At 62.3% G+C, this 56,510-nt stretch carries 51 protein-coding genes, 2 tRNA genes and 3 rRNA genes (2 of these 56 running past the window's edge); 20 read left to right on the forward strand and 36 right to left on the reverse strand.

Annotated features, from left to right (window positions below):
• Positions 1-125, reverse strand: the 5' end (the start) of a protein-coding gene (locus BUS12_RS11470) for a LysR family transcriptional regulator (protein WP_074295811.1). 808 nt of this gene lie to the left of the window's left edge; only the first 125 of its 933 coding nucleotides appear in the window; its start codon is at positions 123-125; the stop codon falls past the left edge of the window.
• Positions 126-304: 179 nt separating this feature from the next.
• Here BUS12_RS11470 and BUS12_RS11475 point away from each other — a divergent pair, with 179 nt between their 5' ends.
• On the forward strand, positions 305-1,084 hold the full coding sequence (locus tag BUS12_RS11475) for a putative hydro-lyase (RefSeq protein ID WP_074297373.1): 780 nt from the start codon (positions 305-307) through the stop codon (positions 1,082-1,084).
• A 78-nt stretch (positions 1,085-1,162) separates the two neighbouring features.
• Positions 1,163-2,467 (forward strand): MFS transporter, encoded by a 1,305-nt coding sequence (locus BUS12_RS11480; protein WP_074295812.1) that lies wholly within the window; start codon positions 1,163-1,165, stop codon positions 2,465-2,467.
• Positions 2,468-2,574: 107 nt separating this feature from the next.
• Here the strand turns inward: BUS12_RS11480 and yjfF are convergent, their stop codons facing one another.
• The 4 genes from yjfF to BUS12_RS11500 all read right to left on the reverse strand — a co-directional run bounded on the left by yjfF (position 2,575) and on the right by BUS12_RS11500 (position 7,430).
• The gene (gene yjfF, locus BUS12_RS11485) at positions 2,575-3,696 is read right to left on the reverse strand and encodes a galactofuranose ABC transporter, permease protein YjfF (protein WP_074295813.1); all 1,122 of its coding nucleotides are present in this window, start codon (positions 3,694-3,696) and stop codon (positions 2,575-2,577) included.
• A complete protein-coding gene (locus BUS12_RS11490; RefSeq protein ID WP_074295814.1) occupies positions 3,693-4,724 on the reverse strand; it encodes an ABC transporter permease in 1,032 nt (343 codons plus the stop codon). Before BUS12_RS11490 ends, yjfF begins: the two co-directional genes overlap by 4 nt.
• Positions 4,721-6,322 carry a sugar ABC transporter ATP-binding protein gene (locus BUS12_RS11495; RefSeq protein ID WP_083640347.1) on the reverse strand — a complete coding sequence of 534 codons (1,602 nt, stop codon included), beginning with the start codon at positions 6,320-6,322 and terminating at the stop codon, positions 4,721-4,723. The genes BUS12_RS11490 and BUS12_RS11495 overlap by 4 nt, the downstream gene beginning before the upstream one ends.
• A gap of 121 nt (positions 6,323-6,443) precedes the next feature.
• Positions 6,444-7,430, reverse strand: coding sequence for an ABC transporter substrate-binding protein (locus BUS12_RS11500; RefSeq protein ID WP_074297378.1), 987 nt, complete (start codon positions 7,428-7,430; stop codon positions 6,444-6,446).
• A gap of 349 nt (positions 7,431-7,779) precedes the next feature.
• On the opposite strand from BUS12_RS11500, the gene BUS12_RS11505 reads away from it, so the two are divergent.
• The gene (locus tag BUS12_RS11505; RefSeq protein WP_074295815.1) at positions 7,780-8,214 is read left to right on the forward strand and encodes a universal stress protein; all 435 of its coding nucleotides are present in this window, start codon (positions 7,780-7,782) and stop codon (positions 8,212-8,214) included.
• A gap of 100 nt (positions 8,215-8,314) precedes the next feature.
• On the opposite strand, the gene BUS12_RS11510 is transcribed toward BUS12_RS11505, so the two are convergent.
• Positions 8,315-8,905, reverse strand: a complete 591-nt coding sequence (locus BUS12_RS11510; protein WP_074295816.1) for an alpha-ketoglutarate-dependent dioxygenase AlkB family protein — start codon at positions 8,903-8,905, stop codon at positions 8,315-8,317.
• Between the two features lie 190 nt (positions 8,906-9,095).
• Between BUS12_RS11510 and BUS12_RS11515 the strand changes: the two genes are divergently transcribed.
• Positions 9,096-9,680, forward strand: coding sequence for a malonic semialdehyde reductase (locus BUS12_RS11515; protein WP_074295817.1), 585 nt, complete (start codon positions 9,096-9,098; stop codon positions 9,678-9,680).
• A gap of 69 nt (positions 9,681-9,749) precedes the next feature.
• Here the strand turns inward: BUS12_RS11515 and BUS12_RS11520 are convergent, their stop codons facing one another.
• Positions 9,750-10,061: a hypothetical protein gene (locus BUS12_RS11520; RefSeq protein WP_074295818.1), complete on the reverse strand. Its 312-nt coding sequence runs from the start codon at positions 10,059-10,061 to the stop codon at positions 9,750-9,752.
• Between the two features lie 500 nt (positions 10,062-10,561).
• Between BUS12_RS11520 and BUS12_RS11525 the strand changes: the two genes are divergently transcribed.
• Positions 10,562-11,725 carry a metallophosphoesterase gene (locus tag BUS12_RS11525; protein ID WP_074295819.1) on the forward strand — a complete coding sequence of 388 codons (1,164 nt, stop codon included), beginning with the start codon at positions 10,562-10,564 and terminating at the stop codon, positions 11,723-11,725.
• 172 nt (positions 11,726-11,897) lie between these two features.
• Here the strand turns inward: BUS12_RS11525 and BUS12_RS11530 are convergent, their stop codons facing one another.
• The gene (locus BUS12_RS11530; RefSeq protein WP_074295820.1) at positions 11,898-12,404 is read right to left on the reverse strand and encodes a hypothetical protein; all 507 of its coding nucleotides are present in this window, start codon (positions 12,402-12,404) and stop codon (positions 11,898-11,900) included.
• A 712-nt stretch (positions 12,405-13,116) separates the two neighbouring features.
• Between BUS12_RS11530 and BUS12_RS11535 the strand changes: the two genes are divergently transcribed.
• Positions 13,117-13,824, forward strand: a complete 708-nt coding sequence (locus tag BUS12_RS11535) for an MgtC/SapB family protein (RefSeq protein ID WP_074295821.1) — start codon at positions 13,117-13,119, stop codon at positions 13,822-13,824.
• A 453-nt stretch (positions 13,825-14,277) separates the two neighbouring features.
• A complete protein-coding gene (locus BUS12_RS11540) occupies positions 14,278-14,532 on the forward strand; it encodes a GlsB/YeaQ/YmgE family stress response membrane protein (protein WP_074295822.1) in 255 nt (84 codons plus the stop codon).
• A 76-nt stretch (positions 14,533-14,608) separates the two neighbouring features.
• On the opposite strand, the gene BUS12_RS11545 is transcribed toward BUS12_RS11540, so the two are convergent.
• From BUS12_RS11545 to BUS12_RS11555, 3 genes are all read right to left on the reverse strand, one after another.
• Positions 14,609-16,123 (reverse strand): acetyl-CoA hydrolase/transferase family protein, encoded by a 1,515-nt coding sequence (locus BUS12_RS11545; protein ID WP_074295823.1) that lies wholly within the window; start codon positions 16,121-16,123, stop codon positions 14,609-14,611.
• 167 nt (positions 16,124-16,290) lie between these two features.
• Positions 16,291-16,530 (reverse strand): hypothetical protein, encoded by a 240-nt coding sequence (locus BUS12_RS11550; RefSeq protein ID WP_074295824.1) that lies wholly within the window; start codon positions 16,528-16,530, stop codon positions 16,291-16,293.
• Between the two features lie 157 nt (positions 16,531-16,687).
• Positions 16,688-18,859 (reverse strand): FUSC family protein, encoded by a 2,172-nt coding sequence (locus BUS12_RS11555; RefSeq protein ID WP_074295825.1) that lies wholly within the window; start codon positions 18,857-18,859, stop codon positions 16,688-16,690.
• A 217-nt stretch (positions 18,860-19,076) separates the two neighbouring features.
• Here BUS12_RS11555 and BUS12_RS11560 point away from each other — a divergent pair, with 217 nt between their 5' ends.
• The 3 genes from BUS12_RS11560 to BUS12_RS11570 all read left to right on the forward strand — a co-directional run bounded on the left by BUS12_RS11560 (position 19,077) and on the right by BUS12_RS11570 (position 22,328).
• Positions 19,077-20,081 carry a LysR family transcriptional regulator gene (locus BUS12_RS11560; RefSeq protein ID WP_074295826.1) on the forward strand — a complete coding sequence of 335 codons (1,005 nt, stop codon included), beginning with the start codon at positions 19,077-19,079 and terminating at the stop codon, positions 20,079-20,081.
• Positions 20,082-20,278: 197 nt separating this feature from the next.
• Entirely contained in the window at positions 20,279-21,673 is a 1,395-nt protein-coding gene (locus BUS12_RS11565; RefSeq protein WP_074295827.1) for a selenium-binding protein SBP56-related protein, read from the forward strand.
• A gap of 4 nt (positions 21,674-21,677) precedes the next feature.
• Entirely contained in the window at positions 21,678-22,328 is a 651-nt protein-coding gene (locus BUS12_RS11570) for a hypothetical protein (RefSeq protein WP_074295828.1), read from the forward strand.
• Positions 22,329-22,418: 90 nt separating this feature from the next.
• On the opposite strand, the gene rrf is transcribed toward BUS12_RS11570, so the two are convergent.
• The 13 genes from rrf to phnS all read right to left on the reverse strand — a co-directional run bounded on the left by rrf (position 22,419) and on the right by phnS (position 36,535).
• Positions 22,419-22,532, reverse strand: a 5S ribosomal RNA gene (rrf, locus tag BUS12_RS11575).
• 169 nt (positions 22,533-22,701) lie between these two features.
• Positions 22,702-25,580, reverse strand: a 23S ribosomal RNA gene (locus tag BUS12_RS11580).
• Between the two features lie 318 nt (positions 25,581-25,898).
• A tRNA-Ala gene (locus BUS12_RS11585) sits at positions 25,899-25,974 on the reverse strand.
• Between the two features lie 72 nt (positions 25,975-26,046).
• Positions 26,047-26,123: transfer RNA gene (locus tag BUS12_RS11590), tRNA-Ile, on the reverse strand.
• Between the two features lie 62 nt (positions 26,124-26,185).
• Positions 26,186-27,716: ribosomal RNA gene (locus BUS12_RS11595) — 16S ribosomal RNA — on the reverse strand.
• Together the 16S, 23S and 5S rRNA genes with 2 tRNA genes alongside form the textbook arrangement of a ribosomal RNA operon.
• Positions 27,717-28,258: 542 nt before the next feature.
• Positions 28,259-28,819: a phosphonate degradation HD-domain oxygenase gene (locus tag BUS12_RS11600; RefSeq protein WP_074295829.1), complete on the reverse strand. Its 561-nt coding sequence runs from the start codon at positions 28,817-28,819 to the stop codon at positions 28,259-28,261.
• A gap of 4 nt (positions 28,820-28,823) precedes the next feature.
• Positions 28,824-30,275 (reverse strand): phosphonoacetaldehyde dehydrogenase, encoded by a 1,452-nt coding sequence (phnY, locus tag BUS12_RS11605; RefSeq protein WP_074295830.1) that lies wholly within the window; start codon positions 30,273-30,275, stop codon positions 28,824-28,826.
• Positions 30,272-31,537, reverse strand: coding sequence for a phosphonoacetate hydrolase (gene phnA, locus BUS12_RS11610; RefSeq protein ID WP_074297379.1), 1,266 nt, complete (start codon positions 31,535-31,537; stop codon positions 30,272-30,274). The genes phnY and phnA overlap by 4 nt, the downstream gene beginning before the upstream one ends.
• A 90-nt stretch (positions 31,538-31,627) precedes the next feature.
• Positions 31,628-32,341, reverse strand: coding sequence for a phosphonate utilization associated transcriptional regulator (locus BUS12_RS11615; RefSeq protein ID WP_074295831.1), 714 nt, complete (start codon positions 32,339-32,341; stop codon positions 31,628-31,630).
• A gap of 78 nt (positions 32,342-32,419) precedes the next feature.
• Positions 32,420-33,283 carry a 2-aminoethylphosphonate ABC transport system, membrane component PhnV gene (gene phnV, locus BUS12_RS11620; protein ID WP_074295832.1) on the reverse strand — a complete coding sequence of 288 codons (864 nt, stop codon included), beginning with the start codon at positions 33,281-33,283 and terminating at the stop codon, positions 32,420-32,422.
• Positions 33,283-34,209: a 2-aminoethylphosphonate ABC transporter permease subunit gene (locus BUS12_RS11625; RefSeq protein WP_074295833.1), complete on the reverse strand. Its 927-nt coding sequence runs from the start codon at positions 34,207-34,209 to the stop codon at positions 33,283-33,285. Before BUS12_RS11625 ends, phnV begins: the two co-directional genes overlap by 1 nt.
• Positions 34,187-35,284 carry a 2-aminoethylphosphonate ABC transport system ATP-binding subunit PhnT gene (gene phnT, locus BUS12_RS11630; RefSeq protein ID WP_074297380.1) on the reverse strand — a complete coding sequence of 366 codons (1,098 nt, stop codon included), beginning with the start codon at positions 35,282-35,284 and terminating at the stop codon, positions 34,187-34,189. The genes BUS12_RS11625 and phnT overlap by 23 nt, the downstream gene beginning before the upstream one ends.
• Before the next feature lie 156 nt (positions 35,285-35,440).
• Positions 35,441-36,535: a 2-aminoethylphosphonate ABC transporter substrate-binding protein gene (gene phnS, locus BUS12_RS11635; RefSeq protein ID WP_074295834.1), complete on the reverse strand. Its 1,095-nt coding sequence runs from the start codon at positions 36,533-36,535 to the stop codon at positions 35,441-35,443.
• Positions 36,536-36,883: 348 nt separating this feature from the next.
• On the opposite strand from phnS, the gene BUS12_RS11640 reads away from it, so the two are divergent.
• On the forward strand, positions 36,884-37,993 hold the full coding sequence (locus BUS12_RS11640) for a 2-aminoethylphosphonate--pyruvate transaminase (RefSeq protein ID WP_143788374.1): 1,110 nt from the start codon (positions 36,884-36,886) through the stop codon (positions 37,991-37,993).
• A 29-nt stretch (positions 37,994-38,022) separates the two neighbouring features.
• Here the strand turns inward: BUS12_RS11640 and BUS12_RS11645 are convergent, their stop codons facing one another.
• On the reverse strand, positions 38,023-38,778 hold the full coding sequence (locus tag BUS12_RS11645) for a DeoR/GlpR family DNA-binding transcription regulator (RefSeq protein WP_074295836.1): 756 nt from the start codon (positions 38,776-38,778) through the stop codon (positions 38,023-38,025).
• Between the two features lie 154 nt (positions 38,779-38,932).
• On the opposite strand from BUS12_RS11645, the gene BUS12_RS11650 reads away from it, so the two are divergent.
• A complete protein-coding gene (locus tag BUS12_RS11650; protein ID WP_074297384.1) occupies positions 38,933-40,489 on the forward strand; it encodes an ABC1 kinase family protein in 1,557 nt (518 codons plus the stop codon).
• A 65-nt stretch (positions 40,490-40,554) separates the two neighbouring features.
• Here the strand turns inward: BUS12_RS11650 and BUS12_RS11655 are convergent, their stop codons facing one another.
• Positions 40,555-41,568 carry a L,D-transpeptidase gene (locus BUS12_RS11655; protein WP_143788305.1) on the reverse strand — a complete coding sequence of 338 codons (1,014 nt, stop codon included), beginning with the start codon at positions 41,566-41,568 and terminating at the stop codon, positions 40,555-40,557.
• A 339-nt stretch (positions 41,569-41,907) separates the two neighbouring features.
• Here BUS12_RS11655 and nadE point away from each other — a divergent pair, with 339 nt between their 5' ends.
• The gene (nadE, locus tag BUS12_RS11660; RefSeq protein WP_074295837.1) at positions 41,908-42,759 is read left to right on the forward strand and encodes an ammonia-dependent NAD(+) synthetase; all 852 of its coding nucleotides are present in this window, start codon (positions 41,908-41,910) and stop codon (positions 42,757-42,759) included.
• 102 nt (positions 42,760-42,861) lie between these two features.
• Here the strand turns inward: nadE and BUS12_RS11665 are convergent, their stop codons facing one another.
• The 5 genes from BUS12_RS11665 to BUS12_RS11680 form a co-directional block, all read right to left on the reverse strand.
• Positions 42,862-43,128 (reverse strand): RNA recognition motif domain-containing protein, encoded by a 267-nt coding sequence (locus BUS12_RS11665; RefSeq protein WP_074295838.1) that lies wholly within the window; start codon positions 43,126-43,128, stop codon positions 42,862-42,864.
• Between the two features lie 12 nt (positions 43,129-43,140).
• On the reverse strand, positions 43,141-43,275 hold the full coding sequence (locus BUS12_RS39645; RefSeq protein ID WP_290439559.1) for a hypothetical protein: 135 nt from the start codon (positions 43,273-43,275) through the stop codon (positions 43,141-43,143).
• Positions 43,276-43,591: 316 nt separating this feature from the next.
• A complete protein-coding gene (locus tag BUS12_RS11670; protein WP_074295839.1) occupies positions 43,592-44,206 on the reverse strand; it encodes a hypothetical protein in 615 nt (204 codons plus the stop codon).
• Between the two features lie 228 nt (positions 44,207-44,434).
• Positions 44,435-46,090, reverse strand: coding sequence for a S10 family peptidase (locus tag BUS12_RS11675; protein WP_074295840.1), 1,656 nt, complete (start codon positions 46,088-46,090; stop codon positions 44,435-44,437).
• A gap of 145 nt (positions 46,091-46,235) precedes the next feature.
• A complete protein-coding gene (locus BUS12_RS11680; RefSeq protein ID WP_074295841.1) occupies positions 46,236-47,795 on the reverse strand; it encodes a S53 family peptidase in 1,560 nt (519 codons plus the stop codon).
• A 315-nt stretch (positions 47,796-48,110) separates the two neighbouring features.
• On the opposite strand from BUS12_RS11680, the gene BUS12_RS11685 reads away from it, so the two are divergent.
• A complete protein-coding gene (locus tag BUS12_RS11685; protein ID WP_074297390.1) occupies positions 48,111-48,617 on the forward strand; it encodes a DUF1993 domain-containing protein in 507 nt (168 codons plus the stop codon).
• A gap of 50 nt (positions 48,618-48,667) precedes the next feature.
• On the opposite strand, the gene BUS12_RS11690 is transcribed toward BUS12_RS11685, so the two are convergent.
• Together BUS12_RS11690 and BUS12_RS11695 are read right to left on the reverse strand one after the other, a co-directional pair.
• Positions 48,668-48,988, reverse strand: a complete 321-nt coding sequence (locus tag BUS12_RS11690) for a YnfA family protein (protein WP_074295842.1) — start codon at positions 48,986-48,988, stop codon at positions 48,668-48,670.
• Between the two features lie 114 nt (positions 48,989-49,102).
• A complete protein-coding gene (locus BUS12_RS11695; RefSeq protein WP_074295843.1) occupies positions 49,103-49,732 on the reverse strand; it encodes a LysE family translocator in 630 nt (209 codons plus the stop codon).
• 135 nt (positions 49,733-49,867) lie between these two features.
• Between BUS12_RS11695 and BUS12_RS11700 the strand changes: the two genes are divergently transcribed.
• The 4 genes from BUS12_RS11700 (at position 49,868) to BUS12_RS11715 (ending at position 52,481) form a co-directional block, all read left to right on the forward strand.
• Positions 49,868-50,332 carry an Lrp/AsnC family transcriptional regulator gene (locus BUS12_RS11700; protein ID WP_074295844.1) on the forward strand — a complete coding sequence of 155 codons (465 nt, stop codon included), beginning with the start codon at positions 49,868-49,870 and terminating at the stop codon, positions 50,330-50,332.
• 105 nt (positions 50,333-50,437) lie between these two features.
• Positions 50,438-50,671 (forward strand): hypothetical protein, encoded by a 234-nt coding sequence (locus tag BUS12_RS11705; RefSeq protein ID WP_074295845.1) that lies wholly within the window; start codon positions 50,438-50,440, stop codon positions 50,669-50,671.
• Positions 50,672-51,030: 359 nt separating this feature from the next.
• Entirely contained in the window at positions 51,031-51,333 is a 303-nt protein-coding gene (locus tag BUS12_RS11710) for an ArsR/SmtB family transcription factor (protein ID WP_074295846.1), read from the forward strand.
• 86 nt (positions 51,334-51,419) lie between these two features.
• A complete protein-coding gene (locus tag BUS12_RS11715; protein ID WP_074295847.1) occupies positions 51,420-52,481 on the forward strand; it encodes an alkene reductase in 1,062 nt (353 codons plus the stop codon).
• Positions 52,482-52,678: 197 nt separating this feature from the next.
• On the opposite strand, the gene BUS12_RS11720 is transcribed toward BUS12_RS11715, so the two are convergent.
• Positions 52,679-53,218 (reverse strand): GNAT family N-acetyltransferase, encoded by a 540-nt coding sequence (locus BUS12_RS11720; RefSeq protein ID WP_074297393.1) that lies wholly within the window; start codon positions 53,216-53,218, stop codon positions 52,679-52,681.
• 257 nt (positions 53,219-53,475) lie between these two features.
• Here BUS12_RS11720 and BUS12_RS11725 point away from each other — a divergent pair, with 257 nt between their 5' ends.
• Positions 53,476-54,123, forward strand: a complete 648-nt coding sequence (locus BUS12_RS11725) for a VTT domain-containing protein (RefSeq protein ID WP_074295848.1) — start codon at positions 53,476-53,478, stop codon at positions 54,121-54,123.
• Between the two features lie 250 nt (positions 54,124-54,373).
• The gene (locus BUS12_RS11730) at positions 54,374-54,814 is read left to right on the forward strand and encodes a hypothetical protein (protein WP_143788306.1); all 441 of its coding nucleotides are present in this window, start codon (positions 54,374-54,376) and stop codon (positions 54,812-54,814) included.
• 329 nt (positions 54,815-55,143) lie between these two features.
• Here BUS12_RS11730 and BUS12_RS11735 read toward each other — a convergent pair whose 3' ends face one another.
• Both BUS12_RS11735 and BUS12_RS11740 read right to left on the reverse strand, forming a co-directional pair.
• On the reverse strand, positions 55,144-55,995 hold the full coding sequence (locus BUS12_RS11735; RefSeq protein WP_074295850.1) for a carbohydrate ABC transporter permease: 852 nt from the start codon (positions 55,993-55,995) through the stop codon (positions 55,144-55,146).
• Between the two features lie 10 nt (positions 55,996-56,005).
• Positions 56,006-56,510: the 3' portion of a carbohydrate ABC transporter permease gene (locus BUS12_RS11740; protein ID WP_074295851.1), read on the reverse strand. The gene runs 470 nt beyond the window's last position; the window shows 505 of its 975 coding nt (coding positions 471-975); its start codon lies off the right edge, out of view; the stop codon is at positions 56,006-56,008.

The following is a 56,510-nucleotide window of genomic DNA, read 5'->3' on the forward strand; positions in this document are numbered from 1 at the left end:
TCCGCCTCCAGCGTCTTGATGCGCAATGAAATCGCCGCGGGCGTCGCGTGCATCGCGTTAGCGGTTGCGCGAAAACTGCCGAGGCGGGCCAGCGTCAGAAACGTTTCCACAAAGCGTGTATTCACAGCGGCATCTCTGGCAAATGAGCGGGTCAATCATCTGGCGAATGATGGGGCAAATAGTGGCGCGACGGCCGTCTACCTCGTTAAGTTTAATTTAACGAAAAGCAAAAAAATCTCGCTAGATGGATATTTTCGGCGCGACTACTCTGGTTCGCATCCGTCACCCGAAGCGAAGCCCGTTCATGTCCCTTGCTCCATCCGAATTCCGCCAGCAGGTTCGCAGCGGCCGCCTGTCCGGCCCCACCGCCGGCTATTGCGGCGATTTCGCGCAAGCCAATCTGGCGATCCTGCCGCGCCAATCCGCCGACGATTTCCTGCGCTTCTGCACGCTCAATCCGAAGGCCTGTCCGCTGCTCGCAATCGGCGAGCCCGGCGACTGGCGAGTGCCCGCGCTCGGCGCCGATCTCGACGTGCGCAACGACGTGCCCGCCTTCTACATCTACCGTCACGGCGAACGCACGGAAGAAGTGCGCAGCCTGAACGAACTCTGGCGCGACGACCTGGTGGTGTTCGCCATCGGCTGTTCGTTTTCGTTCGAGGAGATGCTCAAGCGCGAGGGAATTGCGTTGCGCCATCTCGAACAGGAACGCAACGTGCCCATGTACCGCACCAGCGAAGCCAACGTGCGGGCCGGCGTGTTCGGCGGTCATCGCGTCGTATCGATGCGGCCGATGAAGGCCGCCGACGCGATTCGCGCCATCCAGATCACCAGCCGCTTTCCCTCCGTGCACGGTGCGCCGGTGCATCTGGGCGACCCGTCGCTGATCGGCATCCGCGATCTGTCACGGCCCGATTTCGGCGATGCGGTCGACATCCACAGCGACGAGCTGCCGGTGTTCTGGGCCTGCGGCGTGACACCGCAAGCGGCCATCGAAAGCGCGCGTCTGCCGTTCGCGATTGCCCACAAACCCGGTCACATGCTGATCACGGATATCCCGAACACGCGGCTCGCGATTCTCTGAACGCGTCACTCAAGGTCTTCTATCCCGCTGCAAGCCGTGCATCAAGACACGGTTCCTAAAACGACCCGGAGGTTAAGCATGGAAAGCAAAGCGCAGTTGACAGCCGATACGACGGAGACATCCCCCTCCGACGCACGCACCGGCGGCCCGTTCTCGTGGTACCGCACGATTTCGGCGGGCGAGAAGCGCGCCTTCTGGAGCTGCAAGATCGGCTACATGCTCGACGCAATGGACACGCAATTCCTGAGCTTCGTGATTCCCACGCTGATCGCCACCTGGGGTATCACGCGCGGCGATGCGGGTCTGATCGGCACGGTCACGCTGCTCAGTTCGGCGCTCGGCGGCTGGGCCGCCGGTCTGCTGTCGGACCGCATCGGCCGGGTCAAGACGCTGCAGATCACCATCCTCTGGTTTGCGATTTTCACGCTGGCCTGCGCGCTGGCGCAGAACTTCGCGCAGCTACTGTGGGCACGCGGATTGATGGGGCTAGGCTTCGGCGGCGAATGGACGGCGGGCGCGGTACTGATCGGCGAAGTGATCCGCCCGCGCGACCGCGGCAAGGCAGTGGGCCTCGTGCAAGCAGGCTGGGCAATCGGCTGGGGAGTGTCCACCTTGCTGTTCACGCTGGTGTTCTCGTTCGTCCCCGCGCACGACGCATGGCGCGTGCTGTTTGCGCTCGGCATTGCACCGGCGCCCTTCGTGATCTGGATTCGCCGTTTCGTCGCCGAACCGGAGGCGCATCGGCAGCAGAAACGGGTTGAAGCGGATACGCAGGTGCACCCTTCCCTGCTCGACATCTTTCGCCGCGACATGATCTGGACCACGCTGCGCGCCTCGATCCTCGCCACCGGCGTGCAAGGCGGCTACTACGCGGTCACCACCTGGCTGCCGACGTATCTGAAAACCGAACGGCATCTGAGCGTAATCGGCACCGGCAGCTATCTGGGCGTGGTGATCGCCGGGTCGTATTGCGGCTACCTGGCCGGCGCCTATATCAGCGATGCGATCGGCCGCAAGCGCGCCTTCATCGCCTTCGCGCTGGCCTCGGTGGCAATCGCCTTGATGTACACGCGCTTGCCGCTCGACAACCTGTCGATGCTCGCGCTCGGCTTCCCACTCGGCTTCTGCGCGTCGGGAATCTTCGCGGGGATGGGGGCGTTCCTGACCGAACTCTTCCCGACCCGGATTCGCGGGTCGGGACAAGGCTTCTGCTACAACTTCGGACGAGCGGTCGGTGCGACGTTTCCGTTCCTGATCGGTTATGTGTCGCAGAGCATGACGCTCGGACATGCAATCGGCGTGTTTGCGGCCGCGGCGTATGGCGTGGTGATTCTCGCTGCCTTCACCTTGCCTGAAACCAAAGGCCGAGCCTTGATGTCGTGAGGTCTCCGCGCGCTTGATGGCGTCGCTGATCGTCTTGCCTGGCTATATCAACATGTTGCTTCGTAGCGTGAGCGTCTTTGCCCAACGGCAGAGCGCCCACGCCTCTTTCAACGACCCAATGCCTTGGGCAACCCTTTCTGCGGCACGCGGCCAGCCGCATGCGAATCCGTCGCGGACGCATCATGACGTGCGCGTTCGCGCGACGGCGTCGCCACCACCGCCCCGGCGGGACCGCCCGGCCGCCGCACCGAACGCGCATGACGTTCGATCAGCCGCTGCAGCAGGCAGAACGCGCACAGCAGCGCGCCGATCACGATGCGGGTCCACCATGAGCTCAGCGTGCCGTCGAACGTGATCAGCGTCTGGATCGTGCCCAGAATGCCGACACCGAACAGCGAGCCGATGACATAGCCGACGCCGCCCGTCAGCAAGGTGCCGCCGATCACAGTCGCGGCAATCGCATCGAGCTCCATGCCCTGCCCCTGCAATCCATAGCCGGACAGCACGTAGAACGTGAAGACCGCGCCGCCGAGCGCCGAGCAGAAGCCGCTCAGCGCGTAGACGCCAATCCGTGTTTGCGCCACCGGCAGCCCCATCAGCAGCGCCGAACGCGGATTGCCGCCGACCGCATACACATTGCGTCCGAAGCGCGTGAAATGCGCCACAAAAATCGCGGTAATCAGCGTCACCAGCGCGATCAGCACATTGGCGCTCACCGAGCCGGTGCCGACCGGAAGACGGTACGACGAGATGGCCTTGAAGGTCGGATCGGTGATTGTGATGGACTGCGTAGTGATCAGGAAGCACAGCCCGCGAGCGAAGAACATCCCAGCCAGCGTAACGATGAACGGCTGCAACCGGAAAAAGTGGATCAACGCGCCCTGCACCGCGCCGAATAGCGCGCCCATCACCAGCACGATCGGCAGGATGACCCAGACCGACACGTGCATCTGCTCGGATAGCACCGCCTCGACGATGGTTGTCAGCGCAACCACCGAACCCACCGAGAGGTCGATCCCACCCGAGACGATCACGAACGTCATGCCGATCGCGACAATCAACAGGAAGGCGTTGTCGATCAGCAGATCGAGCAGCACCTGTAGCGAGAAAAAGCCGGTGTACATCACCGAGCCGAAACCGAACAGCGCGCAGAACAGCAGGATGGTGACGGCGATCGGCAGCGTGCGCGGATCGAAAATACGAGCCCAGATATCGACCAGACGTTTCATCGCGCCACCCCACGCGGGCTGAACACAGACATCGCCAGCGCACGCGCCGAAGGCGACTGGATCACGCTGACCACCAGCACCACCACCGCCTTGACGACGAGCGTCGCTTCGGGCGGCACGCCGATCGAATAGGTCGTGTAGGTGAGCGTCTGGATGATGAGCGCACCGAGCACCGTGCCCGCGAGACTGAAACGCCCGCCGAGCAGCGAAGTGCCGCCCAGCGTCACCGCGAGAATGGCGTCGAGTTCGAGCAGCAGTCCCGCGTTGTTACCGTCTGCACTGCGTACGTTCGAGCTGATCAGAATGCCGGCAATGGCCGCGGTGAGTCCGGAAAAGCCATACACGGCAAATACGATGGCTTTCGAGCGCAGTCCCACCAGCCGGGTTGCCACCGGATTCACCCCAATCGCGCGGATAAAGAGCCCGAGCGCCGTGCCCTCGATGAGCAGCGCCGTCAGCAACACCGCGGCAGTCGCAATCCACACGGAAAACGGCACCGCCAGCAGATAGCCGCCGCCGACGAACAGATAGCCCGGCGCGCCGATCGGAATGATCTGGCCGCCGGTCAGCAACTGCGCGACGCCACGGCCGGCCACCATCAGGATCAAGGTGGCGATGATCGGCTGCATGCCGACGTAGGCCACCAGCATGCCGTTCCACATGCCGCTCAGAATCCCCACAAGCAACGCCGCAGCGAGCGCCTCGCCGATCAGCCCGGCACTCGGGAACGGCTGCGTAGCCAGCATGGTGGCCGCTGCAGCGCCGGCAATAGCCACCACGGCGCCGACGGAAATGTCGATGCCGCGCGTGGCGATCACCAGCGTCATACCCGTCGCCACAAGAACGAGCGGCGCCGCGCGATTGAGAATGTCGATCGGCGCGCCGAACAGGTGGCCGTCGAGCATGCGCAGCGACAGAAAATGCGGATTGACCCACAGATCGAGCAGGAAAAGCAGCGCAAGCGTCACGCACGGCCAGATCAGCGGGCGCTCCGCGCCATCACGCGCGAACCAGTTCGATAGCTTCATTCGCCGCTCCCCGCAATCAGTCGATAGATGTTGTCCTCGTTCGAGGCGTTGCCCGCCACTTCCGCAATCTTGCGGCGGTCGCGCAGCACCGCGACGCGGTGGCTCACGCGCAACACCTCGCTGACCTCCGACGAAATGAACAGGATTGCGAGGCCGCCGGCGCACAAGGCCAGCATCCGGTCCATGATGTCGAACTTCGCGGCTACGTCGATGCCGCGAGTCGGTTCGTCGAGAATCAGCAACCTGGGTTCGGTGGCAAGCCAGCGCGCCAGCAGCGCCTTTTGCTGGTTGCCGCCGGACAGCAGACCGATGGGCTGTTCAGCGTCCGAGGCCTTGATGCCAAGCCGCTCGATCCACAGATCGGCCAGTTCCCGGGCCCGTGCGCGGCTGATCTTGCGCAGCCAGCCGCGCTGCGCCTGCAGCGCCAGCAGAATGTTTTCGCGGATCGACAGTTCGGCGACGATACCCTCCTTCTTGCGGTCTTCCGGGCAATAGCCGATGCCGAGCGCCACCGCGTCGTGCGGCGAGCGCAGGCGCACCGCTTTCCCGCCTACGGTGATCGTGCCGCTGTCGGCACGATCCGCGCCGAACAGCAAACGCGCGGTCTCGGTCCGTCCCGATCCGAGCAGGCCGGCCAGACCGAGAATCTGTCCGGGTTGGACGTCGAGATCGACCGGCTGCATGCTGCCGCGCCGCCCAACGCCGCGCAGCTCGACGAACGGCTCCACGGCTTGCCGTTCTGCCGGCGCTTCGTGCTCGGCGTCCCGCAGGCGCGCGCTCATCCGCTCGTGTCCTACCATCTTCGCAACCAGTTGATCCGCCGACAGGTCGCGCGCGAGGTACTCGCCCTCACACTCGCCATTGCGCATCACGGTAATGCGATCGGAAATGGCGTACGTCTGCTCGAGAAAGTGCGTCACGAACAAGATCGCAATACCCGATTGCTTAAGATGCCGAAGTATTTTGAAAAGCTGCGCCACCTCGCTGTCATCGAGGCTGGAAGTGGGCTCGTCGAGAATCAGCACGCGCGCGTCGACCGAGATCGCCCGTGCGATGGCCACCATCTGCTGCACGGCGATCGGGTAGGCATCGAGCGATTTGGTGACATCCAGCGAGACGTCGAGCCGGGCAAGCGCCGCCTGCGCGCGACGCCGGATTTCGCGCCAGTCGATGGCGCCGAAACGCTTCGGCTGGCGCCCCGCAAAGACGTTTTCCGCCACCGACAGATTGGGACACAGATTCACTTCCTGGTACAGCGTCCGCACGCCGGCCGCCTCGGCCTCCTGCGGCGAACCGAAGGCCACCGGCTGACCGCCGAGCCGCACCACGCCGCTATCGGGCGCAACCACGCCCGTCAGCACATTGATCAAGGTGGATTTGCCGGCGCCGTTCTGCCCCATCAGCGTATGCACCTCGCCGGGAAACAGACGGAAGTCGACGTTTTGCAGCGCCTTCACACCGGGGAATGTCTTGCTGACGCCGGCGGTTGCCAGGATTGGCTCAATTTCTCCCGCTTGAGCGTTTGAAGCGGCATGCGGCGTCGGCGCCGGGCCGCGATCACGGACGGGATCGGACGAATCAGGAGTCGGGTGGGCCATAGACCTCGCTCGATGGGTGGAAAAGAGGCCGCCCGCTGCAGTCACAGCCGGACGGCCAGGCACCGCTGGAGAAACTCGTTATGTTCTACTGATCACCTGATCGATTCGATTCGCTTCGGTTTCAGTACTTGCGGGTCGGCAAGGTCTGCGCCGCGACGCTCATCGGGAAGACCGTCTCCTGCGTCAAAATCCGCTTCGGCAATGGCTTGCCGGCCACCACGTCCTTCACCGCCGACATCAGTTGCGGCCCCAGCAACGGGCTGCACTCCACATCGACATTCATCTTGCCCGCGGCCATCGCCTGGAAGCCGCCCTTGGTCGCATCGAACGAGACGACGGTGATGTCCTTGCCGGGGTGCATGCCGGCCTCTTCCATCGCCTGGATGGCGCCTAACGCCATGTCGTCGTTATGCGCATAAACAACATTTATTTTATTTCCATAAGTTTTGATGAAGGCTTCCATCACCTGCTTGCCGCCGGCTAGCGTGAAGTCGCCGCTTTGCGAGGCAATGATCTTGAACTTGGGATCGTTCTTGATCACTTCCATCAGTCCGGAGTGCCGGTCATTCGCCGGCGCGGAGCCGACCGTTCCCTGCAGTTCCGCGATGTTGATAGGCCCTTGATCGTTTTTATAGTGATCTTCGAGCCAGTGGCCGCCGCGCCGCCCTTCTTCCATGAAGTCCGAGCCGATCATCGTGACGTAGAGCGAGGTGTCCTTCACGTCGATGTTGCGGTCGGTCAGGATCACCGGGATCTTCGCGGCCTTGGCCTCGAGCAGGATCGGCTCCCAGCCGGATTCCACCACCGGCGAGAAGGCGATCACGTCGACTTTCTGCGCGATATATGAACGGATCGCCTTGATCTGGTTTTCCTGCTTTTGCTGGGCATCCGAGAACTTGAGGTTGATCTTGGCATCGGCCGCGGCCGATTTGATCGATTCGGTATTGGCGGTGCGCCATGCACTCTCGGCGCCGACCTGCGCGAAACCGAGGGTGATGGGTTTGTCCTGGGCATATGCGCCGGGTGCAGTGAGGGCGAGTGCCCCGAAACCCGCAGTGAGCGCGAGCGCGCCCAACGCACGACATACCACGCGTCGTGAATTCGCCATGACTGTCTCCTGATCGTTGTTGTGTTGGCGATCCGTGGTGGCCTGAAGCAAGCCCTCGGCAAGGATCGTGATCAAGCGTAGTGGCTGGCGCCCTCAGCGTCCAATCATATGATTCGCGCCCTCCATACCAATTTTGGTATAGCGACCTGAAGCGGGGCTCACAGTCATGCATACCGGCGCGGCAGCCGCAATGTGCGCTTGTCCACGCGCTCCGGCAGCGTTCTTTATGTGATTTTTACGCGTCGGCAGGCAGTCTTTAGACGCCTGGAACACGCCTGCCGCTACGCTTTAATTGATCCTGCTGCACACCCGCAGTCAGATCCGACGGTCAACTGATGGACAACCGATCATGCTGAAACTGCTGGTTCCCGTAAGCCGCTCGACGCGCTCGCTGCAAGCCGTCCGGCACGCTGCGTTCCTCTATAACGAGCGATGTGCCTCCGAAGTCGTGCTGGTCAATGTGCAGCCGCCGCTCGAATCGACACGTCTCGAAGCGTTTTATTCGCTCTCGACACTGCGCGCGCTCGAAGATGGCTACGCCGAGGCGGCGCTTAGCCGCGCCAAACGCATTCTCGAGGATGCAGGCGTCAAGTACTCCGTAGAAGTCAGGGTGGGCGCGCTGGTGCCGACCATCGCGAATTGCGCAGAGCAAAACGATTGCGACGAGATTGTGGTCACCGCGCCGCGCAGGGATCTGTTTCACGCCGTCGCGCGGCTGGTGAACCGCAGTGTGCTGGACCGGCTGGTGAGCGTTTCGCGCGTTCCGGTCACGGCAGTCAACTGAAGCGGCATGGGCAGACTTCCTTGCGCGTGGGGGTTTCAACGCCGCGCGGCAAACAGGCGGGTTTTATCTGCGCCCACCGCGCCGGCGCCATTGAACGCCGCTAGCGCTCCGGCATCACCCAGCGAAACGTCAGATTGATCCGCTCGCCGCTAATACGCGGCTCCTTAGGCACCCGATGCCGCCACTCCGCCTGCGTGTTGCCCCGCATCACGAGCAGGCTGCCGCCTTTGAGCTGATACGACTGCACCGCCCCCGTCTTGTTGTGACGCAGATCGAAAGTGCGGGCTGCGCCCAGACTCACCGACGCAATCACCGGCTGCGGCCCCAACTCGCGCTCGTGATCGGCGTGCCAGCCCATGCTGTCGAGTCCATTGCGGTAGCGGTTAAGCAACACGCTGTTGAAGCGGCACTCGCAGATCGTTTCCGCCTGCGTCTTCAACTCGGCCACCATCGGCGTCCACGCTTGCGGCACGTTGCGAATGCCGGAGTAGACGTAGATCGCGTCCGCTTCGCCTTGCCACGCGGTGAGACGCGGCAGCGCTACGCGACCGGCCGGCGTGCCCATCGATTCCTGCTTCCACGCCACTTCGTCGATGAGTTGCCGCAACGCGCGCTCAGCCGCGGCGGGCGCGAGCCAGTCGGGATACCAGGCAACGTCGGGCTTGGGAAGATCGTCGAACAGATCGTTCATGGGATAGCATGTCGCATGCGCATCTGCGCGTTTGAGTGGAAAGTGGCCGGGCTATTATGGAACGAGTCGCCGCCATGGGTCACGTATCCGGCTTGCGCTTTTATTCACGCCCACTCGCGGCAAACCGTGCCACGCTGCGCCCCTCCGGCAGCCCCACGATCCAACTTTTCCTGTTACCCAGTTGACCATCATGAACCTTTCCGACGACGCACTCGACCAGCTCTTTCGCAACGCGCGCACGCATAACGGCTGGCAACCCAAACCGGTCGACGATGCCCTGCTCAGGCAACTGGTAGAACTCGTCCTGCTCGGACCGACCTCGGCTAATTCGAGCCCGGGCCGGTTCGTTTTCGTCAAGTCGCAGGAAGCGAAGGAAAAGCTGCGCCCCGCCCTGTCGGCTGGCAATCTCGAGAAGACGATGGCTGCGCCGGTGACGGTGATCGTAGGGATGGACATGGCCTTCTACGAGCACTTGCCTAAACTGTTCCCGCACGCCGATGCGCGCAGCTGGTTTGCGGGCAACGAAAAAGCCATCGCCGACACGGCTTTTCGCAACGCGACGCTGCAAGGCGGCTATCTGATCATGGCGGCACGTGCGCTGGGGCTCGATACCGGCGCCATGTCGGGCTTCGATGCGGCCAAGGTCGACGCGGCGTTCTTCGCGGGCACGACGGTGAAGGCAAACTTCCTCATCAACCTCGGCTACGGCGACCCGTCGAAGCTGTTCGCGCGCAGCCCGCGCTTTACGTTCGACGAGGCCGCTCAGATCGTCTGACGCAAGTGTTGTGAAGTACGAGGCGCGCGGCGGGTTTCGCTTCAGGCTTCGGGTTTCGGGTTTCACGCTTCAGGCGAACAACGCCACGTAAAACACAATGGCGCCGATCAGTGCGCCGACGAAGCAAAAACCTTCTTCGGCCTCGTCGCCGCGCGAGCGCAACCACGCGCCGACGACGCCGAAGAGCCCCGCAATGCCCAGCGCCACGAAGACCATCACGACATCGAATAGCGCGTCCCGGCCTAGCTCCGAAATGTCGAGACTGCGCACTCCGTAGTACACCCCGATGGCCATCAGCGACAACACCACCATCGGCAACATCACATGACTCCCTTCATGGCCGACGTGATGCGGATGATGGCCGGTTCTGGTCAGTTTCATGATGCGTCTCCCACCTCTCGCTCTCAACGGGCGACAAGACGAACCACGTGATGCAACCGTCATACCTGACTGGCCGCGGCGATCCAGACGGATGCAAGGCGCCGGAGGGGCCGGTTGCATCAGGGCTCTCTTTCAGGATAGTCCACTCGGGCGGGCAATTCAAAAGCTGTTTAATTCGCGTTTCCCCGGTTTCTTTCCGGTCTTTTTGGAGTTTTTGGGCGGCCTTTTTGAGGTCGTTTTTGCGGTCCTTTCCAGGCCCTTTTCCGGGCTCTTTCCCGATCGACCTCTGACCGCTCCGCACCCGGCCAGCGCGCCTCGACACGCAAGCGTCCCCCGTCAGAATGTTCGCGGCCGCAGGCTTGGCCTGGAAGGAATCCGGGCCGCTCCGGCAGGCCCGACGACATGCCGGTAGAATGATCTGCCTTGCCGGCAAGTCTGCACAGAACGCGCCAGAACCTTTGCGCGCTCGTCCGGCACCCCTTCCGCCTTGACCCCCTTCTATGCGCCGCTCATCGTTCCTTGTCCGCATTATTTGCATTGGCGTCCTGCTGCATATTTACGTCGGCTTTCGTATCATTCCAGACCTGCCCATCGATACCGCCGCCCGATGGCTGGCAGCGCTCTGGCTCGTGCTGTCCTGCCTGCTGATTCCGCTCGGCATGCTGGCGCGCACGATCGAGCGCCAGCCGCTCGGCGACCGCCTCGCGTGGATCGGCCTACTGGCGATGGGTTTCTTCTCGTCCCTGCTGGTGCTCACCTTCGTGCGCGATCTGGCAATGGCATCGCTGCTGACCGTCGATGCGATCTGGCCGCATGCCATCCCGCTGAGCGTCTGGCGCACGGACTCCGCCGCGGCGGTGCCGCTGCTGGCGTTGCTGTCCACCGCGGTGGGCCTCTTCAACGCGCGGCGCCGGGCACGCGTTGTCACGATCGAGGTGCCGATCGACGATCTGCCGCCCGCACTCGACGGCTTCACGATCGTCCAGATCAGCGATATTCACGTTGGACCGACCATCAAGCGCCGTTACGTCGACGCGATCGTCGATGCCGTCAACCGCCTCAAGCCCGATCTGATTGCCGTGACCGGCGACGTGGTCGACGGCAGCGTGCCGCAACTGAGGGACCACACACGCCCGCTGTCGCGCCTCAGCGCACGGCACGGTGCGTTTCTGGTCACCGGCAATCACGAGTACTACGCGGGCGCCGATGCCTGGATCGACGAGTTCCGTCGACTCGGCCTGCATGTGCTGCTTAACGAGCACGTGGTGGTGGAGCACGAAGGCGCACGTGCGGTGATCGCGGGCGTGACCGACTACTCGGCCGCGCACTTCGACCCGGCCCACCGCAGCGACCCTGCTGCGGCACTTGCGGGCGCCCCGGGAGACATATTGATCAAGGTACTGCTCGCGCATCAGCCGCGTTCGGCCGAAGCCGCGGCGGAAGCCGGTTTCACCCTGCAGTTGTCAGGGCATACGCACGGCGGCCAGTTCTTCCCGTGGAATTTCTTTGTGCGGTTTCAGCAGCCGTTCACGGCTGGGCTTGCGCGACTCAACGGACTGTGGGTTTATACGAGCCGCGGAACCGGCTATTGGGGACCGCCCAAGCGGCTTGGCGCACCGTCGGAGATTACCCGGCTGCGTCTGGTGCCGGGTGAAGTCAGCTGAAACGGGAAGGTCAGCAGCGATGGCGTCGCGCCTCGCGTCGAGCAAACAGGCGCGATGAAAAGCGCCGATAGAAAGCGAACGAAAGCGGCGGTAAAAAAACGCGGAACGCCCTTGCAGGCGTTCCGCGCACAGACTCACGCGAAGCTAGCTAACTAGCTTGACCGCGGAACGGTTATTGCGCCGCAGGCGCGACAGCGACGCTCACTTGCGGAGCGTAGGCCACCTCGACGTGCATACCCGGTTGCAGGTTGCCGACCTTCACCGGATCACGCCCCTGGATATGGAATACGGCGCCATTGGGGCCCTTCAATTCGACCACGCCGGACGCGCGATCGAGCGCAACCACTTCTGCGCTGACGTTCTGCGGTGACGACTGGACGCCGGCCGCGTTGCGCGTCGGGCTCACGAGCGCGCTACGCACCATACGAACGTGGACCTTGCTGCCCTGGCGAAGCTGGGCAAGGTTGCTGGTGTCGGTGACGGTAAATGACGCTTCGCCGCCATGGGCGTCGATCACGGTGACAGCGTGCTTTGCCTCGTCGACACCCTTTACGATGCCGTCGGCCTGCAACACGCTATTGCCTTCGAACGGTGCGGGAAGCGAATCAGCCGCCGACGAGACAAGCGGTGCTGCTGCGATCAGTGCGCCGGCAACGATGCCGAGAGCTTTCTTGTTCATGCGATCCTCAAACAGGTAATGACGAAAAAAGAATCACGCCGCGGACAAATGCCCCAGGCAGCGCCCCCGGTTGCCGGGAGCGCTCGCGCAGGGTTATGTGGGAGGGCACCTACGTGCAGTCACCCGTGTGAAATGACGCACGGGCGGCACGGCATGATTCAACGCATCGATCAGTCTGTTTTCCGGGATGAAGCCTGTCAAGCTTCGGAGTCCGCATTTATTTCAAGATGCGTTTTGAGATGAGACGGGAGATATTCGGGACGGCACCCTGAGCTATCGGAGAACGCTTTGATACCGTGCCCCCAGGCCAACGGCCATATAAGACATCCCGCCCTCGCTCACAGCGCCATTCAGCGGTTGACTTCACGTCGTGCCGCTGCCTAAAATCCGTCCACACGTTTAACCGGACTCCCCATCTTGGACAGTAGCAGTTATCGATCTCCGTTTTACGCAATCGCCTGATCGGCAAGCTCGCCGCGCCAGTCTCATCCCTGCCGCCGTCTTGCCATCTGGGCAGACGGTGCGCGCCGTAGTCATCCCCGTGCACCTGTAATGCGTCGCGACAAGGCTTCATGCCTCGCCGTGGCGGCAGCATTCGCGTCGCGAGCGAGAGCCCGCGCGCTCGTCACGTGTAACGCCTCGCGTTAGATTAGCGAGGCTGTCACGCGTATGGTTCAAACTATGCGTCTAGCACGCCTTGACTACTTATCCCATGACGCTTGAATTTGTCTTGCGGCTTCTCGCCGCCTTCGCCTGTGGTGTGGCAATCGGCATCGAACGGCAGATGCGGCAGCGCACCGCCGGTCTGCGCACCATCACCCTCGTCGCAAGCGGCGCGTGCCTGTTCGTCACACTCGGGGTGCTGACCGGCAACGGCTCGGCTGGGGTCACGCAGATCGCCGCATATGTGGTGTCCGGCGTGGGCTTCCTTGGCGGCGGCGTGATCATGCGCGACAAGGGTTCCATCCAGGGCATCAACACGGCGGCGACCTTGTGGTGTTCGGCGGCCGTCGGCGTGTTGTGCGGTGCGGGACATTTCGGCCCGGCGCTCGCCGGCACCGGTATCGTGCTGCTGACCAACACCGTGCTGCGCGAAGTCAGCCGCACCATCAATGCGACGCCGGTTTCGAACGCCGACCTCGTGCGCGAGTACGTGCTGACGGTGGTCTGCCGCGACGAGGACGAGATTCATATCCGCGCGGCGCTATCGAACTCGATGTATTCGATGCCGCTGTCGTTTCAAAGTCTGACAAGCGAGGACGTCACGGAGCAGCCCGGCCGTATGCGCGTCACGGCGACCATCAAACTGCATCCGAAGGATCAGTCCAAGCTCGAATTGATGGCAAGCCGCATCAGCATGGAAACGAGCGTTTCGAGCGTCAGCTGGATCGCCAAAGAAGCGGAACCGACGCCGGAGTAGCACGGCGGCGCCGGCTGTGGTGGACGGCCGTGCCCGCCACGCACCGGCGCCACGCGCTCAAACGCCCGGCAGCGGGGCGCTTGCCGCATACCGGCCAGTCCACGCCTTGCGCCCGGCGACGGCTTCATCTATAACAACCGTAGACGAAGCATCGGCTGGCGTCTCGCCTCGGCGAGGGTGGGGTACGCCGTATGAGTTGACGCTTCGTATGCCTGTGCAGCCCGACACCGAGAACGAAATGAAACGAGCGACTGCGCCTTGTCTGTCCCTGCCTCCCCGCCATGGCCACTGCCGCCATGCGTCCCGTTCCGCGCTTTCGCCTGCCTCACTGTCTGCTTCGCCGCAAAACATTGAGACAATGTTAATTCTGTATCCCGAATATGGACTGCACCCCACCCTTCGACTAAGCTCTGTCACCGTGAATTTTTCACGCTCAACCATGGAGTCTTGATTATGGAACACGGCATCATTGCATGGCTCATCATCGGCGCAATCGCTGGCTGGCTGGCGGGTGTGCTCGTCAAGGGCGGCGGTTTCGGGTTGATCGTCGACATCATCGTCGGCATTGTCGGTGCGTTTATCGGCGGTTGGCTCTCCGGTGTCCTGCACATCTCGCTCGGCGGCGGCTGGATCGGCTCGATCATTACAGCGGTGATCGGCGCAGTGATCCTGTTGTTTATCGTCCGGCTGTTCAAGCGAGGAGCCTAGCGCTTGCCGCGTCAGGCGACTCCGGTCGCCTGACCCTGGCTGCGCGTCTTCGCCTTACGTTCCGTTACACGGACCATCAAGCCAGTGCGGCCGTTTCTTCCCGCATCGAGCCGGTTTCGTTCAGGCGTGTATGCCAGCTGAATGCCCGCTCCAGACGGTGCGGCGTTTGCCCCCCCTGTTTCAATGCATCCCGGTAGTAGTCGCGCAGCATGTCGCGATAGAGCGGATGCACACACTTCTCAACAATCAGCACGGCGCGTTCACGCGGCGCAAGCCCGCGCAGATCGGCGAGCCCCTGCTCCGTGACCACCACGTCCACGTCGTGCTCATTGTGATCGCAGTGCGGCACCATCGGCACCACGCTTGAAATGCGTCCGCCCTTCGCAATCGACTTCGTCGCGAAGATCGCGCACGACGCATTGCGCGCGAAATCGCCGGATCCGCCGATGCCGTTCATCATGTGCGTCCCACCCACATGAGTGGAATTGACGTTGCCGTAGATATCGAATTCGAGCGCGGTATTCAGCGCAATCAAGCCTAAGCGGCGGATGACTTCGGGGTGGTTGCTGACCTCTTGCGGGCGCAGCACGAGACGGTCGCGATAGCGATCCAGGTTGCCGAACACCTGCGCGTGCCGTGCGGCCGAGAGCGTAATCGAGGCGCCCGATGCAAACGTGACCTTGTCTGCATCCATCAGGTCGAAGGTCGAGTCTTGCAGCACTTCCGAATAGATTTCAAACGCTTCGAAGGGCGACTTGACGAAGCCGGCCAGCACCGCGTTGGCAATCGTGCCGATGCCGGCCTGCAGCGGCGGCAAGCGCGCCGGCATGCGTCCGCGAGACACTTCGTGCTGCAGAAATTCGATCAGATGGCCGGCGATCTGCTCGGTCTCTTCATCGGCGGGCAGCACGGTCGACGCGCTGTCCGCCATATTCGTGATGACGATAGCGGCGATTTTCTCAGGCGGAATCTCGATGACCGGCGCGCCGACCCGATCGCGCGGATGGACGATCGGCAACGGCTCACGGTTCGGCCGGCGGCCGGGAATCCAGATGTCGTGCAGACCTTCGAGCGCCAGCGGTTGCGCGAGGTTGATCTCGACAATCACCTTGTCGGCCAGGATCGCGAAGCTTGCCGAGTTGCCCACGGAGGTGCTGGGCACAATGCCGCCGGTTTCCGTAATCGCGACGGCCTCGATGATCGCGACATCCAGTTTGCCGAGCTGGTTAGCGCGCAGCATCTCAACCGTTTCGGACAGGTGCTGGTCGACAAACATCACTTCGCCGCGATTGATAGCATCACGTAAGGTTTTGTCCACCTGGAAAGGCAAGCGGCGGGCCAGCACGCCCGCTTCGGTCAGCGTCCGGTCCACGTCGTGGCCGAGCGAGGCGCCCGTCATCAACGTAATGCGCAGCGGTTTGCCTTCCTGACGGGCCCGCTCGGCCAGTGCAACGGGCACGGCCTTCGCGTCGCCCGCGCGCGTGAAGCCGCTGGCGCCGACGCGCATGCCATCGTGAATCAGCGCTGCCGCAGCAGCGGCCGAGGTGACTTTGCCGCGCACCGCGGCACAACGAATCCGGTCTTCGTACATGCTACTCAGTCTCTCCATAATCAACCCTCCAGCCTACCGATGCGCACGTCTTCCGCGTGCGTGAATCAGGAGTCAGGTTGTCGTGCCCCGCAGCGGTGTCTCATGACGTAAGACATCGCTGCGGGGCATGCATCGCACTACTGATCAGCAAAAGCTGATGGCTTTTCCTAGCTGCCGAAGAACAGATTGCAGAAACTCACCGGCCCGACACAGTCTTCGGCCTTTTTTGCCGGCGCGGCAAGGCGGCCATGCTGGACGGCGCCGCTCGCGAACGGCTCGTGGCTTCGCTCCTGGGTTTGCGCAAGCTGCTGCTGTGCGTCGGCGGCGGGGGCGGTGGTTTGTGCCTGGGCCACGGCGGCTACAGCAGACAAGGAACAGGCAAGCAGGACTGTTTTCAACGCTTTCATTCTATTTTCTCCGGTACTGACGATTACGCCCTGCAAGAAGTCCCCTTGGGAACGGCGAGGGCGTGATCAAAACTATATGGCCAGCATGTACACGGATAAACGGCCTTGCCTGGAAAGCATCTTTCCATCTGGCAGAAGGATTGAAACCGCGCCTCGCTCAACGCGCATTAAACGGCGCGTCTTTATCGAGCAAGGCGGTACGAATGAAATGCAGGCAGCCGAGCATGCGCTGCAGGTCATGCCGACGCTCGCGATCCGCATGAACGGTTTCAAGGACCGCCTGCACGGTCCCGATCGTCTCGCGCATCGACGTCAGCACGCGCTCGAGACGGCGCGGCGTGGGCTGCTCGAACAGCGCCGCGATAGCGCCGTTCATCTGCTCCAGGCAAGTACTCCAGCGCGGATGCAAGCCCTCCGCGTAGGCTGCGTGAGCCGCTTCGTTGCGCAAGTCGATCACCGCATGTCCTACTTCCACGGTCATGAGCATCCAGCGCAAGGCGTCGCGATGCTCGCGCGAGGGCTTCGTCAGCAGGACGCGGAGTTGCGCCATCAGATCGTGAGTACTCGATTGAAAATATTGATTCAACCCGCGTAATTCGCCCTTGCAGGCGAGTACCACCTGAGATCGCAGACTGCCTTTGATCTTGCCGATCAGCCATGGCATGTGCGCGGGGAAAATCACGGCAAACGCCAGCGCAGCAACCAGCATTGCCGCGACGATGGCCATGCCGTTGTTGATCAGAAGATCGGGCTGGTAGATCACCACGTTATCCGGCCCGGCCAGCAAGCAGAAGAACACCGAAAAGCCCACGCCGTAGCCGGAGATGCCGGGGCGCATCGCGACGAACGCACCGAATGCCAGCACGGGCGCGAGCGTCGCGCAAAGCAGCGGGAAGCCGTCGATGTTCGGGTACACATAGCAGGTGAACAGGTAGCCCACCATCGTGGCGAAGACAGCACCGACGGCCATCTGCAGCGTTAGCTTCGACGCATTGGGCGCGGTCGAGGTCAAGGCACAGGCAAGCGCCGCGCCGATGACGGCAAGGCCGCCGCTTGGCCAGTCGGTTTCGATCCAGAAACACCCGACAATCGCCATCACCACCACCGTGCGCAGAAAAGTGAGCCCGACCACGACACCGTTCGTTTTGCTGACGTAGCGGACGGTCTGCCGCTCCTTTTCGGGCTTGCGGTGTTCGAGCGATGCATAGGTCTCCGTATAGCGGATGAGCTCCTCCACGAAGCGATAGAGCAGCTCGGCCGAGGTATCGAAGTCGGCCAGCAGGTCCGGCGCCGATGCCTCCAGCGGCCGGCGAGTCTGCCGCACGCTGCGCGGCAGCATGGACTGAAAGATCCGCAACTCGACGGCCGCGCGAACGGCATGCGAAGCGTCGGCGGTCTGCGCGTTCTGGCGAATCAACAGGGCCGATAGCGCTTCGAAATACGGCAGGGTTGCGTCGACAACCGGACTCGCGCCGCTTGCCCGCAACCGCTTGAGCAGTTGATGCAAGGCATGCAGGCGAGCGCAGGCGTCCATGAACTCGCTGTTCAGGCGCGCCAGACGTCCGCTGCGGGAGCGCATGCCCGGGTCCTCGAACGCAGCGAAGGTGCGGGTCGCCTCGAAGCCCACAATTTCATCGACGAGGTCGGCAAAACGCCCCTCGAAGACACCCCGCTCGACCTTGCCGCTGAGCACCTGCGCAGCGAACGCAGTAAAATCGAGATACCTGTTGCGCAGCGTGCGCTGCAGCGCGAGTGCCGACCTTTGGGGCATGATCAAGGCGCTGACTGCGCTCGAACACACAATGCCGACCGCGACCTCCGCGGCGCGCGTGAGCGCTGCGAGAAACAGGCTGTTGGGCTCTGTCACCGCCGGTATGCCGATCAGGGCGGCGGTGTAACCCGCCAGCACGAAGCCGTACCACCGAAAATGCCGATACCGGACCGCCGCCGCAGTGCAGGCACCTACCCAGCATGTCAGTCCGAGAAGGTAAAGCTCGGGCTGCTGCACGAAGACCGCGCCCAGCACCAGCGCGGCGATCGCCCCCACCGCCGTCCCGATGATCCGATAAAAGCTTTTGGCAAGCACCATGCCGCTGAACGGCTGCATCAGCACGAACACGGTTGTCATGGCGGTGCGCGGTTGCTGCAGATCCAGCAGCATCGCGATGCCCAGCGCGAGCAGCGCCGCGGTGACCGTCTTGAACAGATGAAGCCAGACGAGGCCATCGCCCGTCGCCCAGTCACGGACGGCCGCGGCGGTCGCACGCAGCACCGGGGGCCATCCGCCGCGAGGGTCGGACGTTTGCTGGATCAGATGCTGGCGTTTCATGAAAGCAAAACCGCGCCCCGGACTGTCATGCGGACTGGAGAGAGCGCCGGGCGCGGCAATGCGCGCTCCGGCTGGCAAGGGCCCGATTGTAGGAGCCCAGGAGACGCGCATTAATGGCACGAGTCGGGAACGTCCATTCCAGATCGAACAACAATCGCGTTGCGCGACAGGAGGACAATATCGGCTCTCTCTCAAAAATGTCGAACCAGAAGGACTGATGGATACGCTACAAAATATGCGGGTGTTCGTGCGCGTGGTGGAGGCCGGCAGCTTCACCGCCGCCGCGCAGTCGCTCAATTCGACGACAGGCGCCATGTCGCGCGCGGTCTCGGAACTCGAAGCCCATCTGCGCACCCGTCTGATGAACCGCTCGACCCGGCGCCTCGCGCTCACGACCGCCGGCGAACGCTATCTGAAGCGCTGCCGGCAGATTCTCGCGGACGTCGATACCGCGGAGGAGGAAGCCAGTTGCGCGCATGAGCGCCCTACCGGCGCGCTGCGCATGCACAGCTTCGCCAGCATCGGACAGCATTACGTGCTGCCGGCGATTTCGCGCTATCGCACGCTCTATCCGGAGGTCACCGTCGAGCTGACGCTGTCGCAACGCATGCCGGATCTGTACGAAGGTAGCAGCGACGTGTCGGTGGTCACGGCCTCGAGCTTGCCGAATTCGGATCTCGTGTCACTGTTACTGGGCTCTACGTTCAACATCCTGTGTGCATCGCCGGCCTATCTGCGTGCCCGCGGAGCGCCGAAAGAACCGCGCGATCTGGCGCATCACGAATGTCTGATCCTGCAAACGCCCGCCTTTCCTGCCAACGATTGGCTGCTCGAAGGCCCCCACGGCAGTGAGTTGATGGAAGTCAGCGGGTCGGTGCAGGTGAATATCGCGGAGTCGCTGGTGGTGGCGATCCGCGAAGGCATGGGGATCGGCACGCTGCCGCTCTATGCGGCAATCGACGGGCTGCGCGACGGATCCATGGTACGGGTTCTACCGGAGCACACGCTGCAGAAGACGAGCATTTACGCGCTCTATCCTTCGCGCAAGTTCATCGACGCGAAGACTCGCACATGGGTCGAATTCCTTCGCACGCATATGCCGAAGGTCATCGCCCGCGATGAGGCGTTGCTCGCCGAAGTGGGACAGACCGATCCGCGCGACGGCCTTTTGCCCGTGCGCGGCGAACCGGCCGTCGCGCCGGATCAACCGTTCGAGCATTGAGGTTCTGCGGAGGCGGGACACGCGCCACTGAGCGTGCCCCGCGCCCATGTTGCATCGCAAGTTGACTCTCTTCGTGCTGAAGGCGCATATGCTTATTCCAGAATGAGCTTTGCGCCGGACCTAAACCAACTAAAGTTCAAGATGGCTGGTTGTGCCGCCCCGATTCGCAATTCAAACCGATACGGAGGAGCAACACCATGGGTATCTGGAAGCCGGACCCGAGCTTTTATCCGTCACCGCGGCTTGCCGCGCAGGCGCCGCCCGAAAAGCTCGCTTATGTGGCCGCGTTCGATCCGGATCGCACACGACCCGATGGGATCGCCGTGGTCGACGTCGACCCTGCGTCCCCGGCCTATGCACGCATCGTCGGTAATGTGTCGATGCCGCACACCGGCGACGAACTGCATCACTTCGGTTGGAACGCCTGCTCCTCATGTCTTTGCCCCAACGCGCCGCATCCGCATACTGAGCGGCGTTACCTCGTCGTGCCGGGACTACGCTCCTCACGCATCTATATCCTCGATACGAAAGCCGACCCGCTGAACCCCACCATTGCCAAGGTGATCGAGCCGGAGACGATTGCGAGCCGCACCGGCTACACGCGTCCGCACACCGTGCACTGCGGTCCGGGCGGCATCTATGTGACGGCGCTCGGAAATACCGACGGCGGTGCGCCCGGCGGGATTTTCCTGCTGGATCCTGAGAGCTTTGAGCCGCTCGGACGCTGGGAGGTCGACCGCGGACCGCAACAGTTGGCCTACGACGGTTGGTGGCACCTAGGCTACGACACCCTCGTGACCAGCGAATGGGGCACGCCGGACACCTTTGAAGACGGCCTGATTCCTGAAGTGCTTCTCGGTGCGCGTTATGGCCGTCGTTTGCATTTCTGGGATTTCACCCGTCGCAAGCATCTGCAGGAGATCGACTTTGGGCCGGAATATCAGCTCGTCTTCGAACTGCGCCCAGCCCACGATCCGACCAAAGCGTACGGCTTCGTCAATTGCGTGATTAGTCTGAAGGACCTGTCGTCGTCCATCTGGGTCTGGTATCGCGACAAGAACACATGGGCCGTGCGCAAGATCATCGATATTCCGGCGGAGCCGGCCGATCCCGCTTTGCTGCCGCCAATGCTCAAATCGTTCGGTGCGGTGCCGCCGCTGGTAAGCGACATCGATCTGTCGATGGACGATCGATTCCTATATGTGTCCTGCTGGGGTACGGGCGACCTGCTGCAATACGACGTGTCCGATCCGTTCGCACCGAAACTGACGGGGAAAGTACGGATCGGCGGCATCGTTTCGCACGCGACGCATCCCGGCGCATCGAATGGTGCGCTCAATGGCGGTCCGCAAATGGTCGAGGTCAGCCGCGACGGCAAGCGTGTCTACTTCACGAACTCGCTTTACGGCGCGGTGGATGCGCAGTTCTATCCCGAAGGCATCGACGGGTGGATGGTCAAACTGGATGCCGGAACGGACGGCGGCCTGGCGTTCGATGAGAAGTTCTTCCTCGCCTGGCCCGAAGGGCATAGACCGCATCAGATTCGCCTGCAAGGCGGCGACTGTTCGTCCGATTCGTACTGCTACCCCTGAGCAGATGATTCCGCCAACCTCCTCATGGTGGACATGGTTCGCGGTCGCCGCACTCGGCACGTTTCACGGTCTCAACCCGGCGATGGGATGGCTGTTCGCGGTTGCGCTCGGCTTGTATCGACGCAGTCGCCGGGTGGTTTTGCTATCGCTCGTGCCGATCGCGCTGGGTCATGCGCTTGCCGCCGGCAGCATGTTGATGGCGGGACTATCGCTGGGCATGGTGATCGATCACACGGTGCTGAATCGAGTGTGTGGGACGTTGCTGATCGGTTGGGCGGCCTGGCACGCGTGGCGCGGTCATCGGATGCGGCCGTTGGTCGGCATGCAAACGGGCTTCGCCGGCCTCACGCTTTGGTCGTTTGTGATGGCGGGTTCCCATGGCGCCGGACTCATGTTGATTCCAGCGTTGATGCCGATATGTAGTGCGTTGTCTAACGCAACGGGGGTTGCGGCCGCGAGCGCCGGTTCTACAGCGACGGTTGCAGCAATCGCCTTGTGCGTACACAGCGCGGCAATGCTTTTGACGACCGGGGTGATCGCGCTAGCTGTTTACGATCACTTCGGCGTGGCGGGTCTGCGCACCAAGTGGCTCAACTTCGATCTGCTGTGGACCGGTACGCTGGCGACATGCGGGGTGATACAGCTGGCGCTGTGATTGAGGGTGATGTTGCGTGCGTTCAATTTTGAGCGCGTAAACGCACAAACCCCACCTTTGCGGGGTGGGGTTTGTGCTTGCTGCTGGGGAGCCTGACGATTACCTACTTTCACACGGGTAATCCGCACTATCATCGGCGTGGAGTCGTTTCACGGTCCTGTTCGGGATGGGAAGGGGTGGTACCGACACGCTATGGTCATCAGGCATGACTTGTTGCCGCACTGCTCGAGGAGCAGTACAGCCAATCGGGAAGAAGTAGTTTCTGGTGATGCCACCAGAGGGTGAAGCTGTTGGGGTTGTGTTGTTTCCGGCACAACACGTGATCACTCAACCGTGTGCGGGGTTCATCTGAACCACAAGACACACCTGTTATAGGATCAAGCCTTACGGGCAATTAGTATCAGTTAGCTTAACGCATTACTGCGCTTCCACACCTGACCTATCAACGTCCTGGTCTTGAACGACCCTTCAAGGGGCTCGAAGCCCCGGGGATATCTCATCTTAAGGCGAGTTTCCCGCTTAGATGCTTTCAGCGGTTATCTCTTCCGAACATAGCTACCCGGCGATGCCACTGGCGTGACAACCGGTACACCAGAGGTTCGTCCACTCCGGTCCTCTCGTACTAGGAGCAGCCCCCTTCAAATATCCAGCGCCCACGGCAGATAGGGACCAAACTGTCTCACGACGTTTTAAACCCAGCTCACGTACCTCTTTAAATGGCGAACAGCCATACCCTTGGGACCGGCTACAGCCCCAGGATGAGATGAGCCGACATCGAGGTGCCAAACACCGCCGTCGATATGAACTCTTGGGCGGTATCAGCCTGTTATCCCCAGAGTACCTTTTATCCGTTGAGCGATGGCCCTTCCATACAGAACCACCGGATCACTATGACCTGCTTTCGCACCTGCTCGACTTGTCGGTCTCGCAGTTAAGCACGCTTATGCCATTGCACTATCAGCACGATTTCCGACCGTACCTAGCGTACCTTCGTACTCCTCCGTTACACTTTGGGAGGAGACCGCCCCAGTCAAACTGCCTACCATGCACTGTCCCCGACCCGGATCACGGGCCAAGGTTAGAACCTCAAACAAACCAGGGTGGTATTTCAAGGTTGGCTCCACGCAGACTGGCGTCCACGCTTCAAAGCCTCCCACCTATCCTACACAGACCGGTTCAAAGTCCAATGCAAAGCTACAGTAAAGGTTCATGGGGTCTTTCCGTCTAGCCGCGGGGAGATTGCATCATCACAAACACTTCAACTTCGCTGAGTCTCGGGAGGAGACAGTGTGGCCATCGTTACGCCATTCGTGCAGGTCGGAACTTACCCGACAAGGAATTTCGCTACCTTAGGACCGTTATAGTTACGGCCGCCGTTTACCGGGACTTCAATCAAGAGCTTGCACCCCATCATTTAATCTTCCGGCACCGGGCAGGCGTCACACCCTATACGTCCACTTTCGTGTTTGCAGAGTGCTGTGTTTTTATTAAACAGTCGCAGCCACCAGTTTATTGCAACCCCTTCACCCTTCTGGCGCAGGCCAGTCAGGCTACAGGGGCGTACCTTATCCCGAAGTTACGGTACCAATTTGCCGAGTTCCTTCTCCCGAGTTCTCTCAAGCGCCTTAGAATACTCATCTCGCCCACCTGTGTCGGTTTGCGGTACGGTCTTGTTAAACTGAAGCTTAGAGGCTTTTCTTGGAACCACTTCCAGTTGCTTCTTCACCTAAGTGAATGGCGCCACACCCTTGAATTCCGTGCCCGGATTTGCCAAAGCACCTTCTCCAATGCAGCGACCGGGACTTCCAACACCCGGACAACCTTCCGCGATCCGTCCCCCCATCGCATTTAACAATGGTGCAGGAATATTAACCTGCTTCCCATCAGCTACGCATTTCTGCCTCGCCTTAGGGGCCGACTCACCCTACGCCGATGAACGTTGCGTAGGAAACCTTGGGCTTACGGCGAGGGGGCCTTTCACCCCCTTTATCGCTACTCATGTCAGCATTCGCACTTCCGATACCTCCAGCACACTTTTCAATGCACCTTCGCAGGCTTACGGAACGCTCTCCTACCATGCACATAAATGTGCATCCGCAGCTTCGGTATATTGCTTAGCCCCGTTACATCTTCCGCGCAGGACGACTCGATCAGTGAGCTATTACGCTTTCTTTAAAGGATGGCTGCTTCTAAGCCAACCTCCTGACTGTTTTAGCCTTCCCACTTCGTTTCCCACTTAGCAATATTTGGGGACCTTAGCTGGCGGTCTGGGTTGTTTCCCTCTTGACACCGGACGTTAGCACCCGATGTCTGTCTCCCGTGATTGCACTCTTCGGTATTCGGAGTTTGCTATGGCGAAGTAATCCGCAATGGACCCTTCAACCATGACAGTGCTCTACCCCCGAAGGTGATACACGAGGCACTACCTAAATAGTTTTCGGAGAGAACCAGCTATTTCCAGGTTTGTTTAGCCTTTCACCCCTATCCACAGCTCATCCCCTAACTTTTCAACGTTAGTGGGTTCGGACCTCCAGTACGTGTTACCGCACCTTCATCCTGGCCATGGATAGATCACCTGGTTTCGGGTCTACACCCAGCGACTGAACGCCCTGTTCGGACTCGCTTTCGCTACGCCTGCCCTAATCGGTTAAGCTTGCCACTGAATGTAAGTCGCTGACCCATTATACAAAAGGTACGCCGTCACCCCTTGCGAGGCTCCGACTGTTTGTATGCATGCGGTTTCAGGATCTGTTTCACTCCCCTCCCGGGGTTCTTTTCGCCTTTCCCTCACGGTACTGGTTCACTATCGGTCGATCACGAGTATTTAGCCTTGGAGGATGGTCCCCCCATCTTCAGACAGGATTTCACGTGTCCCGCCCTACTTGTCGTACACCTAGTTCTTCCAAACTGCTTTCGTCTACAGGGCTATCACCTGCTATGGCGGCACTTTCCAGAGCCTTCGACTAACAGTAAAGATAAAGAGTACAGGCTGGTCCCATTTCGCTCGCCACTACTCTGGGAATCTCGGTTGATTTCTTTTCCTGCGGCTACTTAGATGTTTCAGTTCGCCGCGTTCGCTTCGCATGACCTATGGATTCAGTCATGGATACTCCATTCGGAGTGGGTTTCCCCATTCGGACATCTACGGATCAAAGCTCGTTTGCCAGCTCCCCGTAGCTTTTCGCAGGCTACCGCGTCCTTCATCGCCTGTGATCGCCAAGGCATCCACCACATGCACTTGTTCGCTTGACCCTATAACGGGTGTGTCTCCTGTCGCATCCACTGGGAATGCAACGCTCGCCACAACCGCTACAGGTTGAGTATTCGTGTTGCGCCGTATTCCAAAGCAATCTTTCGATCACTTAAAAATACATTGATACAATCACAACCCTGATTCACCTACTCGATCACCCATCTCTAAGTGATCTTTCGTGAATCTCTTTACTACTTCTTCCTGATTGTTAAAGAACGACAGCCGATATCGCAGTTGCCATAACCGCGTATCACTCTGACTGGCTCAATCGCCAATGCATAAAGCTCGGTTAGCACCGAACGCTAGGCATTGAGGATTGGTGGAGGATGACGGGATCGAACCGACGACCCCCTGCTTGCAAAGCAGGTGCTCTCCCAGCTGAGCTAATCCCCCAGTCATGCACAGATAACTTCATCTGTCTTGATACCCAGGGGTGATCGGTTAGCGCAGCCACCGCAGAAACAGTGGTGGGTCTGGATGGATTCGAACCATCGACCCCCGCCTTATCAAGACGGTGCTCTAACCGACTGAGCTACAGACCCCTGAGTCTGTCTTTTTCACAGCCGATAAGCGTGAGCGCTCAACTTGAACACGTGAGCTCGAGAAAGGAGGTGATCCAGCCGCACCTTCCGATACGGCTACCTTGTTACGACTTCACCCCAGTCATGAATCCTACCGTGGTGACCGTCCTCCTTGCGGTTAGACTAGCCACTTCTGGTAAAACCCACTCCCATGGTGTGACGGGCGGTGTGTACAAGACCCGGGAACGTATTCACCGCGGCATGCTGATCCGCGATTACTAGCGATTCCAGCTTCACGCACTCGAGTTGCAGAGTGCGATCCGGACTACGATCGGTTTTCTGGGATTGGCTCCCCCTCGCGGGTTGGCGACCCTCTGTTCCGACCATTGTATGACGTGTGAAGCCCTACCCATAAGGGCCATGAGGACTTGACGTCATCCCCACCTTCCTCCGGTTTGTCACCGGCAGTCTCCCTAGAGTGCTCTTGCGTAGCAACTAGGGACAAGGGTTGCGCTCGTTGCGGGACTTAACCCAACATCTCACGACACGAGCTGACGACAGCCATGCAGCACCTGTGTATCGGTTCTCTTTCGAGCACCCCCACCTTTCAGCAGGGTTCCGACCATGTCAAGGGTAGGTAAGGTTTTTCGCGTTGCATCGAATTAATCCACATCATCCACCGCTTGTGCGGGTCCCCGTCAATTCCTTTGAGTTTTAATCTTGCGACCGTACTCCCCAGGCGGTCAACTTCACGCGTTAGCTACGTTACCAAGTCAATGAAGACCCGACAACTAGTTGACATCGTTTAGGGCGTGGACTACCAGGGTATCTAATCCTGTTTGCTCCCCACGCTTTCGTGCATGAGCGTCAGTATTGGCCCAGGGGGCTGCCTTCGCCATCGGTATTCCTCCACATCTCTACGCATTTCACTGCTACACGTGGAATTCTACCCCCCTCTGCCATACTCTAGCCCGCCAGTCACAAATGCAGTTCCCAGGTTAAGCCCGGGGATTTCACATCTGTCTTAGCGAACCGCCTGCGCACGCTTTACGCCCAGTAATTCCGATTAACGCTTGCACCCTACGTATTACCGCGGCTGCTGGCACGTAGTTAGCCGGTGCTTATTCTTCCGGTACCGTCATCCACCCCGGGTATTAACCAGGATGATTTCTTTCCGGACAAAAGTGCTTTACAACCCGAAGGCCTTCTTCACACACGCGGCATTGCTGGATCAGGGTTGCCCCCATTGTCCAAAATTCCCCACTGCTGCCTCCCGTAGGAGTCTGGGCCGTGTCTCAGTCCCAGTGTGGCTGGTCGTCCTCTCAGACCAGCTACAGATCGTCGCCTTGGTAGGCCTTTACCCCACCAACTAGCTAATCTGCCATCGGCCGCCCCTGTAGCGAGAGGTCCTAAGATCCCCCCCTTTCCTCCGTAGAGCGTATGCGGTATTAATCCGGCTTTCGCCGGGCTATCCCCCACTACAGGACACGTTCCGATGTATTACTCACCCGTTCGCCACTCGCCACCAGGGTTGCCCCCGTGCTGCCGTTCGACTTGCATGTGTAAGGCATGCCGCCAGCGTTCAATCTGAGCCAGGATCAAACTCTTCAGTTCAATTCCTGTTACTGTTTTCGGGCTCTTTCGAACCCGGTCGCTCACTCAACGTACTGACGATGATTACGCCTGTCTCTCAACAGGCAAACCTTCCTCTAATACTGTGTGAGACTTGATACTTTCGCTTCATGCCAGATTCCGAAGAATCCGGCTCGCGTCGCCATCAAGCGCCCACACTTATCGGCTGTTAATTTTTAAAGATCGAGTCCGCATCCACTACCAAACCGGCACCGCACTTCAACCACCCGGTACCGCTTCGTTCTGCGTCGCTGCATCAGCAGCAGAGAAACGAGATTATGAAGAACTTTCGCTACAGCGTCAACAGGTTTTTTTAACTTCCTGAACCTGCCCACTTCGCCGAAAGCCTTGCCACTGCTGGCTCTCCCGTCCCCGCGCTCCGGTGTCCGGAACGCGAAAGAACGAGATTCTAGCGACCCCACCCGGGCCTGGCAAGCGTTATTTTGACACTCATAAAAGGGGAAACGAAGCCCCGCCACGCACCGGTCACGGGCACCTCGACATACAGGAGTGAGCGGCTCAGCTTAGGCCGTCGCGTGCGTCTCCATCACCCGCTCTACAACGCTCAGGTAATGATCCAGATCCGGGGTTGCACGGTTCGCTTCCTTGGCCAGATCGTCCCAGCGGCGCACGCGTAGTGCGTCCTCCGCATAAGGCTTGCTGAGGAACGTCTCGGCTTCCTGCCGGCTGAAGATGCCGCCCTGCAACTCAAGACTGCGCACGGAATCGGCGGAGAGAAGACCGAAATACGTGTCGTCGATTGCACAGAGGCAGCGTTTGGCGTCGACGTGCAGCCGGATCGGCTCCAGCACCGCCTCCGGCAAAACCGGCCGCAGAAACGGCAATGCGAAGTACTGGTGCAGATCGTCGATACCGCGCTCGCTCGGCGTGTCGCCGAAACGATTCAGCAAATGCCCAAGGTCATGCAGGAAGGCCGCCGCAACCAGCTCGTCGCTCGCGCCCTCGTCTTCTGCCAATGCGGCGCTTTGCAGCGCATGTTCCAACTGCGTCACCGGCTCGCCGCTATACGCAAGACTGCCGTGCTGCTCAAACAGGGTACGAATGTCATTCAGACTCAAAGCCACACCACTACTCCCAAGGTAAAGAAAATGTCTTGAGGTTGGTAAAGCTCTTCATGGCTTCCTGCACCCCTTCCTTGTAACCCAACCCCGAATCCTTGATGCCGCCGAACGGCGTCAGCTCGATCCGGTAACCCGGCACTTCCCACACGTTGACCGTACCGACCCGCAATTCGTTGATGAGCCGCGTAATCGCATCCTGACGGTTGGTGCACACACCCGACGACAATCCGAACGCCGTGCCATTGCTGATCCGGATCGCGTCGTCGAGCGTGTCGAACGTAATGATGGGCGACACCGGCCCAAAGGTTTCCTCGCGCACCAGCGACATCGCCGGATCCACGCGATCCACCACGGTGGGCGCATAAAGCGCGCCCGAGCGCTCGTTCCCCACCAGCAGGCGCGCGCCGCAGGCCACCGCCTCATTGACGCGCGCTTCGAAAAGTTGCGCCGCGGCTTCGTCGATGACGGTGCCCATCTGGTTCGCGGCATCGAACGGATCGCCGTAGGACCACGCGCGCGTCTTCTCGACCACCAGCTCGGTAAATGGCGCCGCCACGCTCTTTTGCACCAGCATGCGCTTGACGGCCGTGCAGCGCTGGCCCGAGTTCTTATAGGAGCCCTGCACAGCAAGCGTGGCCGCACGTTCGAGATCGGCGTCTTCGAGGACGATCAACGGATCGTTGCCGCCCAGTTCCAGCACGACACGCCGATACGCCGCTTTCGCGGCAATATATTTGCCGATCGCGACACCACCCGTGAACGTCACCAGTTCGGCAAGCGGGTGCGTAATCAGCTCGTCGGCGATCTCGCGCGGGTCACCGGTCAGCACCTGCAGCATCGGCTCGGGCAACCCGGCCTCATACAGGAGATCGGCCAGATAGAAAGCCGAGAGCGGCACCTTCTCGGACGGTTTCAGCAAGACCCGATTGTTGGTCGCGATAGCCGGCGCGACCTTGTGTGCGACCTGGTTCATCGGATGGTTGAAAGGCGTAATCGCGACGATCACACCGGCGAGCGGCTCACGCTGCGCAAACACGCGGCGCTTCTTGCCGTGCGGCGTCAGATCGCACGAGAAGCTCTGGCAGTCGTCGCGCAAGGCTTCGATCGCGGCGAACCTGAACACGTCGGCAACCCGCCCGATCTCGTAACGCGAATCCTGCTTCGAGAGACCGGATTCGAGCGAGATCAGATCCGATGCAGCCTCGCTACGCTCGCGCAGCAAGCCAGCCGCGCGTTCGAGAATCTGCGAGCGCTCGTAGCGCGTGAGCTTCGCCTGATAGGCGCCGGCGTATTCGAACGCGGCGCGCACATCGTCGATGCTTGCCAACGGCACCGTGCCGACGCGCAATCCGGTATACGGATCGAACACGTCGAGCGTGCGTTCGCGCGACGCCCGTTCGCCCTTCAGGCGCAGAGCTTCGACGCGAAACGCAGGATGGTCCGTCAGCACGGCATTCATGCTGCCGCCACGTGGTTCAGGGCAAGATCGAATACGTCGAAATTGCGCAAGCGCTTGCCTTCGACCAGACCTTCAAGATGCCGGTTGAAGATCAGCGGCACGACCTGTTCGGAGATGCCGCCGTGCGAGCGCAGCGGCACTGTCAGCCCTGAGAGGTCATGCTCGTCGCGACGCGTGCCGAGCACTACATCACGCGTACTGACCACTACGATGTCGCCCACGCGGTCGTTCGGCAATTCGAAGCGCTCGCAAGCCGCGCGGTTATCGAGCACGACTTCGACGCCCTCAAGACCGCCCAGCCGTTCGATCACCTGCCCCGCATTCACCTCATGCGGTAGATAGATCGTGGCAAACGACCCGAGCGCGCCGTGGTGGACCACATACGGATCCGTAATCGGCAAGATCACGCGAGTCTTGCGCGCGCCCAGCCATTCGTCCATCACATCCTGCAGATAGATCACATTCGGCTCGCCGGTCAGCGGGTCGTGCTTGGCATTCATGCCATGGTCGGCGGTCAGGCCGATCACCCAGCCGAGTTCGTCGAGTTGCGCGAGATAGCGGTCCATCATCGCGTAAAAATCGTTCGCGCCCTGGGTGCCCGGCGCCCACTTGTGCTGGATATAGTCCGTGGTGGACAGGTACATCAGATCGAGCTTGCGCGTTTGCGCGAGACGCACGCCAGCGGCAAAGACGAACTCGGACAACCCCGCGCTATACACATCCGGCACCGGCAAGCCCACCAGATCGAGCACATCCGCGATGCCGTTTTCTTCCAGCGTCACCGTGTCCGCTTTCTCCGCCGAGAAACAGATGCCTTTCAGTTGCCAGCCGAGCAGGCGGCGCAACTTGTCTTTCGCCGTCACCACGGCGACCGCCGCGCCTTGCCCGGCGGCGGCGGCAAGGAGTGTCCCCGCGCGCAGATAGGCGGGATCGTTCATCATCACTTCCGCGCCCTCGCCGCCGTTGGCCTGCGGATCCCAGAAGTAGTTGCCGCAAATGCCATGCACCGAAGGCGGCACACCGCAGACGATGGACAGGTTATTGGGGTTGGTGAACGAGGGAATCACGCAATCGCCTTTGAGCGCCGTGCCCTCTTTGAGCATCTTGCCGATGAACGGAGCGACGCCCGCCGCCACCGCGGCTTCAAGATAGTCGTACTCGCAACCGTCGACGCACACAACGACCGTAGGCCTCGGCGACAGCCGGTAGGCCCGGCCATTCACTTCCACACCGCGCTCGCTCTGTTCGGACTGGATAGACATCGCTCTCTTCCCTGCGCGTGATTCCGCGCGTTCTTCGTCGATCGGGGCGGGCAACGGCAACATGCTCCACTGTCCCGCCGGTTCAACCGCCTAAGCTTGCTGGCCGGCCGCCTCGGCCGCTTGACAAGCCTCATGCGCCCGCTGCAAACCGCCGTTCACGTGCGCATGCATCAGCGCCGCGGCATGCTCGGCATCGCGCGACGCGAGCGCTGTCAGAATGGCGCGATGCTCGGCCAGCGAGCGCTCCATCGCGTCGGCATGCACAACCAGCGCCGCGCGCCGGAACAAACTCAGTTCACCCACCAGACGCCGGTACGTCTCATACAGCTTGGTATTTCCTGCCGCCGCGACGATGCCGTCGTGGAACGCCACATTGGCGCGTGCATAGGCATCATGGTCCGCCGTGTCGAGCGCGCTGCGCATCGCGTCGATCTGCTTGCGCAGACCCGCCAGTTGCGCCGCGTCGATGCTCGCCGCCAGCATCCGGCACGCCGCCTCTTCCAGCACGGCCCGCACGGCGTAAATCTCATCCGCCTCCGCGAGCGACACGACCCGCACGAACACGCCGCGGTTCTTTTCGGTCCGCACCAGCCCCGCCTGCTCGAGCGCGCGGAACGCTTCGCGCACCGGACCCCGCGAGACCTGCAGACGCGCGGCCCAGTCCGCCTCGTTGAGCTTGGCGCCGGGAACCAGCGCGCCTTCAATGATGTTCCGTTCAATCTCGTCGCGCACCAGCGCCGTGAGCGAATGCCGGCGTACGACGTCAATCGGATCGGCTGAGGCTGTTTCCATATTTTCAGTCATTTCGACATTTTTTGCCACATCAACATGTGTCGAACAGCAACTTGGCGTTCGACACCGGAAGTCAGGGCAAGCGGCCGGTCAGTCGGTTCGGCGGCGCGGGACCCGCGCGGCGATCAGCAGCAGCGCAGCGAGTGAGACAAGCAGCAGGATCAGCGAGAGCGCGGAGGCCGGCAGGTAGTATCCGCGCTCGACCTGGCCGACCACGACGATCGGCACCGTCGCGAAGCCTGGCGGATAAACAGTCAGCGTCGCACCCAGTTCGCCGAGCGAAAGCGCGAAGCCAAGCGCGAGACTCGCGCGGATGGCCGGCACCAGTTGCGGCAGCACGACACGCCGCAGCACCATCGCCGGCGGCGCGCCGAGACTCGCGGCGGCCTCGCGCAGAATGGTCAGCTCCGGGCGCAACGCGGCGGCCGCGCAGCGGTAGCAGAACGGCAACACCAGGGCGAGCTGCACGAACACGACAATCGCCGCCGAACTCGACAGGTCGAGTGGGCGCTTGTGATACGCAATCAGCACGGCGAGCCCAAGCACCACGCTCGGCACGCCGTTGGGCATCATCGCGATCGTATCGACGAGCGCGCCCAGCCCGCGGCGGTCGCGTCCTTCGAGCGCCAGCGCCAGCCAAAGTCCGAGGATCGTGCCCAGTACCGCCACGCCGAAGCCGATCTCGAGGCTCGTGCTGAGCGCATCGAAATCGCTCGAACCGAGCCGCTCGAACCAGCGCATGCTGAAACCGTCGGGCAGCATCGTGCCCGACCAATGGGCGGCTACGCTCGACAGCGCCACCACCACCACCGGCAACACGAACAGCCAGAAGCACAGCAAGGCGGCGAACGCCATGAACACGCCGCCGGCGACGCGCGTCAGCAGACTGCGCTGCACCGGCCGCGCACGCTTGTGCATGACCGGCAAAACAGTGGGATCCAGTTCGACGGCCATTACCGTGCTCCTCTAACCTTGCGTCGGTTGACCTGGCGGTACAACGCATACAGCGACAAAGACATCATCAGCATCACGACCGCACCGGCGGCGGCGGTCGGCAGATCCAGATCGACGGTCGCCGAACTGTAGATGGCCACCGGCAGCGTGATCAGATGCGCGCTGCCGAGCACCAGCAGAATGCCGAACTCGTTCAGGGTCAGCAGGAAGCAGAGAATCGTCCCGGCTGCAATGCCCGGCCACGCCAGCGGCAGGATCACCTTGAACGCCACCATCAGGCCGTTCGCACCGAGACTGCGGGCGGCTTCGATCAGGCGCATGTCGAGCGTCGCGAACGAAGCGAGTGTGGGACGCACGACGAACGGCGCGTAGAACACCACTTCCGCGAGAATTACGCCGCCCACGCCGAACAGGAAGTCGAGCGGCGGCGCCTGCAGATGGAACAGCCGCTGCAAGCCGATACTGACCGAGCCTTGCGAGCCGTACAGAAAGATCAGCGTGAAGGCCACGAGAAACGAGGGAAACGCGACGAACAGTTCGAGGAAACGCGTCACGAGCCGCGCGCCGGGAAATGGCTTGAAGAACAGCAGCGAGGCCAGCGCCACACCGAGCAGCGAAGCCAGACCCGCACTCGCGAACAGGATCCACAACGTCGTGCCGACCACGCCGCGCGTTTCGGGATTGCCGAAGAAGTTGCCGTAAGCCTGGAAACCGAATCCGCCGTGCGGGCCGGTCAGGCTCAGCAACACGAGCCGCACCAGCGGATAGATCACCAGCGGCCCCAGCACCACCACGGCGAGGAACAGCAAATGCCATTGAGCCGCGCGTTCGCGGCGGCGCACCGCGGCCGCGTGCGATGCGAAGGTGGCGGCGCGCCGCGCGTCGCCGAGCGCGTCCGGGCTATCAGGGGTTGATAAGGACGACATCGTCTGCCTCGTAACGCAGGGAGATACGCGCGCCCTTTTCGGGCGACATGCCGTGGCCGCGCTGCATGGTGACGAGCACGGGTTCGTTAGGCATTGCGTCGAGGACGACGGATACCGACAGCACCGCGCCGTACCATTCGACCGAAGTGATCAAGCCGTGCAGATGTCCTTCGCCGAGCGGAACGATCCGCAGCGCCTCGGGACGCAGGCAGGCCACCCGCTCGCGCTCGTTGTAGCGCGAATCGCCCATCGAAAACGCAACGTGCGGCGGCAGCAGATTGGCCGCGCCGAGATAACGCGCGACGAAGCCGTCGTTCGGCTGGTCGTACAGTTGCTGCGGCGTGCCGAGTTGCGCGATATGGCCTTCGCGCATCAGCAGCGTGCGGTCGGACAGCACCAGCGCGTCGTCCTGATCGTGCGTCACGCAGACGATGGTCAGATTCGGCAGGCGCTCATGCAGCGCCTTCAGTTCGGAGCGCACCGAGGCGCGCAGATTGGCATCGAGTGCGGAAAGGGGTTCGTCGAGCAGCAGCACATCCGGCTCGATCACGAGCGCACGAGCGAGCGCCACGCGCTGCTGCATGCCACCCGAAAGTTGCGCCGGCATCACATGACCGGCATCGCCCAGTTGCACGAGCTTGAGCGCTTCCGCGACGCGCCGGGCAATATCCTTGGACGACTCGCGACGCGCGCGTAAGCCGAATGCCACGTTATCGAACACTGAGAGATGCGGAAACAGCGCGTAGCTCTGGAACAGCAGACCGAGATTGCGCTTGTGCGGCGGCACGTGTGTGAGGTCGTGACCGGCCACCGTCAAGGTGCCGGCCAGTCCGTCCGCCTCGATGAATCCGGCGATGAAACGCAACAGCGTCGTCTTGCCACAACCGCTGCGGCCGAGCACCGTCAGCAATTCGCCGCGCTCGATGTTCAGCGACAGGTCGTCGAGCACCGTGCGCGTGCCGAAGCGCACGGTCAGATGCTCGATCTGCACGCCGCCGGGCGTGCCCGGTTGCGCCGCAGCGAGCGCCTCCGGTGAGGCGCCGAGCGCGCCAGGGGCAAGAGTGGCGGTATTCACCGGATTCATCCTCCAACTAAGGTATTGCGGGTAAAGGCCCCGGCCGCCCAGCCAGTCGAATAGTCGGATAGTTAGCCGTGCATCCAGCCAACTATCCGGCAACCACGTGGCAACTGCATGGCAACGGCGGCCGAGGCGTGCTGCGAGACCTGCTGCTTACTGCGCCGGCTTGACGACTTCGACCTGCTTGCCGGAGTCACCGATCACGTCGTTCTTCCAACGCGCGGTCCAGTCGGCCTTCTTCGCCATCACCTGGGTCCAGTCCACCGGAATCAGCTTCACGCCGGCGATGGCCTGCTTCACCGCTTCACCGTTCTTGCCGGCGAGCGGCACGTCGGTGCGGCCCGGGATACCGAAGATGTCCGGCACCTTGGCCTGCACTTCCTTCGACATCAGGTAGTCGATCAGCTTCTTGCCTTCAGCCTGGTTCGGGCCGTTCTTGATCAGGCCGATCGCGTACGGCAACTGGAAGGTCGTCGGCTTGCCGCCGGGCGCTGCGGCGAGGAAGATAGGCTTGAGCGACAGGCCGCCATTGGCTGCGTCGTCCAGGTCCATCTGCAGGTCGCCGTTGGCGAGCGAGATTTCGTTGCGCGAAAGCAGCACGTCGAGGTAGCCCGTGCCCTTGGTGTGGAACTTGGCGCTTTGCTCCAGCTTCTTCAGATAGTCGAACGCCTTGTCTTCACCCATCAGCGAGGTCGTGAGGATGATCACGGCCATGCCGTCGCCGGCGGTCGCCGGGTTCGAGTAAGCAATCTTGCCGGTGTAATCCGGATGCAGCAGATCGGCAAACGTCTTCGGCTGGGTCTTCACGACGTCCGGGTTGATCGCGAACGAGAAGTAGTTGTTCACGAACGTCGCCCACGTCCCGTTCGACGCCTTGGCGATCGCCGGCACGTTCTTGTAGTTGGCGCTCTGGTAAGCCTGCAGCAGGCCGGACTGATCGGCTTGCTGGATGAACGGCGGCAGCGTGACGAGAACGTCGGCCTTCGGCTGGTCCTTTTCGATCGTCGCGCGGTTCACCACTTCACCGCTGCCTGCCGTCACGATGTTGACCTTGACGCCTTCCTGCTTTTCAAAACCCGGCAGCACATCCTTGTAGAGATTTTCGAGGCCGTCGGCCGTGTACAGCACCACCGCGTCGGCGGCCTGGGCCGGCAGCGCCGTGCCTCCAAATGCAGCAGCCACCACGAGTGCCGGCAAAGTTTTGCGGACGATGTTGGCAGTCGCGCGAAGGTGATTCGTCTTTTTCATGTCGCTCTCTCCGAAAGGCAATAAACCAGACGGTCGGGAAAACCCGATACCTGTTGTGATTTGACGGCGGTAGCGCCGCGCCGCTTGCGTATGCCCACAGCCGATTGCCAGGATAGTGCGATTGCAGATTGCTGACAACCTTGCTGCTTCTTTTCCAGCCAGACTTACAGCCAACCTCGCACTTTGGCGCTGCCTGCCTTGCCTGAACGGGCACCGCAAGGATTGCAGGTTTCCGTGACAGCGCCGTGACCATTCTGTCTATTTCCAACAAATGACACAATTCGCCAATAATATGCAAATCGGAATGTGGTCAAAAAAGTTTATTCATCTGACGACGGAGGCTTTGTGATTACTGGAAACGACCCGATCCTGCTCACCCCGGGGCCGCTGACAACCTCGCCCGCCACGCGCCAGGCCATGCTGCGCGACTGGGGTTCGTGGGATGCCGCCTTCAACCGGATGACCCAGACTGTGTGCGCCGACCTCGTCGAGATCGTACACGGCGAAAACGACTACGTTTGTGTGCCGTTGCAGGGCAGCGGCACCTTTGCCGTCGAAGCGGCCATCGGCACGCTGGTGCCGCGCCAGGGCTGCGTGCTGGTGCCCAACAACGGCGCGTACTGCGCGCGCCTGATCCGCATCCTGCAGCGGCTCGGCATTGCGTATGTGGAACTGCCGCTGCGCGAGGACGAGCCGGTCAGCGCAGCGGCGATCGAGGACGCCTTCAACCGCGACTCGCGCATTACCCATGTGGCTCAGGTGCACCTGGAGACGAGCGCCGGCCTGCTCAATCCGCTCGACGATATCGCCGCACTGTGTCAGCGGCACGGCAAGAGCCTGATTGTGGACGCCATGAGTTCGTTCGGCGCCCTGCCCATCGATCTGCGCAAGGGCGGCATCGACGCGCTGGTGTCGGCCAGCGGCAAATGTCTGGAGGGTGTGCCGGGCATGGGGTTCGTGATTGTGCGCCGCAGCGTGCTGGACGCCGCCGCGGGCCGTTCGCCTTCGCTCGCGCTCGACCTGCAGGATCAATACGCGTACATGCAGAAGACCACGCAATGGCGCTTCACGCCGCCCACGCACGTGCTTGCCGCGCTGCGCTGCGCACTCGACCAGTTCATCGCGCAAGGCGGCCAGCCCGCCCGCGGCGCGCGCTACATGCGCAACTGCGCGGCCTTGATCGAGGGCATGACGGCGCTCGGCTTCGAGCCGTTCCTGAAACCGGCGGTGCAGGCGCCGGTGATCGTGACCTTCCATGCACCGCGCGATCCGGCGTGGAATTTTGCGGATTTCTACACCGCTGTGCGCGAGGCCGGTTATGTGCTGTATCCGGGCAAGCTGACCCAGGTGGAGACGTTCCGGGTGGGCTGTATCGGTGCGATCGACGCTAACGAACTGCACAACGCAGTCGCCGCGATCGGCCGCACACTGGCCTGTCTCGGGCTGAGCGTCAAATGAGACCGTCGCGGGTCCGGTCACTGACCTGATCAGGCGATCAGCAGTTCCGGCCCGCGCGCGGCGATGGCCTTGGCGAGCGTGCGGTCCGGCGCCAGCTCGGTCACGAGATAGCGCGCGCTTTCGAAGCCGTTGATGCGCACCGGCGTGACCCGCCCGAACTTTGAATTGTCCGCCACGACCACCACCAGATTCGCAGCCGAGATCATCCGGCTGCGCACTTCGGCGACCATGCGCGTGTAGTCGGTCAGCCAGGCATCTGGCGTAATGCCGCCCGCGCCGACGAAGGCAAAATCCGCGTGGTACTGCGTCAATTGCTGCACCGTGTCGAGGCCGAAGGTGGCGTCCTCGTTCTCCGAGAGCTCGCCGCCCAGCAACGTCACGCGATTCTCGTTACGCCGGCCGAGCAGCAAGGCGATGCGCCAGTCATTGGTATACACCGTGAGCCGGTGCCGCCCGGTCAGTGCGCGCGCCACGGCCTGCGTGGTGCTGCCCGAGTCGATGATGAGCGAGGCGCCGTCCGGTACCAGTTCGGCCGCGCGTTCGCCGATAGCCCGCTTGGCGCTGGCGTTGGCCGCCTCGCGGACATCCAGATCGGGCTCGCGGCGATCGCCCGACAATGCGCCGCCGTGCGTCGTCACGATCAGGCCGCGACTGGCCAGGGTATTCAGATCGCGCCGGATGGTTTCGCGCGAGACGTTCAGTTCGCGTACCAGCTCGGCTACCGACAGCGCGCCGTTCCGAGTGACTTGCGCGAGAATGTATTGATGACGTTGTTCAGCAAGCATCGATAGACGGCCGGCGAGCGGCGCACTTAGGTTCAGGAGTGCGCCGTATTGTAGTACGCGGCGCGTGCGGATGCTCCTGTTGCCACGCTTCCCTGCTAACCTGACGGCTCAGGCAGCGTGTTGTCCGATGCGCGCCGCGTCACCCGGTCTGCCCATGCCACCTCTGTTTCGCCGATTACTGCTGCTCTTCCATGCGCTGCGCTTCGGCGCGCGTCTCTTCTGGCTCGCGGCCCCGCGCGAGCACAAGCTGCACTGGATGATCACGCTCGTGAAGCGTGTGCATGCCACCGAAGGCGGCCGCAACAGCCTGCACAGCATGCTGCCCGCGCTGGGACCGCTCGCCACCACCTTTATCCAGACCCTGGCGACGCGCCCGGAACTCGCCACCGGCACCCTGCATGACGCCTTCGATGCGATCGGCCGGCTGGAAACGCCGCTGCCGCCGGAGCAGGTCGAGGCGGCGCTGGCGAGCGCGCTCGGGCGTCCGTTGACAGGGCTCTTCGCGCAGATCGACCGGGTCCCCGCGCGCAGCGGCTTCGCCGAGCAGACTCATCTCGCCCGCCTCGCCGTGCCGGTAAACGGCCACCGCGACATTGCGATCAAATTCGTCCGCGCGGCGCAGGTCCAGCAGATCGGCGACGAACTGGCGTTGCTGCGCTGGGTGGCCCGCTGGCTGGAAAAATTCTCCGGCAGCGCGCGCCGCCTGCAAGTCCGCGCGCTTGCCCAGTCCTTCACCGACGACGTGCTGCGGCGCTTCGACCTGCGCGCCGAAGCGGCCAATCTGAGCCAGACCGGCCATCACTTCGACGGCGACAAACGGCTTGCCGTGCCGGACGTGATCTGGGAGTTGTGCGGCACGCATACGCTCGCGGTGCAGCACATCGAGACGCTGGCCGCCACGGATCTCCCCGGCTTGCTCGAGCATCGCGTCAAGCTCGCGCCGCTGGCTACGCACCTCGTCGAGGTGGTCACCGAGCAGGCCTTCCAGCACGGCTTCTTTCACGCCACGTTCGACGCCGGGCATGTGCGCGTGAGCATCGAACCCGACACGCTCGGCCGTATCGTGCTGGCCGAATTTGCGGCGATGTCGAGCCTCTCCTCGCACGAACGCGAATTCTTCGTGCATGGCGCCACCGCCTTGTTCGACCAGGACTACGCGCGCCTCGCCGACCTGCATCGCGACGCCGGCCACGTCGATGCGTCGACCCGCACCGAAGTGCTGGAGGCCGAGCTGCGCCGGCGCAGCGAAGCGCATTTCGCGGCCGAGCCCGCGGACCGCACGGCCGGCGCGCTGTTTCATCATCTGCTGCACGCGGTGCAGCCGTTCGAAGGCGCCGTTTCGCCACGGCTCGCGACCGCCCAGCGCTCGTTCGAACAGGCGGAGATGCTGGCGCGCGCCCTGCATCCGGGCGTCGATACCTGGAACGTCGCGCGCTCCGTGCTGGCCGGCATCGCGCAGCGCGACGTCGACCATCGCGGCTGGATCAAGCGCATCGGCCAGGAGTTGCCGCATCTCGCGCATATGCTGCCACGCGTGCCGCAACTCGCGGTGCGCTACCTGCAGCGCCAGCATGACGCGGGAGGCGCGCGGCAGCATGCGCATCTGATGCGCGAGCTCGGTGTCGAATATCGGCGCACGCGGATCCTGCTGTGGGCGTGTGCCGTGTGCGGCGGCCTGCTCGGCGCGGGGGCGGTGCTGTTGGCACGGTGAGGCGGGTTGATATTCGACCGAGGTTCGACTAAGCGCTCCGGCAGGCTTTGCCGCGCCCGCCCCTGTCAATCGGCCGTATCCGCGGCGGCCGGCACTTTCGCCACCGCTTTGCTGCCCGGCGCCGGCGACCATGCCGGACGCTTCTTGCGTTCCGAGTCGACCACGACGATGTAACGCCCTGCCCACGGCGTCACCTGACGATCGCTATGCAGCACCCATAGCGACTTGCCCGACTCGACAAGCGCCTCATACTCGGCATCGAGAATGCCGTAGTGATCGAAGAACACATTGAGCGACGCGGGAATCCGCACGCAGCCTTTCGAATGACGAATGCCGAGCAGCGGTTCGAGCTTGTCGGGATCCGTGGCATGCATCTGAAAGCGCATCTGCGACATGCCCCCCTTGCCCCAGCCGCGTTCGCCCTGCGCCCAGCCGAGATCGAAGATCCGCATGTCGCGCTTGCCGTAGCCGCGAATGCCGTTCTGGTTCATCGTGCCTTCGGCGCGGAAATCCATGTTGTCGGGCGTATGTTCGAACACGCCGAGCGGCGTGATGAAGTGGTCGAACTCGCCCGGCCTTCCCGTCGCTACTGGGGACGCCCCGATCATCACCCACTTGTCGGAAGGCGTAGGACGAAAATAGATGAAGAGCGCCTGGACGTTGGCGTTCCGATCGACCAGCACGACGTATTCGCCCGACAGATTGCCGAGCTGATTTTGCTCAAGCGCCGCCTCGAGCCGTTCGCCGTATTCCTGCTGGGCCGCCGCCGGCACATTCAGACGGCGGGTGACGACGCGGGCAAACACGGCGCGCAACAGCAGCGCCCGATGCGGATCGACCACCCCCGCGGCGTCCGGCGCCGCGACGGCGGAGGCCGTGATATCGACCGGCGGCGCGGCTTCGCTCTTCGGCGTACCCGCAGCGAACGCAAGGCTAAAACAGCACGAAAATAATACGGCGGACAACGCACGGATTTTATTTTCAACGCATGGCGCCCGGTTAGCGATACGCCGATGAATTTCAGTCCAATGAAACGTTCTGTTTTTCACAGGCTGGTCAAGCCGCTTCTTGTGGTTCATCGTGTATTTGAGGAAATCTGCCTGTTATCGACCGTCAAGCATTGACCGTCAGGCGGTCCATTCAGCGTGCAGATAGACACGATATTACTCAGCGCATCTATTTCTGTCGATCACCGTTCCGCTCGCTCGCCGCGGGCCACGCTTTCAATATCCGACATTTATCTGACACCGCGCTGACGCATTTAAATCGACCAGCAGATTGAATATAAACTGGAAATGCCCCGCTAAACCGGCTGCTGCAGATGAGCGGCATAACCGGCAAAATAGCCACCGGCCATGCCCAGTTGAACACGGGCCCGGCCTCCCTTTCGGTCAACCGCCCACTTGCAAAGGAAGAACATGACTCAACCCGATTCGCTCGAACGCCAACGGCGCATCGCCGCGGAAATGCATGTCACCGAGGACTTCGTCGCAGAGCGGGAGATCGAGCGGCGCGTCGCGTTTCTTGTGCAGTACCTGCGCGCGAGCGGTCTGAAGACCTATGTGCTAGGCATTAGCGGCGGCGTCGATTCAACCACGGCGGGGCGTCTCGCGCAGATTGCGGTCGAACGCTTGCGCGCGGAGCACTACGAAGCGCGCTTCGTCGCGGTGCGCCTGCCTTATGGGGTCCAGCAGGACGAAGCGGATGCGCAGCAGGCACTCGCCTTCATTCGCGCCGACGAAAACCTGAGTATCGACATCAAGCCCGCGGCCGACGCCATGCTCGCCTCACTGAGCGCCGCCGGCGTGCCGTTCGCCGACGCCGCGCAGCAGGACTTCGTGCACGGCAATATCAAGGCGCGGCAACGCATGATTGCGCAGTACGCGGTGGCGGGAGCGCGCGGCGGCGTCGTGATCGGCACCGACCATGCGGCCGAATCGGTCATGGGATTTTTCACCAAATTCGGCGATGGCGGCGCGGACATCCTGCCGCTCGCGGGCCTCAATAAACGACGGGTGCGTGCTGTCGCCCGAGCCCTGGGCGCCCCCGACGCACTGGCGCACAAGGTGCCGACCGCGGATCTGGAAATGTTGCGTCCGCAACGTCCCGACGAAGATGCGTATGGCATCCCGTACGACGACATCGACGATTTTCTGGAGGGCAAGGAGGTGACGGCAGCCGCCCGCGAGACCGTGCTGCGCTTCTATGAAAGCACGCGTCACAAGCGTGCACTGCCGTACACGCCATTCGACTGGCCTGAGCAGTCGTGAACGATCGATCGCGCATCGAGAAGTGCGCGACGACGTGACCGACGGCTGGGTGGGCATATGCCCACCCAGCCGCCGACTAAAAAACCTGGGACAAAGCGCCGCTCAGCCGGGCGGCGGATCTTCTTCGTCGAACAGTTCGCCGCTCGCTGCCAGCGGAACGCCGCCCAGATGCTTGCCCTGCAACTGCCGCGCAATGACTTCGCCGACATAAGGGCCGTCCGTTGCCAGTTCGACGGTGGCAGACGCCTTGGGCGTCCCGATCTCATGAACCGTTATGCTTTTCGCGTAGTGCCCCAGTTCATGCTCGAGAAACTCGCGCACCTCCTGCTCGGAACACGATTGGGCGATGTTACTGACGAACAGGTTCATGTTCGCAACGCCTTAGCGCCCGCGGCGGTCGGTGCTGCGAATGCGGATGGGCTGCAGGCTGGCGCGCTTTCTGGCTTCCGCGATGGCGGCGGCGCCGGTGATCAGGGCTGCGCCGAATGCGGCCAATGACAGATATAAGGCAATCATTTCAAATCTCCCCTTCGAATTTCGTCCCGTTATCAGGATAGAAAGAATCGACCGCGGATACGATGCGACACATTGTCGTGAGCAATTTCGATTCCTGCCATCCCACTCCCAGCAAGGCTCACCGGACCAGGCCGAAAAGTGCAATGACCTGTTGACGGTAATCGCCTGAGACAGGCAGCGTCGAAAAAACCCATTAATGCACTGTACCTGAATAAGCGCGCAAACAAATATCTAAACCGCGCGCTTTGGCGGGACCGCCACATTTCAGGCGAGGCACGGGATCAAGGGACGATGGGAACGGCTCGCACGCAGCGTGTCATGGTTCACTGTCGTGGCTGCTGGTGGCCACGTTGACACCGCTCACATCGCACGAGTCCCGGCCAAACCCCGCGTACGCCGCGGACCAGTTACCGACGATGGCAGCCTGCGCATCGCTCAGGCTCAATTTGCCTTCGCAGACGCAACGTTTGAGGTGCACCACGAAGCGCGCCTTGCGGCGCTCGCCGCCGGTGCCCGCCCACGGCAGCAGGTCGAGATTGGCCGGTGCGTCAGGTGAACCGCCCAGCAAGACCGGCACGCGCCGGTCGAGCGCGTAGTCGGTGCCGTCGTCTGCGGCAATGCCGCGCTCGGCCAGCAACCGTTGCTTGTACTCCATCATGACGTCGAACGGCGGCGAGACGGCGTCGGCGTAGTCGGGACGGCAGATCGTGCCGGCGATCGACTGCTGGGTCACGTGCTCGTCCAGCATCGCGGCACTCTGCGCCGCGGCCTGGCCGGCGCGCAATCCGGCAACCGCGCCGAACATCACGACAATGCCAATCCGCGCAACCCGTCCAACGTCACGACGATAAGCCTGTTTGAACGCGCACACGGCGCCGGATTTCCTGCTGCGTTGCGGTTCGTCCCGCCTGCCTGCCTTTCCTGGATTCATTCTTCAGCGCGCCAGGCCTTGACGCGGAATGGTTAAATTCGCAGGACAATTAAAACACATTCACTCCCGACGAGGAAAATTCACCCGGTGCGGACGCGGTTTCGAAAGAGGCCAGGCGGCATACCGGAGAAGAAATGACCGATACGTCGTGTGCTTTCGTTGCCGCTTGGCGCCGGGTGCCGGGTGCAGCAGATTGCCGCACCCTACCGTCTCACCCGCGCACGACGCCTAGCTCGGCCTGCGGGCCTGCAAATCCCGGATGCGCAACATAGCGCCGGTGTTGGCGACGGCTGCGTCATACATCTTGGCCACATCCGCTTTGAGCGCCGTGCGCGAATTGCCGTCGAGATAGATCATGTGCCCCGAAGGATAGAAACGCGCGGAGAGGTTCTGGCGTACCTGCGGGCTGACGAGCGGCATCTGCTGCAGGTCGAGCACGGTCTGGTAAAACGGCGTGACAAAGTCGTAAAAGCCGTTCGCCGACAGCACCTTCAGGTCCACGTTCAGCGCCATGACCGCCGCGAGGTCGCCGGCGGTGTAGAGAATCACGTTGCCCTTCGCGTCGATGCCTTTCTGCGCGCCGGTCGGATCGATATGGCTGAAGTCCCAGTACTGGAACGCCTGATCGTTCAGATCGGTGAACGACGAGTTCGACGTGTACAGCAACTGCTCGTTCAGATAGACGTTCCACATGGTCGTGTAGACGCCCGTCACCGCCGTCATGGTCGGATCGTTGCCGCCCGAGTTCGGATTGATCTTGCCCGCGATGCCGGTTTCGATGGCGGTCACGCGGCCGTCATATTCCCCGAGCGCGAGCCCCTTCGATTTCAGCAAGGTGGTCAGGAACAGCGAATTGCCGCGGCTATCGTACCCGGCGATGTCGAGACTCCACGCGAGCAGCGTCGCCTTGTCGATACCGGTGTATTCGCTCAGCTTTTCGACCGTCGCGGGATCCGTGGCCGGCACTTTGCGCAACGCGGCAAGGTAATCGGTGCGCGAGAACTGGGCGACTTCTTCGGCAAACGCGCCGAGATCGGTCGGCGTGGGCGCGATGCCGAGCTTCTTGTGGTACCAGGCGTCCGCGGCAGCCGTGGGCAACGCGCCAACCGGATTGCCCGACTGCGTGTAGTCGAGAATCGACGACTGCAGCGTGATGCCGTTCAGATCGACGCCGTCCTCGTGCAGCAGGTAAGCCAGCACGCAGCTACGCGCGGTGCCGTACGACTCGCCATAGAGAAACTTCGGCGAGTTCCAGCGGTTGTTCTTGGTCAGAAAGCGCTTGATGAACTGCTTGATCGAGTTCGCGTCCTGATCCACGCCCCAGAAATTGCGGTTCGTGTTCGGCGCAATGGCCGCCGAGTAGCCAGTGCCGACCGGATTGATAAACACCAGGTCGCTCTTGTCGAGCAGGCTGTCGGGGTTGTCTTCCAGCGAATACGGCGCGGGCGGCGTGAAGCTCGGCATCGCCGTCTTGATACGGCGCGGCGCAAACGAGCCGAGCAGCACGAAGACCGAGGACGAACCCGGTCCACCGTTGTAGAAAAACGTAACGGGACGGGTGTCTTCCTTCTGGTTGTCCGCCGTGAACGCCACGTAGAACATCTTGGCGTTGGGGACGGAACTGCTTGGATCGACCGTCACGAGGTGGCCGGCCGTCGCGGTATAGGGAATCTTGCGGCCGCCGATCACGATCGTGTGCTTCGTGATGGCGGCGTTCTCCGTCGCGTCGGTCACGGAGTCGTTGGGGCCGTTACCGTAAGCGACGGGATCGAAGAACGGCTGATCTCCGGCAGGGTGCGCCGCCTTCGCGGCCGCCCCGGCGGGAGCAGCATGGGAATTGTGTGACGACTGCGGACTGCCGGAACCTGACTCGGTGTTCGTCATGATCGCTCCATCGGATTCGTTTACGTCATTTACATCGTATGGGCGCCGCATAGGCGCTGTCTCTGGTCACGAACCACTCTGCTTTGCTACTCAAACCCGCACACCACAAACAGGCGGCGGCGTCGCCGCACGCCTGCCCGCACGACTATAGTGCCGCCGCGACTTTCTCGCCATTGGGGCTGCCAAGTCCGGTACAGGCATCCCAGCCCGCCGATGCTTCATAGCTGCCGTTGTTGCCCTGCGTAATGTCGCGCAGCGCGCTGGGCGCGGCATACAGCTTCGGATTGACGAAGCCCACCGGCGCACCGTTGGCCGCATTGATGCGGGCAATCAGCGCCGCCCACAGCGGCGCCACCGCGCTCGTGCCGCCCACCACCGTTTGCGAACCGTCGATCAGCACGTCGTAGCCGCTGTCCGGCGAGGCGTCGCCCGCCACGTCCGGCACGCCGCGTCCGCTGAGCGCCGTTTTCACGCCTTCCTTACTGGTGGACGACAAGCCCTGCTGCCACGTCGGCACCGCAAACGCCGTGCTGACCCCGCCACCGGTCGCGCCGCCCTGGGTGCCGTCGTTCCACACCACCTCCTTCGTGATGGTTTGCCCCGACGCCGTCAGCCGCGTGCCGCCGCACGCCAGCACGTATGGGCTGGAGGCGGGGAAATCGACCACGTTGCCGCTGCCCGAACCATCGCTCGAGCCGCTGTCGCCCGAGGCCACGCAAACCGTCACGCCCATGGTCGCGGCGGCTTGCAGCACGCTGTTGAACGCCTGCAGCGATTGCGACGTCCACGACGACTCAGGACCGCCCCAACTGATCGAAATGACCGATGGCTTGTTGGTGGTGTCGTGAACCGCGCTGCTGACTGCGTCGATGAAGCCGGTATCGGTGTTCGTCGTGAAGTAGACCGCGACTTTGGCGCCCGGCGCGATGGCCCCGACCACCTCGATATCGAGCGTCACTTCGCCGTCCGGCCCATTGGCGTCGCCGGTGGGCCGGTTGGCGCCGTTGTCGACGCCCACCGCGACCACCGTGGGTCCGTTGACGCCGAGGTTGGAAAAATAGGTATTGAGGTCGGAGGTCTCGTAGCCGCCGCCGAGTTCGATAATGCCGACGCACTCGCCGCTGCCGTCGCCTTGCGGGAACTGGTAGAGCGTAGCGACCTGCAATGGCGTGAACGACGCCGGCTGCGGCGACTTCGACGCGTGGATAGGCGGGCGAATACGGAAGTGCGGACGCGCCTGCGGCCGGTTGTCGAGCCCCAGCACGGCCGTCACGATGCCCGATAGATTATCGGGCACGCTGATCGTGCCGGTACGGCCGCGATACTGGCCGATGGCATGGTGCTGGTAATGCTGCAGTTCCACGTCGAACGCCGACTGGAACTGTGCGATCGTGCCGCCCAGTACGACGGTGCGCGCAGCCGGGTCTTCGCGCACCACCGTCAGGCCGGACTGCGCCGCAAAAGTTTTGACCTTGGCGATATCCTCCGCCGCTGCGCCGAATTCCTTGGCAAAGGCTTCACGCGACAACGGCTTGACGCCCGGATCGCCCGCTTCGATTTTGCCGAGCAAGGCGTCGAACTGCGCCTGCGCGTGACGGCGCAAGACCACGTGCACCTGAATGCGTTCTGCGGGATTGCAATTGCCGACCAGCGTTGAACCTTCCGCTACCGATCGCTCACTTCCTTGCAGGGGATGCTTGGCCATTGTTTCGATACTCCTCGGTGCGCAGCCGTGAGGCTGCACGGTAGTCCCGGCGGGCGCGCCCATCCGTACCGGTGATAGCAACGGATTGCGGCACGGCCCACGCGGGGGTCTGGTTGCCAGGACACGTCAAGCCGTCCGACAAATCCATTCCAACACAGTTCCGGGACGGGCAACAGTTGTCCGGATGGCCAACGTCAATGCGTGCGTCACACAGGTCGCGCTATGATGCTGCAGCGGCGAACCAGCCGTTGCATTGGCTCGTGCGCCGAACGTGCGCGCGCGTCGAAGAATCCGAGTGAATCAGAGGAACGTTCCATGTCCATTTCGATGTATCAAGCGTCCGTGCCCGTGCTGGTGCGCGGCTTGACCAACCTGCAAGCCATTCTCGGCAAGGCCGAGGCGCACGCCGCCGAAAAGCAGATCGACCCGTCGGTGTTCATCGGCGCCCGTCTCTTTCCGGACATGCTGCCGCTCGTGCGCCAGGTCTACATCACGACCGATACCGCCAAAGGCTGCGCCGCGCGTCTCGCCGGCGTCGAGCCGCCCAAGTACGACGACGTCGAAACGACGTTCGAAGACCTGCACGCGCGCATTCAGAAAACGATTGATTACCTGAAGGAATTCAATGCGGCGCAGATCGACGGCTCGGAAGAACGCTCGATCACGCTGAAGATGCGCAGCGGGCCGATCGAATTTACCGGCCTGAGCTATCTGCTGCAGTTCGTGCTGCCGAACTTCTACTTCCACGTGACGACCAGCTACGACATCCTGCGCCACAACGGTGTCGAACTCGGCAAGCTGGACTACCTCGGCGGCCGTTAAGGGCAGCGGCCCTGGCTGGCCGCTCGCGTGGCCACTCAGGCCGCCACCGCTCAGATACGCGGCTGGAAGGCAATGATGCTCATGCCGGCCAGCGTGAACGCCACACCGGCCAGGTCCCAGAGGGTTGGCCGCACCTGCTCGACGCACCACAGCCACAGAATCGCCACCGCCACGTAGACGCCGCCATAGGCCGCATACACCCGGCCGGCGGCCGCGCCGTGCAACGTCAGTAACCACGCAAACGCGGCGAGACTCAGCGCGCCGGGCACCAGCAGCCATGCGGAGCCCCCGTCCTTGAGCCAACGCCAGGGTAGATAACAGCCCAGGATCTCGGCAATGGCGGTCACGGCATACAGCAGAAAAGTCTTCATCGAACGGCAAATAGTGTGAGTGATTGAGTATCGGCAGACAGCGAGGCGCCGTTTGCGCCGTCGCGTCTATCGCCTTTATTAACACAATCACTTTGCCGGCGCTGCGGCGCGCGGCTAGTCGAGCGACAGGCGCAAGGCAAAGCCGATCAGGGCGGCGGAAAAGGTCCAGCGCTGCACCGTTTGCGCGAGCGGATGAGCTCGCATCCAGTTCGAAATGCGCGCGGCGCCGATCGCATAGGTTGCATCGAAGCACGCGCCGATCGCCACCAGCACGACGCCGAGCTCGGCCATCTGCAACGCGACGGGACCGGCCTCGGGCCGCACGAACTGCGGCAGCAGCACCGAACAGAACAGGAGTGCCTTGGGATTGAGCAGATTGGTCAGCAGCCCCTTGACGAAGGCGGCGCGCAACGGCTGCGGTTCGTCGCTCACGGCGGCGCTTGCAGGCAGGGCAAACACCGGCGAGCGGAAGATCTGCACGGCGACCCAGCCCAGGTACACCGCGCCGCCGTACCGCACGACTTCGTAAAGCCACGGGGCGCTGCGCAGCAAGGCGGCCATCCCGCACGCGGACAGGGTCACGTGAGTCGCCCGCGCCAGACCCAGACCGCCGGCCGTGGCGAAACCCGTGCGGGCGCCGCGTGCAATGCTTGTCTGCAGCAGCAGGGCCATGTCCGGCCCGGGTACGGCATAGACGACGAACAATGCAGCCATATAGACGATCAGAAGATGCGCGGAAATCATGTGAGCCTCATGTTTATAAGGGCTCTATCTTGCTATCAAAGCGGGAGGGATTTCTGGCGAGTTACAGGTGAAAACAAATAACCGCTAGGGGAATACGCTAGAATTTCATAATCGCATAGCAGCTTTCCCCCAACCATGAATGATCTCGACAAAGTCGACCGTGCCATCCTGGCCGCGCTGCAGAAGGACGGGCGCATGTCGAACGCCCGCCTCGCGGAAATCGTCGGCCTGAGCGAAACGCCTTGCGCGCGCCGCCTGAAGCGCCTCGAGAACGACGGCTATATCGACCAGTACCGCGCCATGCTGTCGCGCTCGGCCCTTGGCTATGGCGTGGTCGCGTTCGTCTATGTGCGCTTCGCGGTGCACGACCGCGCGGTGGCCACCCGCTTCGAGCGCGAAGTGCTGGCCATCTCGCGCATCCTCTCGTGCCACAACGTGTCGGGCAGCGCGGACTACGTGCTGCAGGTGGTCGCGCGCGATCTCGACGACTTCGGCACCTTCCTGCGCGACGAGATGCGCAGCCTGCCCGGCGTCACCTCGGTCGAGTCGGCGCTGTCGCTGCGTGAAATCAAGGCCAATGGCGGCTTGCCGCTGAACTGATCCCCCTGAGCGGCGCGTCCGCCGTGCAGCGTGTGCGAGTCATGGCATAGTGACCGGCACGGCAAGGCACGAGGCCCGCGCCGGATGAACTACGGAGTTTTTCCCATGAATCACGAACAGGCGCGAGCCGAAGAATCGCGCGCGATGGAGCGCGTGCTGGCTGCCACGCAGCGGGTGCAGTCGGCTTTCGCGTCGCTGCAATCGCAATTTCCGCCCCAAGGCGAAGGACGGCCCTCGCAATTCGCGCTGCAAACCTTCGACGCCGCCCTGCAGGAGCTGGAAGACGCGCAAGCCGCTTTCGACGAATTGCTCGGCGATCTGCTTGACGGCAAACGCTGAGTGGCCTAGCTGCCGCCTTGCTGCGTAGCTGCGACGGGTCGCGCGGTAGCTAGCCTTCTTCGTTGCGCCGCCAGCTCCGCGCGTATTCGGAGGGGCTTGGCGGGGCTGACCGTTAGTTGCGTTCGTACGCCCCCGTGGCGCAAGCCGGGCGTCACAGCGCGCGAGACCTCGCCCCGCCGTACTGCGCTACGCCACGCCCAGATTGATCCCCGTCATCAAACCCTGCTATCGACCCCATCCGCAGTAGTGGCTTATGCATATCGTAAAAAAACGATATATGATTCGTGTTGTTGCGATGCAGCTGCCAGGCCGTTACTCCTGCGACTCTGCCCGCCGTTCATGAACTCGAAATTCCCCCGATGACTCTCGACATCGATGCGATCCACAAGGCGCTTGCCAATCCCATCCGCCGCGAAATCCTCGCGAAGCTGAGGGACCCGCAAGCGCACTTCGGCGACCAGGAACTGCCGCTGGACCAGGGCGTGTGCGCCGGCAAGATCGACGCCTGCTGCGGTCTGTCGCAGTCCACGGTGTCGGCGCACCTGGCCGCCTTGCAGCGCGCCGGTCTGGTCACGTCGAAGCGGGTCGGCCAGTGGGTGTTTTTCAAGCGCAACGAGCCCGTCATCCAGGCGTTTCTCGAGCACATGAATACGGACCTCTGACGCCTCGCGACTGCTTCGCTGCGCCTCTTTCATCACGCTGTTCTTATCGAGGCGGGCACTGTGCCCGCCAGGAAAGGTGACCTCTTATGCCGACTCTTTTTGACCCGCTTCAGATTGGCGATCTCACGCTGAAAAACCGCATCATCATGGCGCCGCTGACGCGCCAGCGCGCCGGCGACGTCCGCGTGCCGAACGCGCTGATGGCGAAGTACTACGCCGAGCGCGCCTCGGCCGGCCTGATCATCAGCGAGGCCACGTCGGTCACGCAGCAAGGCGTCGGCTACGCAGCCACGCCGGGAATCTGGTCGCAGGAACAGGTGGAAGGCTGGAAGCTCGTCACCAGCGCGGTGCATGCCGCCGGCGGCAAGATCTTCCTGCAGTTGTGGCACGTGGGTCGCATCTCGGATCCGATATTCCTGAACGGCGAAACGCCGGTTGCACCGAGCGCGATCGCGCCGAAAGGCCACGTGAGCCTCGTGCGTCCGGAGCGCCCGTTTGTGACGCCGCGCGCGCTCGAACTGGCCGAAATTCCGGGCATCGTGGAGGCGTATCGCAAGGGTGCGGAAAATGCCAAGGCAGCCGGTTTCGACGGCGTCCAGGTGCACGGTGCGAACGGCTATCTGCTCGACCAGTTCCTGCAGGACAGCACCAACCAGCGTACCGACGCGTACGGCGGCTCGATTGAAAACCGTGCCCGCCTGATGCTGGAAGTGACCGATGCGTGTATCGACGTGTGGGGCGCCAATCGCGTCGGCATGCACCTCGCGCCGCGCGGCGATGCGCATACGATGGGCGACTCGAATGCCGCCGCGACCTTCGGCTATGTGGCGCGCGAACTCGGCAAGCGCAAGATCGCGTTTATCGCGGCCCGCGAAGCGCTCGGCGACAATCGCCTCGGCCCGCAGTTGAAGGCGGCGTTCGGCGGCCCGTACATCGCCAACGAGAAGTTCACCAAGGAATCGGCGCAGAAGGTCCTCGACGCGGGCGAAGCGGATGCCGTGGCGTGGGGCCAGCTCTTCATCGCCAATCCGGATCTGCCGCGCCGCTTCGAACTGGACGCGCCGCTGAACCAGCCGAACCCGTCGACGTATTACGCGGAAGGCGAGACCGGCTATACCGACTATCCGGCGCTGGAAACGGTGGAATAAGCGCGACAAGCGTAGCTTAGGCACCCAAACGAGCAGTCAAACGAGCCGGCATGCAAAGCCGGCAAGACATGCGGCGGGCATGACCGGATAGCATTCCGGTCATGCCCGCCGCGTTTTTGTCGGTTATCGCCGCTCTCCATGCTAGCGAGGCTGCGTCACCGTTTCGCCGCGTGGGCGGGCCCAAGCCCTCGAACACATCATGGCTGCGCCGCGGCAACTTCGCGGCACATGAACACACGTTTCGTTTCGTCAAGCCCACGGTCAACATGCGCGGCACGAATCGCACGCAGCTTCGCATCAAGCTGCTCGCCCGGGATCACGCTAAAGCCCAAGCGCTCGTAGTACGGCGCATTCCAGGGCACGTCGCGAAAGGTCGACAGCACCAGGCGCCGCGCACCCGCCTTGCGTGCAAGTCCGTCTACCTGCTCGAGCAGCGCCGCGCCGATGCGCCGCCCGGCCCAGGCAGTGAGCACATCCAGTTCCTCGATATAGAAGCGCGTCGGCAGCGGCGCAAACATCACGAATCCGACGCAGCGCGCCGCGTCGTTCAACGCAACCACAATCTCCGATGCCGCGATCTTGCGGTGCACGAAGTCCGCATTCATTGGTTGAGCATCGGCGATGCCCGTCATGCCGATGGTCGCAAAGCGCTGTGCCGCTTCATACTCGATGGCGCGCACGGCCTCGGTATCATCCGGTTCGGCAAAGCGAAAAGTGAAGGCGAAAGAGTCCTGCATAAATTTCCGATGCAAATCGATGACATCCGCGTCGAACCTCACGGAACCGCAGCGGCCGGGACCCATCGCACACGTATTCCGATGTGATGTGTCCCGAGCACACCTGGGCCTGCCTCGCAGCTTGACACCGCCGCAGTGAAACGAACAGGCGCACAGCCCGCTCTCTATCGCGTCGCAACACGTCGCAGATCGAAAAGCCCTGCCTCCGTCATCCCGCAAGCGCTACACTCCCGACACCTGCCCTTCTCCGACTCAAGATGGATCTGATGCACCTACTGCAGGTGGCCCTGCACTTCGACCGAAACCTCGGCGGCCTGATCGCGCAATATGGCACGGCTGTCTACGCCATGCTGTTTGCCATCGTGTTCGTCGAGATTGCCTTCCTGCCGCTCTTCTTTCTGCCTGGCGATCCGCTGATCTTCATCTGCGGCGCGTTCGCCGCCACCGGTGCACTCAGTGTCTGGCTGGTGATTCCCGTGCTGTTTGCGGCGACGGTAGCCGGCAGCATCGTCAACTTTCTGATTGGCCGCGCGATCGGCGAGAAGGTCTATACCGCCGAGTACCGTTGGCTCGATCGACACGCGCTGCAAAAGGCCCACGCCTTCTATGAGGCACGCGGCGGCCTGACGTTCCTGCTGTCGCCGTTCATTGCCGTTGTGCGCACCTTCGCGCCCTTCGTCGCAGGCGTTTCGCGCATGACGTTCGCACGCTTCACGTCGTTTGTCGTAGCGGGCGCTGCGCTGTGGATCGTGTCGCTGGTGGCGGCCGGGTATCTGTTCGGCAATGTGCCGGTGGTGCGCGATCACATGAGTTCGATCGTGCTGCTTGGCGTCGGGCTCGGTGTCGGCTCGCTGCTGGTGAGCGCGCTCTGGCGCTTCGTCAATAATCGGCGCCAACGCGTCTGATCTGCCAGGCGCCCTGGTCACGCTCGCACGCCGTGCGATTGGCGTGCCCAGTCGCCTCCAATCCGTGCGCATCGAATGCGCAAAGGCAACGCTTCATCTGTCTGTCACCCACCTGACACAGACGGCCCAGTTGCGCCTTAATAACAACAACCACTTGTTTGAATCGCCCTTTTTAACAATATTTAATTTGGGTTGCCGTCCTATATCGAGCAGACTTCGTAAACAGCACGGTCGGATGACGGAGAAACTCATGAACATCGAAGATGCATGGGACGGTCACATGCGCCGCGCGCACCTCGACGCCGCACAGCAACTGTCTGCACCGGCGTCGCGGGCCCACAAGGCGCCGCTCGCGCACCGCGCGATGCAGGTTTCAATCGCGCTGGTGTGCGCCTGGTCGATCGTCGAAACACATTGGGAACTGCTTCCCGCAGATGGCCTGACGCGCGTCATCGCGCTGCTGCTGGCCAAATGCCTGCTGCTCGGCGTGGGGGCTGCTGCGTTTTTCGGGGTTCGTTATGCACGCGCCGCTTTCGCGTTTCTATGCGCCGCAAGCGTGTTCGCGCTCGCCTCCGCATTGCCGTTCGAATACGCGATTGCACATGAACTGTTTGCGCTCTCGCTGGTGGAGTGCCTGTGCAAGATTGCGCTCGTGGCAAGCTATGCGACCTGGTACATAAAAGGCCATTGAACAGCGGAGCGTAACGACACACGCAGCTTTCCAGCGACCGTACCCCTTCCCTCATCCCCTCGACCACAAAGTACCGGAGCGGTAATATTGCCGCTGAAAACTACGTACAAGCGGGTGCAGAAAACGTAGCGCCGCCCGGGAAACCGGGTCCCACCTGGAGTGGGAGTTCCGTCGAAAGACAGATAGAGAGTCCCGCATGCGACGGCCACCGAAAGGTGGCCGTTGGTCTTTCTGGCGTTCAAAAAAAAAGCCCGCGACTGCGGGCAACCCTCTCGGAGGAGAACACGGAACAGCGCATCGAATTCATCGCATAACCCTACCCCGCTCACTCACCCTTTCGTCGCGCCAAACGTCAGGCCCGCCACGAAATGTTTTTGCATCGCGAAGAACATCGCCACCGACGGCAACGCGGCCAGAATCGACCCCGCCGACACCAGATTCCAAGCCGTCGTCCACTGCCCCTTCAGCGCGGCAACGCCTACGGTAATCGGCGCGGCTTCATCGCCGGTGGTCAGGCACAAGGCCCAGAAGTAGTCGTTCCACACAAACGTGAACACGAGAATCGCCAACGCCGCCAGCGCCGGACGAATCAGCGGCAGCACGATCCTGAAGAACACCGTCCACTCGTTGGCCCCCTCGATACGCGCCGCCTCGATCAGTTCGAACGGCAACTGCTTGATGAAGTTACGCAAAAACAGCGCGCAGAATCCCGTCTGAAACGACACATGAAACAGGATCAACGCGCCGACCGTGTTGAACAGTCCGAGTTTCAACGACAGATCGCGCACCGGAATCATCAGCACCTGCACCGGCACGAAATTGCCGGCTACAAAGGTGGCAAACAACGTACTGTTGCCGCGAAAGCGATAGACCGCCAGCGCGAAGCCCGCCATCGACGCCAGCGCGATCGAGCCGACAACGGCGGGCAACGTGATCAGCACGCTATTCCAGAAGTAATGCAGCATCGGCGAGGTGGTCAGCGCGTCGCGATAGTTGTCCCACATCGCAAAGTGCTTCGGCCAGCCCCAGTAGTTGCCCTCGCTCAGCTCATCGGACGAACGGATCGAAGTGACCAGCACGGCGATCATCGGCAACAGCCAGATCAGCAACGCCACCGGCAGCGACAGCTTGTACAGCCGCCGTGAAGTGGGCTTCCATTTGGCAATCGGCATTGGATACATGACGGCCTCCTTATTGCTCAGCGCGCAGCATCCGCCGCAGGTGATAGACGATATAGACCAGCATGATCGCGAACAGCACCACCGCCACCGAGGCGGAATAGCCGATCCGGTAGTACTTGATGGCCTGGTCGTACATGTAATAGGCGAGCACCGTGGAACTCTCGAACGGCCCGCCGCCTGTCATCACTGAGATCAGGTCGAAGCTGCGCAGCGCGCCGATCACCGTGACCACGATCGCCATGAACGTGGTGGGACGCAGTTGCGGCAAGATCACATGCCAGAGCATCGACCAGCCGTGCGCGCCTTCCATGCGCGCGGCCTCGACCTGCTCGGCGTTCAGCGCGGTAAGTCCGGTCAGATACAGAATCATGCAGTACGCGGTTTGCGGCCAGAGCGCCGCGAAGATGATGCCGGGTGTCGCGTAGCGCGCATCGCCGAGCACCGGCACGCCGTGCCCGAGGATCAACGCCAGCAGGCCAAAGGTCGGATCGTAGAACCACGAGAAAATCAGTCCG

The sequence above is a fragment of the Paraburkholderia phenazinium genome, assembly GCF_900142845.1.
GTDB lineage: Bacteria > Pseudomonadota > Gammaproteobacteria > Burkholderiales > Burkholderiaceae > Paraburkholderia > Paraburkholderia phenazinium_A.

What these genes read in the sequence shown, in the direction of transcription:
- BUS12_RS11505 (WP_074295815.1), top strand. Translation starts at nt 7,780, where the DNA reads ATGCTGAAACTGCTGGTTCCCGTAAGCCGCTCGACGCGCTCGCTGCAA.
- BUS12_RS11555 (WP_074295825.1), bottom strand. Translation starts at nt 18,859, where the DNA reads ATGAAACGCCAGCATCTGATCCAGCAAACGTCCGACCCTCGCGGCGGA.
- BUS12_RS11650 (WP_074297384.1), top strand. Translation starts at nt 38,933, where the DNA reads ATGCCACCTCTGTTTCGCCGATTACTGCTGCTCTTCCATGCGCTGCGC.
- nadE (WP_074295837.1), top strand. Translation starts at nt 41,908, where the DNA reads ATGACTCAACCCGATTCGCTCGAACGCCAACGGCGCATCGCCGCGGAA.
- BUS12_RS11685 (WP_074297390.1), top strand. Translation starts at nt 48,111, where the DNA reads ATGTCCATTTCGATGTATCAAGCGTCCGTGCCCGTGCTGGTGCGCGGC.
- BUS12_RS11565 (WP_074295827.1), top strand. Translation starts at nt 20,279, where the DNA reads ATGGGTATCTGGAAGCCGGACCCGAGCTTTTATCCGTCACCGCGGCTT.
- BUS12_RS11615 (WP_074295831.1), bottom strand. Translation starts at nt 32,341, where the DNA reads ATGACTGAAAATATGGAAACAGCCTCAGCCGATCCGATTGACGTCGTA.
- BUS12_RS11700 (WP_074295844.1), top strand. Translation starts at nt 49,868, where the DNA reads ATGAATGATCTCGACAAAGTCGACCGTGCCATCCTGGCCGCGCTGCAG.
- BUS12_RS11715 (WP_074295847.1), top strand. Translation starts at nt 51,420, where the DNA reads ATGCCGACTCTTTTTGACCCGCTTCAGATTGGCGATCTCACGCTGAAA.
- BUS12_RS11645 (WP_074295836.1), bottom strand. Translation starts at nt 38,778, where the DNA reads ATGCTTGCTGAACAACGTCATCAATACATTCTCGCGCAAGTCACTCGG.
- BUS12_RS11540 (WP_074295822.1), top strand. Translation starts at nt 14,278, where the DNA reads ATGGAACACGGCATCATTGCATGGCTCATCATCGGCGCAATCGCTGGC.
- BUS12_RS11550 (WP_074295824.1), bottom strand. Translation starts at nt 16,530, where the DNA reads ATGAAAGCGTTGAAAACAGTCCTGCTTGCCTGTTCCTTGTCTGCTGTA.
- BUS12_RS11690 (WP_074295842.1), bottom strand. Translation starts at nt 48,988, where the DNA reads ATGAAGACTTTTCTGCTGTATGCCGTGACCGCCATTGCCGAGATCCTG.
- phnA (WP_074297379.1), bottom strand. Translation starts at nt 31,537, where the DNA reads ATGTCTATCCAGTCCGAACAGAGCGAGCGCGGTGTGGAAGTGAATGGC.
- BUS12_RS11535 (WP_074295821.1), top strand. Translation starts at nt 13,117, where the DNA reads ATGACGCTTGAATTTGTCTTGCGGCTTCTCGCCGCCTTCGCCTGTGGT.
- BUS12_RS11490 (WP_074295814.1), bottom strand. Translation starts at nt 4,724, where the DNA reads ATGAAGCTATCGAACTGGTTCGCGCGTGATGGCGCGGAGCGCCCGCTG.
- BUS12_RS11710 (WP_074295846.1), top strand. Translation starts at nt 51,031, where the DNA reads ATGACTCTCGACATCGATGCGATCCACAAGGCGCTTGCCAATCCCATC.
- BUS12_RS11545 (WP_074295823.1), bottom strand. Translation starts at nt 16,123, where the DNA reads ATGTACGAAGACCGGATTCGTTGTGCCGCGGTGCGCGGCAAAGTCACC.
- BUS12_RS11510 (WP_074295816.1), bottom strand. Translation starts at nt 8,905, where the DNA reads ATGAACGATCTGTTCGACGATCTTCCCAAGCCCGACGTTGCCTGGTAT.
- BUS12_RS11475 (WP_074297373.1), top strand. Translation starts at nt 305, where the DNA reads ATGTCCCTTGCTCCATCCGAATTCCGCCAGCAGGTTCGCAGCGGCCGC.
- BUS12_RS11680 (WP_074295841.1), bottom strand. Translation starts at nt 47,795, where the DNA reads ATGGCCAAGCATCCCCTGCAAGGAAGTGAGCGATCGGTAGCGGAAGGT.
- yjfF (WP_074295813.1), bottom strand. Translation starts at nt 3,696, where the DNA reads ATGAAACGTCTGGTCGATATCTGGGCTCGTATTTTCGATCCGCGCACG.
- BUS12_RS11735 (WP_074295850.1), bottom strand. Translation starts at nt 55,995, where the DNA reads ATGTATCCAATGCCGATTGCCAAATGGAAGCCCACTTCACGGCGGCTG.
- BUS12_RS11515 (WP_074295817.1), top strand. Translation starts at nt 9,096, where the DNA reads ATGAACCTTTCCGACGACGCACTCGACCAGCTCTTTCGCAACGCGCGC.
- BUS12_RS11725 (WP_074295848.1), top strand. Translation starts at nt 53,476, where the DNA reads ATGGATCTGATGCACCTACTGCAGGTGGCCCTGCACTTCGACCGAAAC.
- BUS12_RS11625 (WP_074295833.1), bottom strand. Translation starts at nt 34,209, where the DNA reads ATGTCGTCCTTATCAACCCCTGATAGCCCGGACGCGCTCGGCGACGCG.
- BUS12_RS11675 (WP_074295840.1), bottom strand. Translation starts at nt 46,090, where the DNA reads ATGACGAACACCGAGTCAGGTTCCGGCAGTCCGCAGTCGTCACACAAT.
- phnY (WP_074295830.1), bottom strand. Translation starts at nt 30,275, where the DNA reads ATGAATGCCGTGCTGACGGACCATCCTGCGTTTCGCGTCGAAGCTCTG.
- BUS12_RS11560 (WP_074295826.1), top strand. Translation starts at nt 19,077, where the DNA reads ATGGATACGCTACAAAATATGCGGGTGTTCGTGCGCGTGGTGGAGGCC.
- BUS12_RS11730 (WP_143788306.1), top strand. Translation starts at nt 54,374, where the DNA reads ATGAACATCGAAGATGCATGGGACGGTCACATGCGCCGCGCGCACCTC.
- BUS12_RS11720 (WP_074297393.1), bottom strand. Translation starts at nt 53,218, where the DNA reads ATGCAGGACTCTTTCGCCTTCACTTTTCGCTTTGCCGAACCGGATGAT.
- BUS12_RS11530 (WP_074295820.1), bottom strand. Translation starts at nt 12,404, where the DNA reads ATGAACAAGAAAGCTCTCGGCATCGTTGCCGGCGCACTGATCGCAGCA.
- BUS12_RS11520 (WP_074295818.1), bottom strand. Translation starts at nt 10,061, where the DNA reads ATGAAACTGACCAGAACCGGCCATCATCCGCATCACGTCGGCCATGAA.
- BUS12_RS11665 (WP_074295838.1), bottom strand. Translation starts at nt 43,128, where the DNA reads ATGAACCTGTTCGTCAGTAACATCGCCCAATCGTGTTCCGAGCAGGAG.
- BUS12_RS11480 (WP_074295812.1), top strand. Translation starts at nt 1,163, where the DNA reads ATGGAAAGCAAAGCGCAGTTGACAGCCGATACGACGGAGACATCCCCC.
- BUS12_RS11500 (WP_074297378.1), bottom strand. Translation starts at nt 7,430, where the DNA reads ATGGCGAATTCACGACGCGTGGTATGTCGTGCGTTGGGCGCGCTCGCG.
- BUS12_RS11695 (WP_074295843.1), bottom strand. Translation starts at nt 49,732, where the DNA reads ATGATTTCCGCGCATCTTCTGATCGTCTATATGGCTGCATTGTTCGTC.
- BUS12_RS11655 (WP_143788305.1), bottom strand. Translation starts at nt 41,568, where the DNA reads ATGAACCACAAGAAGCGGCTTGACCAGCCTGTGAAAAACAGAACGTTT.
- BUS12_RS11525 (WP_074295819.1), top strand. Translation starts at nt 10,562, where the DNA reads ATGCGCCGCTCATCGTTCCTTGTCCGCATTATTTGCATTGGCGTCCTG.
- phnS (WP_074295834.1), bottom strand. Translation starts at nt 36,535, where the DNA reads ATGAAAAAGACGAATCACCTTCGCGCGACTGCCAACATCGTCCGCAAA.
- BUS12_RS11495 (WP_083640347.1), bottom strand. Translation starts at nt 6,322, where the DNA reads ATGGCCCACCCGACTCCTGATTCGTCCGATCCCGTCCGTGATCGCGGC.
- BUS12_RS11570 (WP_074295828.1), top strand. Translation starts at nt 21,678, where the DNA reads ATGATTCCGCCAACCTCCTCATGGTGGACATGGTTCGCGGTCGCCGCA.
- phnV (WP_074295832.1), bottom strand. Translation starts at nt 33,283, where the DNA reads ATGGCCGTCGAACTGGATCCCACTGTTTTGCCGGTCATGCACAAGCGT.
- BUS12_RS11670 (WP_074295839.1), bottom strand. Translation starts at nt 44,206, where the DNA reads ATGAATCCAGGAAAGGCAGGCAGGCGGGACGAACCGCAACGCAGCAGG.
- BUS12_RS11705 (WP_074295845.1), top strand. Translation starts at nt 50,438, where the DNA reads ATGAATCACGAACAGGCGCGAGCCGAAGAATCGCGCGCGATGGAGCGC.
- BUS12_RS39645 (WP_290439559.1), bottom strand. Translation starts at nt 43,275, where the DNA reads ATGATTGCCTTATATCTGTCATTGGCCGCATTCGGCGCAGCCCTGATC.